Annotated in this window: 47 protein-coding genes (2 of these 47 running past the window's edge); 21 read left to right on the top strand and 26 right to left on the bottom strand. The window is 56.5% G+C overall.

The features are described from left to right. Positions 1 to 212 carry the 5' portion of an HTH-type transcriptional regulator gene (locus tag ACMGGP_RS18395; protein ID WP_010257438.1) on the bottom strand. The gene continues 85 nt to the left of window position 1, outside the view, so 212 of the gene's 297 nt are visible here — the first part of the coding sequence; it begins with the start codon at positions 210 to 212; its stop codon lies off the left edge, out of view. Positions 213 to 946: 734 nt separating this feature from the next. Between ACMGGP_RS18395 and ACMGGP_RS18390 the strand changes: the two genes are divergently transcribed. The 6 genes from ACMGGP_RS18390 (at position 947) to ACMGGP_RS18365 (ending at position 8187) form a co-directional block, all read left to right on the top strand. Continuing rightward, positions 947 to 2545, top strand: coding sequence for a gamma-glutamyltransferase family protein (locus ACMGGP_RS18390; protein WP_498798692.1), 1599 nt, complete (start codon positions 947 to 949; stop codon positions 2543 to 2545). 237 nt (positions 2546 to 2782) lie between these two features. After that, a complete protein-coding gene (locus ACMGGP_RS18385; protein ID WP_010671639.1) occupies positions 2783 to 3499 on the top strand; it encodes a DUF3053 domain-containing protein in 717 nt (238 codons plus the stop codon). A 432-nt stretch (positions 3500 to 3931) separates the two neighbouring features. Continuing rightward, entirely contained in the window at positions 3932 to 5866 is a 1935-nt protein-coding gene (locus tag ACMGGP_RS18380; protein ID WP_010671638.1) for a PTS mannitol transporter subunit IICBA, read from the top strand. 96 nt (positions 5867 to 5962) lie between these two features. Further along, the gene (gene mtlD, locus ACMGGP_RS18375; protein WP_010257450.1) at positions 5963 to 7111 is read left to right on the top strand and encodes a mannitol-1-phosphate 5-dehydrogenase; all 1149 of its coding nucleotides are present in this window, start codon (positions 5963 to 5965) and stop codon (positions 7109 to 7111) included. Positions 7112 to 7118: 7 nt separating this feature from the next. Continuing rightward, positions 7119 to 7721 (top strand): mannitol operon repressor MtlR, encoded by a 603-nt coding sequence (mtlR, locus tag ACMGGP_RS18370; protein WP_498798691.1) that lies wholly within the window; start codon positions 7119 to 7121, stop codon positions 7719 to 7721. A gap of 103 nt (positions 7722 to 7824) precedes the next feature. Next, positions 7825 to 8187 (top strand): YibL family ribosome-associated protein, encoded by a 363-nt coding sequence (locus ACMGGP_RS18365; RefSeq protein ID WP_003848030.1) that lies wholly within the window; start codon positions 7825 to 7827, stop codon positions 8185 to 8187. An 8-nt stretch (positions 8188 to 8195) separates the two neighbouring features. Here the strand turns inward: ACMGGP_RS18365 and ACMGGP_RS18360 are convergent, their stop codons facing one another. From ACMGGP_RS18360 to ACMGGP_RS18350, 3 genes are all read right to left on the bottom strand, one after another. After that, the gene (locus ACMGGP_RS18360; protein ID WP_022624830.1) at positions 8196 to 9164 is read right to left on the bottom strand and encodes a VirK/YbjX family protein; all 969 of its coding nucleotides are present in this window, start codon (positions 9162 to 9164) and stop codon (positions 8196 to 8198) included. A gap of 212 nt (positions 9165 to 9376) precedes the next feature. Beyond that, positions 9377 to 9994 carry a superoxide dismutase [Mn] gene (gene sodA / locus ACMGGP_RS18355; RefSeq protein WP_008926407.1) on the bottom strand — a complete coding sequence of 206 codons (618 nt, stop codon included), beginning with the start codon at positions 9992 to 9994 and terminating at the stop codon, positions 9377 to 9379. 282 nt (positions 9995 to 10276) lie between these two features. Then, positions 10277 to 11617, bottom strand: a complete 1341-nt coding sequence (locus ACMGGP_RS18350; RefSeq protein ID WP_033780831.1) for an aspartate aminotransferase family protein — start codon at positions 11615 to 11617, stop codon at positions 10277 to 10279. 207 nt (positions 11618 to 11824) lie between these two features. Between ACMGGP_RS18350 and ACMGGP_RS18345 the strand changes: the two genes are divergently transcribed. Then, positions 11825 to 12601 (top strand): DeoR/GlpR family DNA-binding transcription regulator, encoded by a 777-nt coding sequence (locus tag ACMGGP_RS18345; RefSeq protein WP_498798690.1) that lies wholly within the window; start codon positions 11825 to 11827, stop codon positions 12599 to 12601. On the opposite strand, the gene fdhD is transcribed toward ACMGGP_RS18345, so the two are convergent. Continuing rightward, on the bottom strand, positions 12598 to 13422 hold the full coding sequence (gene fdhD / locus ACMGGP_RS18340; protein ID WP_033785824.1) for a formate dehydrogenase accessory sulfurtransferase FdhD: 825 nt from the start codon (positions 13420 to 13422) through the stop codon (positions 12598 to 12600). The two genes, ACMGGP_RS18345 and fdhD, sit on opposite strands and share 4 nt — an antisense overlap. 404 nt (positions 13423 to 13826) lie before the next feature. On the opposite strand from fdhD, the gene fdnG reads away from it, so the two are divergent. From fdnG to ACMGGP_RS18315, 5 genes are read left to right on the top strand one after another with little or no spacing between them, the layout of a single operon-like run. Beyond that, positions 13827 to 16877: a formate dehydrogenase-N subunit alpha gene (gene fdnG, locus ACMGGP_RS18335; RefSeq protein WP_498798689.1), complete on the top strand. Its 3051-nt coding sequence runs from the start codon at positions 13827 to 13829 to the stop codon at positions 16875 to 16877. 12 nt (positions 16878 to 16889) lie between these two features. Further along, the gene (gene fdxH / locus ACMGGP_RS18330; protein WP_010257476.1) at positions 16890 to 17789 is read left to right on the top strand and encodes a formate dehydrogenase subunit beta; all 900 of its coding nucleotides are present in this window, start codon (positions 16890 to 16892) and stop codon (positions 17787 to 17789) included. Beyond that, the gene (fdoI, locus tag ACMGGP_RS18325) at positions 17789 to 18430 is read left to right on the top strand and encodes a formate dehydrogenase cytochrome b556 subunit (protein ID WP_498798688.1); all 642 of its coding nucleotides are present in this window, start codon (positions 17789 to 17791) and stop codon (positions 18428 to 18430) included. Before fdxH ends, fdoI begins: the two co-directional genes overlap by 1 nt. Next, positions 18430 to 19353: a formate dehydrogenase accessory protein FdhE gene (gene fdhE / locus ACMGGP_RS18320; RefSeq protein ID WP_010257482.1), complete on the top strand. Its 924-nt coding sequence runs from the start codon at positions 18430 to 18432 to the stop codon at positions 19351 to 19353. Before fdoI ends, fdhE begins: the two co-directional genes overlap by 1 nt. A 21-nt stretch (positions 19354 to 19374) precedes the next feature. Further along, positions 19375 to 19986, top strand: coding sequence for a glutathione S-transferase (locus ACMGGP_RS18315; protein WP_010257484.1), 612 nt, complete (start codon positions 19375 to 19377; stop codon positions 19984 to 19986). A gap of 242 nt (positions 19987 to 20228) precedes the next feature. On the opposite strand, the gene ACMGGP_RS18310 is transcribed toward ACMGGP_RS18315, so the two are convergent. The 3 genes from ACMGGP_RS18310 to ACMGGP_RS18300 all read right to left on the bottom strand — a co-directional run bounded on the left by ACMGGP_RS18310 (position 20229) and on the right by ACMGGP_RS18300 (position 22001). After that, positions 20229 to 20807 carry a hypothetical protein gene (locus ACMGGP_RS18310; RefSeq protein WP_074399314.1) on the bottom strand — a complete coding sequence of 193 codons (579 nt, stop codon included), beginning with the start codon at positions 20805 to 20807 and terminating at the stop codon, positions 20229 to 20231. A gap of 574 nt (positions 20808 to 21381) precedes the next feature. Then, on the bottom strand, positions 21382 to 21681 hold the full coding sequence (locus ACMGGP_RS18305; RefSeq protein ID WP_010671632.1) for a type II toxin-antitoxin system RelE/ParE family toxin: 300 nt from the start codon (positions 21679 to 21681) through the stop codon (positions 21382 to 21384). Then, the gene (locus ACMGGP_RS18300; RefSeq protein ID WP_022624821.1) at positions 21678 to 22001 is read right to left on the bottom strand and encodes a DNA-damage-inducible protein J; all 324 of its coding nucleotides are present in this window, start codon (positions 21999 to 22001) and stop codon (positions 21678 to 21680) included. The genes ACMGGP_RS18305 and ACMGGP_RS18300 overlap by 4 nt, the downstream gene beginning before the upstream one ends. Before the next feature lie 330 nt (positions 22002 to 22331). On the opposite strand from ACMGGP_RS18300, the gene ACMGGP_RS18295 reads away from it, so the two are divergent. Then, positions 22332 to 22556 (top strand): SymE family type I addiction module toxin, encoded by a 225-nt coding sequence (locus tag ACMGGP_RS18295; protein ID WP_010257490.1) that lies wholly within the window; start codon positions 22332 to 22334, stop codon positions 22554 to 22556. After that, positions 22553 to 22876: a SymE family type I addiction module toxin gene (locus tag ACMGGP_RS18290; RefSeq protein WP_010257495.1), complete on the top strand. Its 324-nt coding sequence runs from the start codon at positions 22553 to 22555 to the stop codon at positions 22874 to 22876. The genes ACMGGP_RS18295 and ACMGGP_RS18290 overlap by 4 nt, the downstream gene beginning before the upstream one ends. A 58-nt stretch (positions 22877 to 22934) precedes the next feature. Here the strand turns inward: ACMGGP_RS18290 and ACMGGP_RS18285 are convergent, their stop codons facing one another. The 9 genes from ACMGGP_RS18285 to glyQ all read right to left on the bottom strand — a co-directional run bounded on the left by ACMGGP_RS18285 (position 22935) and on the right by glyQ (position 41599). Further along, the gene (locus ACMGGP_RS18285; RefSeq protein ID WP_029519699.1) at positions 22935 to 23282 is read right to left on the bottom strand and encodes an immunity 8 family protein; all 348 of its coding nucleotides are present in this window, start codon (positions 23280 to 23282) and stop codon (positions 22935 to 22937) included. Next, entirely contained in the window at positions 23279 to 24430 is a 1152-nt protein-coding gene (locus tag ACMGGP_RS18280; RefSeq protein WP_498798687.1) for a VENN motif pre-toxin domain-containing protein, read from the bottom strand. The genes ACMGGP_RS18285 and ACMGGP_RS18280 overlap by 4 nt, the downstream gene beginning before the upstream one ends. Then, a complete protein-coding gene (locus tag ACMGGP_RS18275) occupies positions 24375 to 25154 on the bottom strand; it encodes a hypothetical protein (RefSeq protein WP_498798686.1) in 780 nt (259 codons plus the stop codon). Before ACMGGP_RS18275 ends, ACMGGP_RS18280 begins: the two co-directional genes overlap by 56 nt. 177 nt (positions 25155 to 25331) lie before the next feature. Next, complete coding sequence (locus tag ACMGGP_RS18270; RefSeq protein WP_022624817.1) at positions 25332 to 25718, bottom strand: hypothetical protein; 387 nt, start codon at positions 25716 to 25718, stop codon at positions 25332 to 25334. Between the two features lie 298 nt (positions 25719 to 26016). After that, on the bottom strand, positions 26017 to 27936 hold the full coding sequence (locus ACMGGP_RS18265; protein WP_498798685.1) for a VENN motif pre-toxin domain-containing protein: 1920 nt from the start codon (positions 27934 to 27936) through the stop codon (positions 26017 to 26019). After that, positions 27917 to 36439, bottom strand: a complete 8523-nt coding sequence (locus ACMGGP_RS18260) for a hemagglutinin repeat-containing protein (protein WP_498798684.1) — start codon at positions 36437 to 36439, stop codon at positions 27917 to 27919. Before ACMGGP_RS18260 ends, ACMGGP_RS18265 begins: the two co-directional genes overlap by 20 nt. 58 nt (positions 36440 to 36497) lie before the next feature. Further along, the gene (locus tag ACMGGP_RS18255; RefSeq protein ID WP_498798683.1) at positions 36498 to 38228 is read right to left on the bottom strand and encodes a ShlB/FhaC/HecB family hemolysin secretion/activation protein; all 1731 of its coding nucleotides are present in this window, start codon (positions 38226 to 38228) and stop codon (positions 36498 to 36500) included. Positions 38229 to 38608: 380 nt separating this feature from the next. Beyond that, a complete protein-coding gene (gene glyS, locus ACMGGP_RS18250) occupies positions 38609 to 40678 on the bottom strand; it encodes a glycine--tRNA ligase subunit beta (RefSeq protein ID WP_010671619.1) in 2070 nt (689 codons plus the stop codon). Positions 40679 to 40687: 9 nt separating this feature from the next. Beyond that, entirely contained in the window at positions 40688 to 41599 is a 912-nt protein-coding gene (gene glyQ, locus ACMGGP_RS18245; protein ID WP_010258942.1) for a glycine--tRNA ligase subunit alpha, read from the bottom strand. 221 nt (positions 41600 to 41820) lie between these two features. Here glyQ and ACMGGP_RS18240 point away from each other — a divergent pair, with 221 nt between their 5' ends. Further along, positions 41821 to 42816, top strand: a complete 996-nt coding sequence (locus ACMGGP_RS18240; RefSeq protein ID WP_010671618.1) for an acyltransferase — start codon at positions 41821 to 41823, stop codon at positions 42814 to 42816. Here the strand turns inward: ACMGGP_RS18240 and ACMGGP_RS18235 are convergent. Both ACMGGP_RS18235 and yieH read right to left on the bottom strand, forming a co-directional pair. Beyond that, positions 42801 to 43733 carry a GlxA family transcriptional regulator gene (locus ACMGGP_RS18235; protein WP_187494905.1) on the bottom strand — a complete coding sequence of 311 codons (933 nt, stop codon included), beginning with the start codon at positions 43731 to 43733 and terminating at the stop codon, positions 42801 to 42803. The genes ACMGGP_RS18240 and ACMGGP_RS18235 overlap by 16 nt on opposite strands. A 14-nt stretch (positions 43734 to 43747) precedes the next feature. Continuing rightward, on the bottom strand, positions 43748 to 44407 hold the full coding sequence (gene yieH, locus ACMGGP_RS18230) for a 6-phosphogluconate phosphatase (RefSeq protein ID WP_129063213.1): 660 nt from the start codon (positions 44405 to 44407) through the stop codon (positions 43748 to 43750). A gap of 152 nt (positions 44408 to 44559) precedes the next feature. Between yieH and ACMGGP_RS18225 the strand changes: the two genes are divergently transcribed. Next, a complete protein-coding gene (locus ACMGGP_RS18225) occupies positions 44560 to 45873 on the top strand; it encodes an NCS2 family permease (protein ID WP_010258938.1) in 1314 nt (437 codons plus the stop codon). 36 nt (positions 45874 to 45909) lie between these two features. Here ACMGGP_RS18225 and ACMGGP_RS18220 read toward each other — a convergent pair whose 3' ends face one another. Continuing rightward, the gene (locus ACMGGP_RS18220) at positions 45910 to 46659 is read right to left on the bottom strand and encodes a 4'-phosphopantetheinyl transferase family protein (RefSeq protein ID WP_010258937.1); all 750 of its coding nucleotides are present in this window, start codon (positions 46657 to 46659) and stop codon (positions 45910 to 45912) included. A 220-nt stretch (positions 46660 to 46879) separates the two neighbouring features. On the opposite strand from ACMGGP_RS18220, the gene ACMGGP_RS18215 reads away from it, so the two are divergent. Beyond that, entirely contained in the window at positions 46880 to 47239 is a 360-nt protein-coding gene (locus ACMGGP_RS18215; RefSeq protein ID WP_033773221.1) for a nuclear transport factor 2 family protein, read from the top strand. Positions 47240 to 47293: 54 nt separating this feature from the next. Here the strand turns inward: ACMGGP_RS18215 and ACMGGP_RS18210 are convergent, their stop codons facing one another. From ACMGGP_RS18210 to rpmH, 6 genes are all read right to left on the bottom strand, one after another. Continuing rightward, positions 47294 to 47884: a malonic semialdehyde reductase gene (locus ACMGGP_RS18210; protein ID WP_010258936.1), complete on the bottom strand. Its 591-nt coding sequence runs from the start codon at positions 47882 to 47884 to the stop codon at positions 47294 to 47296. Between the two features lie 265 nt (positions 47885 to 48149). Then, positions 48150 to 49514: a tRNA uridine-5-carboxymethylaminomethyl(34) synthesis GTPase MnmE gene (gene mnmE, locus ACMGGP_RS18205; protein ID WP_010258935.1), complete on the bottom strand. Its 1365-nt coding sequence runs from the start codon at positions 49512 to 49514 to the stop codon at positions 48150 to 48152. Between the two features lie 92 nt (positions 49515 to 49606). Then, a complete protein-coding gene (yidC, locus tag ACMGGP_RS18200) occupies positions 49607 to 51253 on the bottom strand; it encodes a membrane protein insertase YidC (RefSeq protein ID WP_010258933.1) in 1647 nt (548 codons plus the stop codon). 2 nt (positions 51254 to 51255) lie between these two features. Further along, entirely contained in the window at positions 51256 to 51513 is a 258-nt protein-coding gene (gene yidD / locus ACMGGP_RS18195) for a membrane protein insertion efficiency factor YidD (RefSeq protein ID WP_008926397.1), read from the bottom strand. Then, the gene (gene rnpA / locus ACMGGP_RS18190; RefSeq protein WP_008926396.1) at positions 51477 to 51836 is read right to left on the bottom strand and encodes a ribonuclease P protein component; all 360 of its coding nucleotides are present in this window, start codon (positions 51834 to 51836) and stop codon (positions 51477 to 51479) included. The genes yidD and rnpA overlap by 37 nt, the downstream gene beginning before the upstream one ends. A gap of 14 nt (positions 51837 to 51850) precedes the next feature. Further along, positions 51851 to 51991: a 50S ribosomal protein L34 gene (gene rpmH, locus ACMGGP_RS18185; RefSeq protein WP_003849659.1), complete on the bottom strand. Its 141-nt coding sequence runs from the start codon at positions 51989 to 51991 to the stop codon at positions 51851 to 51853. A gap of 597 nt (positions 51992 to 52588) precedes the next feature. Between rpmH and dnaA the strand changes: the two genes are divergently transcribed. From dnaA to gyrB, 4 genes are all read left to right on the top strand, one after another. After that, positions 52589 to 54004, top strand: coding sequence for a chromosomal replication initiator protein DnaA (gene dnaA / locus ACMGGP_RS18180; RefSeq protein WP_010671615.1), 1416 nt, complete (start codon positions 52589 to 52591; stop codon positions 54002 to 54004). Positions 54005 to 54008: 4 nt separating this feature from the next. After that, positions 54009 to 55109 (top strand): DNA polymerase III subunit beta, encoded by a 1101-nt coding sequence (gene dnaN, locus ACMGGP_RS18175; RefSeq protein WP_010258930.1) that lies wholly within the window; start codon positions 54009 to 54011, stop codon positions 55107 to 55109. A gap of 217 nt (positions 55110 to 55326) precedes the next feature. Next, a complete protein-coding gene (gene recF / locus ACMGGP_RS18170) occupies positions 55327 to 56412 on the top strand; it encodes a DNA replication/repair protein RecF (protein ID WP_010258927.1) in 1086 nt (361 codons plus the stop codon). Between the two features lie 18 nt (positions 56413 to 56430). Next, on the top strand, positions 56431 to 57671 hold the 5' portion of the coding sequence (gene gyrB, locus ACMGGP_RS18165) for a DNA topoisomerase (ATP-hydrolyzing) subunit B (RefSeq protein ID WP_010258926.1). Its footprint extends 1168 nt past the window's final position; the window shows 1241 of its 2409 coding nt (coding positions 1–1241); its start codon is at positions 56431 to 56433; its stop codon lies off the right edge, out of view.

Raw genomic sequence — 57671 nt, 5'->3', positions numbered from 1 at the left:
CGGGCTTCCCAGCTTTTCACGGAAGAAACGCTCACGCCCATTACTTTTGCAAACTCATCAACCTGCATGCCGGTCATTTCACGCAGACGCTGCGGCTCTGGCTGGGCGGGTTGCTGACGCTGAATAAGTAACTCGGCGGCACGATCATCACGTGTCAAAACAATCTGCTCAAGGCTGCTGAGCAATTCAAACATCGGGTCTTTTAATTCCATAGAGAACTCCTTAAAAACTCGCTATGAAGCACGTGAAAGTAGAGAGGTACGAGCCTGAAGTCAGGACTCTGAAACCGGGCCTGTTTCAGGCTGGATCCCGCAAGGGTTTATTTTTGTTATGAGAGAAACCATTACGGGACACAGCCTGCGGTGCACTGCTTTAAAGATGTCAGGTCAATGCAACAAATGCCGGGAGACTAAGTATGGATAGAGACCTGACTATTTGCCGCGCAATTTATAATTATTTTTTTAACTATGGTTTGCCGGAAAAGTTCCAGCACCCCTAACCCGCTGAGGCAGTTGAGTTTTGTGCCTTCGGTGTGGGCAAAAAAATCAAATGGTGTTTGCTATTTATGTGGATGCCATCAAGCTTTTTGCTGGCATATTCTCATTTCTGTGAGGCAATACACCTCTTCAGGTAGTGAGTGCAAAATATACGCCAATGGTTTACTTCCTGAACACATATATTCACTGTTCTTATTAAATTAAGAATAGTCCTGGTTAGGGCCTGAGGCCTGGCGCGCGGCGGCTCACAGTGCAGAGCGGGTAAATCTTTTATTCTTAACGGCGCTCTGTCGCCAGATTAATCAACAGTCATCTTAACGAAACGGCTGACGCCTCATGCCGGTGCAGTTACCCGGCAACTATCGACCTGATGCGCGGTAAAAGTGCAGCCCCGTGATAACGCACTGACGACAGGCCAAACCTATACCTGACCTCTGTAAGGAAAAGCGATGCGTGAAACAGATTTTAACGTCGGATACCCTTCTCATCGTGTACCGATGATGGGTCGTAATGCCGTCGCAACCTCTCAACCGCTGGCGGCGCAGGCGGGTTTACGGATGCTGCAACAGGGTGGAAACGCCGTGGATGCGGCTATCGCCACCGCCATCGCCTTAACCGTGCTGGAGCCAACCGGAAACGGCATCGGCAGCGATGCGTTTGCCATTGTCTGGGATGGCAGCGAGCTGCATGGGTTAAACGCCTCAGGCCGATCGCCAGCCGCCTGGCATCCCGAACGCTTTGCCGATTTTAGTGCGATGCCTGAAACCGGCTGGGAATCCGTCACCGTGCCAGGGGCCGTCTCGGCATGGGTCACACTGGCACAGCGCTTTGGCACCTTACCGCTGACCACCCTCGCACAACCGGCAATTGACTATGCGCTCGACGGTTTTCCGGTTTCACCGCTGATTGGTCAGCTGTGGCAGCGCGGCTATGACAAGCTGCGGGATCAACCTGGCTTTAGCGACTGCTTTGCGCCGCAGGGTCGTCCGCCCCGTGCTGGCGAGCTGTTCCGCAATCCGGCTCAGGCCCGCACCTTGCAGGAAATCGCTGAGACTCAGGGCGAAAGCTTTTACCGCGGCGCACTGGCGCAGAAGATGACAGCCTTCGCCCGTGAGCATGGCGCAGCCCTGACGCTGGAGGATTTGAAAAACCATCGTGCCGACTGGGTTACCCTGCTGTCGCGTCCGTTTGCCGGAGGATCGGTGCAGGAGCTGCCGCCGAATGGTCAGGGCATTGCGACCTTAATTGCACTTGGCATTCTGGAAGAGTGGGAAATCAACCGCTATGCACCGGATTCGCCGCAGTGGCTGCATCTCTCCATCGAGGCGATGAAACTGGCGCTGGTTGATCTGGACCGTTATGTCACCGATGAAGATCACCTCGAATTTCCGGCGGAACACCTGCTCAGCAACGACTATATCCGCCAGCGGGCAGCGTTAGTTGATCCTGACAAGGCGGGAGATTTCCGCTTTGGATCACCTCAGCAAAGCGGCACAGTGTATGTCGCCGCCGGTGATGCCAGCGGCATGATGGTCTCATTCATTCAGTCTAACTACATGGGATTTGGCTCCGGCGTGGTGGTACCCGATACCGGCATCAGCCTGCAGAACCGGGGCGCGGGCTTTTCACTCGATCCAGACCATCCCAACGTCGTGGCGGGCGGTAAGCGGCCGTTTCATACCATTATCCCGGCCTTTGCGCGGGATCAGCAGGGCCAGCCGCTGATGGCGTTTGGCGTGATGGGCGGCCCGATGCAGGCGCAGGGACACCTCCAGCTGGCGCTGCGCATTATGCTGCACCAGCAGAATCCGCAGGCCGCGATTGATGCGCCGCGCTGGCGCGTGGTGCAGGGACGCGAGGTGGTGTTTGAATCAACCCTCGATCGCAATACCCTGAGCACACTGCGCCGTATGGGCCACAACGTGGTACTGGAAGATCCCCTGAGTAATTACAATTTTGGTGGCGCGCAGGCGATAGTGCGCGATCCGCAGGGCTTCTACATTGCGGCCAGTGAGAGTCGCAAAGATGGTCAGGCGGTGGTGTTTTAAGGTCGCGGCAGTGAGTGTCAGGCTGCTCAACCGCTCCTTCATCTCTGCGCGCTGAAGCCTGCAATGGCAGGGAATGCAGCACGCCGTGAGGCGCAGGCGGTCCCATTCTGTAACCGGCGTTTCAGAAAGCATCTGTTTCACAGGTGGTTTCACGTTGTGCCGTGGCTCGGGTTTGTTCTATTCTTTAGGCCATTCCTACCTGGACATCTGACAGTATCACCGACAGGAGTTGACCCTATGGCTTCAGGACTTACACGCCTTATGGCACGTGGCGGCATTATGCTCGCTGGCGCGCTGATCGTGCTGCAACTCACCGCATGCGGTGATAAAGAAGGCGAGCAGCGCAAAGCATTTATCGATTTTCTCCAGAACACTGTGATGCGCAGCGGCGAGCATCTGCCCAGCCTCAGCGAAAACCAAAAGCAGAGCTTTGGCAACTTCGCCAGCGATTACGCCATTATGTATGGCTTCTCGCAGCAGGCGAACAAAGCGGTTGAACAGGGTATGCGTCCGGTGGTGGATGAGCTTTCTGCTATTCGCGTTCCGCAGGATTACCTCAGCCGTCGTGATTCCCTGCGTCAGGCGACCAGCGCACTGGTGATCGTCACCCAGCAGATTGAAAGCGCCAAAATGCAGGCGGACAGCAGCAAGGCGACCCTGAAGCAGCCGGATGACCTGAAAAAAGTCTACGACACCGCCTATAACAAAGTAGTGACGGTGCCTGCCAATCAGCTGATTCCTCTGCTGCCAAAACTCCAGGCGCTGAGTCAGGGTGCAGTGCAGACCGGCGATTTCCTGCAAACGCAGGGAACCCGTGTCAGCTTCAATGATGGCGGCGTACAGTTCCCGACTCAGGATCAGGCTTCGCAATATAACGCGCTGATGAGCACTTTATCCGCCAATTCGCAGGCGCTTCCTCAGGCACAGGCTGCCGTCCAGGGTGGTCTGCAGTAAACCCGCTTTACGGGCAGGCGCTAATCGTCTGCCCGTCCCACTCTCTTTTCTCCTCCCACCCAATCACCCGCTGAATGAAGTGTGATCTGGCGCATTTTCGACCAAAAATAGTTTGTGATCTAAGTCACAGATATATAACAAATCAACGTCAAACAAGTGTGATTCACCTCACAGATAACCGGCCACCCCGTCTAAAAATCAGCCAACTGAGCCTGAGCTACGCCTTAAAGTGTGATCAAAATCACGCTAATCACCCCTGCCACCACCCTTAATCAGTGATGTAGATCACACTTACCCCGCACGCTACGCAGCGTCAAATTCGCGTGATAGAGTCCGCGTGCATACAGTAATACCACCGGCTTTGGGTCGGGGTGGCTAAACAAAAACAAGCGCGCTCTCCTATTGCAGCGCGTCTCAATAAGGGGTGGGTTTATGTCCTCATCAGTGAAGGTCAAAGTACAAAGCTTTGGTCGCTTTCTGAGTAATATGGTGATGCCAAACATCGGGGCGTTTATCGCCTGGGGTATCATCACCGCACTGTTTATTCCAACTGGCTGGATCCCTAACGAAACGCTGGCCAAACTGGTTGGCCCGATGATCACCTACCTGCTGCCACTGCTGATCGGTTTCACCGGTGGGCGTCTGGTGGGCGGCGATCGCGGCGGCGTGGTCGGTGCCATTACCACCATGGGTGTGATTGTCGGTGCGGATATGCCGATGTTCCTCGGTGCGATGATTGCCGGTCCGCTGGGCGGTTGGGCAATCAAGTCGTTTGACCGGGCGATTGACGGCAAAATCAAAAGCGGCTTCGAGATGCTGGTCAACAACTTCTCGGCCGGTATTATCGGGATGATACTGGCACTGCTGGCGTTCCTGGCGATCGGTCCGCTGGTAGAAGGTCTGTCACACATTCTCGCCGCGGGCGTGAATCTGATGGTGCAGAACAACCTGCTGCCACTGACTTCGATCTTCGTCGAACCCGCGAAAATCCTGTTCCTGAACAACGCCATTAACCACGGTATCTTCTCGCCGCTCGGTATCCAGCAGGCTAGTGAAGCCGGCAAATCCATTTTCTTCCTGATCGAAGCCAACCCGGGTCCGGGTATGGGCGTGCTGATGGCCTATATGTTCTTTGGTCGTGGCAGTGCTAAACAGTCTGCGGGCGGTGCGGCAATCATCCACTTCCTTGGCGGCATTCATGAGATCTACTTCCCGTATGTGCTGATGGCTCCTCGCCTGCTGCTGGCGGTTATCCTTGGCGGTATGACCGGCGTCTTCACGCTGACGGTGCTGAACGGTGGCCTGGTCTCTCCTGCCTCACCGGGTTCAATCCTGGCGGTGCTGGCAATGACGCCAAAAGGGGCCTACTTCGCGAACATCGCCGCTATCGCTGCGGCCTTCGCCGTCTCCTTCGTGGTGTCCGCTATCCTGCTGAAAACCAGCAAAGTCAAAGAAGATGACGATATCGAAGCCGCGACCCAGCGCATGCATGAGATGAAAGCGCAGTCTAAAGGCCAGAGCGGCGCGGGTGCCCCAGTCGCCAGCGATGCCATGAGCGTTGAACTGCATCACGTGCGTAAAATCATCGTCGCCTGTGATGCCGGTATGGGTTCCAGCGCGATGGGTGCAGGCGTACTGCGTAAGAAAGTGCAGGACGCCGGGCTGAGCAATGTGTCGGTGACCAATACCGCGATCAACGCCCTGCCGGGTGATGTCGATCTGGTGATTACCCATCGTGATCTGACTGAACGCGCCATCCGCCAGGCTCCGCATGCGCAGCATATCTCGCTGAACAACTTCCTCGACAGCGCGCTCTACAGCACTCTGACCGAGCGTCTGGTGGCGGCTAACCGCAGCGACGTGCATCGTCAAACGGTGAATACCGCGCTCTCTGACAGCTACGATGAAGGCAACGCACACCTGTTTAAACTGGGTGCGGATAACGTCTTCCTCGGCCTGACCGCCAGTAACAAAGAGCAGGCGATTCGCTTTGCGGGTGAACAGCTGGTGAAAGGCGGTTACGTTGAGCCTGAATACGTTGAGGCGATGCTGGCGCGTGAAAAACTGACGCCGACCTATCTCGGTGAGTCGATTGCCGTGCCGCACGGTACCGTCGAAGCGAAAGATCGCGTGCTGAAAACCGGCGTGGTGTTCTGTCAGTATCCGGCAGGCGTCCTGTTCGGTGAAGAGCCGGAGGATGTGGCGCGCCTGGTGATTGGTATTGCTGCCCGTAACAACGAGCACATCCAGGTGATCACCAGCCTGACCAATGCGCTGGATGATGACAGCGTGATTGAGAAGCTGGCGAACACCACCAGCGTGCAGGAAGTGCTGGATCTGCTGTCAGGTAAGCCTGCAATCGCGTAATTTATAGCAATTATTTTCCCTGGGGCGGTCATGCCCGTCCCGATTTCCTGGGGCGGGTTTGCCCGCCCCATCGTCATTTGATATGGGTCAAAAATTATGAAAGCGTTACATTTCGGAGCAGGAAACATTGGTCGCGGCTTTATCGGCAAGTTACTGGCTGATGCAGGTATCGAACTGGTTTTTGCTGATGTGAATCAGACGGTGCTGGATGCACTGAACGCGCGTCATGAGTATCCCGTTCATGTGGTTGGCGAGCAGGCCAAAACAGAAACCGTTAAAGGCGTCAGCGCGGTAAACAGCACCAGCGATGAGATCATCACCCTGGTTTCTGAAGTCGATCTCGTTACCACCGCCGTGGGCCCGCAGATTCTGGAGCGTATTGCCGGCAGTGTGGCTAAAGGCCTGGCAAAACGCAGCGACAACGGCAATACCCGCCCGCTAAATATTATCGCCTGTGAGAATATGGTGCGCGGCACCAGCCAGCTGAAACAGCATGTGCTGAAGGCGCTGCCGGAGCAGTATCACGCCTGGCTTGAGCAGCATGTCGGCTTTGTGGATTCCGCTGTCGATCGCATCGTGCCACCGTCTGAAGCGGGCAGCACCGATCCGCTGGAAGTGACCGTTGAAACCTTCAGCGAATGGATCGTCGATAAAACTCAGTTTAAAGGCGACCTGCCTGCGATTCCGGGTATGGAACTGACCGATAACCTGATGGCATTTGTTGAGCGTAAACTCTTCACACTGAACACCGGTCACGCGATTACCGCCTATCTTGGCCAGCTGGCCGGTCACCAGACCATTCGTGACGCCATCCTCGATGAAAAAATCCGGGCCGTGGTGAAAGGGGCGATGGAAGAGAGCGGTGCGGTGCTGATTAAGCGCTACGGTTTTGAGGCGGATAAACATGCGGCCTACATCCAGAAAATACTGGGCCGTTTTGAAAACCCTTATCTGAAAGATGATGTTGAGCGTGTGGGTCGTCAGCCGCTGCGTAAACTCAGCGCGGGCGATCGCCTGATCAAGCCGACGCTGGGCACGCTGGAGTATGGTTTACCGCACGCCAGCCTGGTGCAGGGCATTGCCGCCGCGATGCACTATCGCAGCGACCAGGACCCACAGGCGCAGGAGCTGGCCACGCTGCTGGCAGAAAAAGGCCCACAGGCGACGCTGGCTGAGGTTTCAGGTCTGGATGCTGACAGCGAAGTGGTGGCTTCTGTGGTGAGCGCCTGGCACGCTATGGCATAATGCGCGCGTGTTAGTGACGCAAGCCGGGCGCAGTTCGCCTGCGCCCAACGGCGGTATTGAACCCATGCAGGCAATAATGGAAGAGAAGCAGGCTTTTGAAAACCGGGTGCTTGAGCGCCTGAACGCCGGTCGTTCGGTGAGAAGCTTTCTGATCGCCGCCGTTGAGCTATTGGCTGAAGCCGTCAATCTGCTGGTGCTGCAGGTGTTCCGTAAAGATGACTACGCGGTGAAATATGCCGTAGAACCGCTGCTGCTGGGCGATGGTCCTTTGGGCGAACTCTCGGTTCGTCTGAAGCTGATTTACGGTCTTGGCGTTATCAGCCGGCACGAATATGAAGATGGTGAACTGCTGCTGGCGCTGCGCGAAGAGCTGAATCACGACAGCGGTGATTATCGTTTTACCGACGACGAGATCCTTGGCCCGTTTGGTGAACTGCACTGCGTCACCGCCTGGCCGCCCGCACCGGTGTTTCACACCGAAGATGCAGAGCTGCGCAGCATGCAGCAGCAGCGCTATCTGCAGATGGTGCGATCCACCATGGTCCTGTCGCTAACCGAGCTGATCGCCCGCATCAGTATGAAGCAGGCGTTTAAAAAGTCCGGCAGCTAATCCTGTCAGGCGCCATCACGGCGCCTTTTTCGTCTTAACCTGAGCGGGAATATGCGCCAGATTTGGTGTATCCTTGGCCTGTTTTCCTCAACGAGTTGTTGTCATGAAAGAGCAAGAAAAGAACGAAATCAAACTTCTCAGCGATAAGCTGGACGCATTGAACCGCAAAGAGCCGCAGTTACTGGAATCGGGTGATGTCGAGAAACTGGGCGCGTTGCTGAAAGAGAAAGAAGCGCTGGTCATTGAGATTGAGCGTCTGCGCGGTCAGCGGGTTGAAAAACTCAGTGCCGAGGCGCAGAAGCTGCAAAAAATGGGCTTCAGCCGCGAAATTACTAAGAAAGAGCAGGCAAATCTGGGCGCGCTGAAGAAAAGCGTGCGCGGCCTGGTCGTGGTGCATCCAATGACCGCGCTGGGACGTGAGATGGGGCTGACAGCAATGACCGGCTTCGCCAAAACCGCATTCTGACGGGTCGATCAGGCAGCAGCCTGATCGACATCGGCTTTGCGTTCGCCGGCGGCGGCATAGACCTGCTCCGCCAGCGCATCCAGCAGTTCATAGCGGCGACGATACTCAGCCCGCTTCTTACTGGCAATCTCCTCCAGCGTTTTGCGCGGCAGGCTCAGCGGCAGGATAAACATCCCATCCCTGCGCGCCTCGCCACTCAGCGACAGCCAGAATTCACTGTAGCTGGCAAAGAACTTATCCCCCTTGCTGTGGCGATAACGCAGGCTGCGGAAGACATGAGTCTCATCGCCTACCGCCAGAATATTCTCCACACCGCACTGCTTCGCCACAATAAATACCGCTTCCATTAACAGGCGTTTCGGAAAGAGACCCTGCGCCGCTTTGGTCGCCTCGCGGATCACCTCATTATTGATGTGTTTTCGCGGACCCTGTAATCCGCCAATTAATAATGTGCGCTGGTTATTTTCATTGAGAATTGAAAATGAAAGTGAAGCAATAATTTCGTCGTTATAACGTAATACCAGCGTCACTTCCCCTTCCCGATCGAAATAACCGGAGCTGCAGGAAAGTAAAAAGGATTCGCCATTTTTACCGGTCAGCGTGGCCAGCGGATTATCCGTGGCGCTTTGCAGCAGCTGACGCAGCGCAGGGTTTTCCAGATTATTCATCAGGCTGTAATGATCAAGTATCGCCTGCGCGCGCGCAGCAATGCTCAACCCTGAGCGCAGATAGGGCCGGTGCAGCTTGGCTGGCAGCAATCCCTGAGTACTCATCAACAGAGGGAGTTGCGGTAAATGCGACAGCTCATCCAGATAACGCAGCGTAGTCAGCGGTGATATTAAGGTTCTTAACACAAATTTCAGCCGGAAACGTTTACTTATCCAGAGTTTATTCGGAACGTATTTTCCGCTAATTAACTGAAAAAAAAGCGATGCAGAAGAATCGGTCGTAGTTTCGTGAGTAGTTATAATTGACATAGTCATCGACACACAGTGAGCAGGAATGTCACTGAGCATAAGACAACGAGTATCAACGGCGTGTTAATGTGGCAGAAGGTTAAAAGCGCGGCGGTTAAAAAGCGAGATCCGTTTATTTTTGGTTTAATCTGGGACGACAGAATTTAAAGATAAAAAAAACCGGCGAAATAAATTCCACCGGTTTATCGTTATCACGTTAACACTGGGTTAACTTACTGGGCAGCTGCGAAGCGGGCTGCTGCTTCGTCCCAGTTGACCACGTTCCAGAATGCTTTGATGTAGTCAGGACGTTTGTTCTGATACTTCAGGTAGTAGGCGTGTTCCCACACGTCCAGACCGATGATTGGGAAGCCAGAAACGCCAGCAACCGCTTCACCCATCAGCGGGTTGTCCTGGTTTGCGGTAGATACCACAGCCAGTTTGTCGCCTTTTTTAACCAGCCACGCCCAGCCTGAGCCGAAACGGGTCGCAGCCGCTTTCTCGAACTCTTCCTGGAATTTTTCCACGCTACCGAAATCTTTCTCGATAGCCGCTTTCAGGTCGCCCTGCAGCGTGGTGCCGGTTTTCAGGCCTTTCCAGAACAGGCTGTGGTTAGCGTGGCCGCCTGCGTTATTACGCAGTGGGCCTTTTTTGTCTGCTGGCAGCTGATCCAGTTTGGTGATCAGCTCTTCTACCGGCAGATTGGCAAATTCAGTGCCTTCCAGCGCCGCGTTAGCGTTGTTCACGTAGGTCTGGTGATGTTTGGTGTGATGGATTTCCATCGTCTGCTTGTCGAAATGCGGTTCCAGTGCGTCGTATGCGTAAGGCAGGGATGGCAGTGAATAACTCATGTTCTTCCTCTCCATTTAGTTTGAGCAGCACGACGAATTCGGGACGTGCCGCGTAAGCAGTCGAATCATTATAGTTAAATTCATGTAGCGTAAAAGGGTAATCAATGCCCTATTAACCATAAGGATTTGAGAAATCTGGCAAAAGCAACCCGTTGTTTTTACAGCATGCTGCTGCTGACTCCGCCTTTTCAGCTTTATCAGACAGGGAGAGCGAAGCACTCTGCCAGCACCACCAGCAGGCACTCATCCCGCCCGAACGCCGCATCTGCCCTGCCCTGCGCGTTACCTGCCCAGTTCGCGCAGCCCGCTGTCGAGCGCGCCGACCAGCCAGTCGATATCCCCTTCCTGGAACGCCAGTGGCGGACGCAGTTTCAGCACATTCCCATACGGGCCGGCGACCGAGGTCAGCACGCGATGTTCACGCAGCTTCTCGATTAAATCCAGCGCCAGCGTTTTGTCCGGCGTTTTGCTGTGACGATCGGTGACCAGCTCAAAACCGATAAACAGTCCGGCACCGCGCACATCCCCCACGCACTCATAGCGATCCATCAGGGTTCGCAGCTCCGCCAGCAGCTTCGCGCCGACCACGCGGCTGTGTTCCTGTAACCCCTCTTCGGTGATCACTTTCAGTACCGCCTGCGCCGCCGCCATCGCGACCGGGTTACCACCAAAGGTATTGAAGTAGGGAATTGAGTCGCTGAAGGCGGCCAGCACTTCACTTTTTGCCAGCAGGCCGGAAACCGGAATGCCGTTGCCCATTGGCTTGCCGGTGGTAATGATGTCAGGCACCACATCGTGGCGGCCAAAGCCCCAGAATGCGTCGCCGGTACGGCCAAAACCAGGCTGCACTTCATCGGCAATAAAGATGCCGCCGTTGGCATGCACCACCTCGACCGCTTTTTTCAGGAAGCCGCGCGGATCGGGCAACACGCCGTCTGAGGAGAAGATTGAGTCCGCCAGGAAGCCGGCAAATTTAATGCCGTGCGCCGCCATATCATCAATCTGCTGCTGAATCTGGCCAGCGAACCAGTCGCCCAGGTCAGGCGCGTCCACACGATACGCATCCGGTGGCATCACCAGCCGCGTGGTGGGCGCCAGCGGCTGTCCACTGCCCAGCGCCGGAGAAGCGCCGGATGTCAGCTCACTGGTGCCGTGATAGGCCTCTTTACTGACAATAATCCCGCTGCCGCCGCTAAAGGCGCGCGCCACGCGAATCGCCAGGTCGTTAGCTTCCGATCCGGTGCACATATACATCGCGCGATCGATCGCCGGGGGCGTGGTCGCCAGCAGCGCTTCGCTGTAGTCCAGAATATTTTCATGCAGGTAACGGGTGTGGGTATTCAGCATTTTCATCTGCTGCGTCACCGCCTCAGTCACGGCCGGATGGCAGTGCCCGATGCTCGCCACGTTGTTGTAGACGTCGAGATATTTATCGCCCGCCGCATCCCACAGATATTGCCCTTCACCCCGCACCAGATGCACCGGTTTGCGATAGAACAGGCGATAAGATTCGCCAAGCACTTTGCTGCGTTTATCGGTCAGTTTGCGCGTCTCGCTGTCGAGCGCATCGGCATGTTCGGCACGGAAACTGTTGGTATCCATAATGGTGGAACGCGTGGCCATAATGACTCCCGTTACAAGGATGAAGGAGGAAGAGCTGACGCCTTTATCATGCCTGCCTGAATCTAAAATGCAACCAAATACACAAATGCAATAAAATACACATGACGCAGGCAGATCGCCACGCTAAGCTTGCTCCCTGATTCAGACGGAATCTTTCGCTTCACTGGCGTATCATCCGTGATCTTCGCGCTTTAAAAGGAAACCTCTATGCTGCAGGAAACGCGCCTTCATCGCATCCGTGCCTTACTGACCCGGCTTAACCAGGTGAGTACCGAGCGCATTATCAGGGAGCTGGGGGTCTCACGCGAAACCGCGCGCCGCGATATCATTGAGCTGGAAGCGCTGGGTCTGGCACGCCGCGTTCACGGCGGGCTGGTGGCGATTGAAACGCGGGCTGAACCGCCGCTGACGGAACGCCGCAGTACCCAGACCCGGGAGAAGCGCGCCATCGCCCGCGCCGCTGCGCAGTTGCTGCAGCCCGGACAGACGCTGTTTCTGGATGCGGGCAGCACCACCACGCTGCTGGCAGAGGAGTTGCACGCCCTTTCCGGCCTGACGATTGTGACCAACAGCCTGCAGGCCGCGCTGGCGCTGAGCGCCGGAGAAGAAGATCAGCCGCTGAATAATCAGATTATTTTGCTGGGCGGGACGATGTCGGCGGGCGCACAACAGACGCGCGGCGAAATTACCGTGGGTGAGATTATCCGCTATCGCGCCGATGTGGCGCTGCTGTCGCCGGTTGGCATTGAGGCGGGTTGTGGTGCCAGCAGTTTTCATCCGCACGAAGCGGCCATCGCCAGGGCGATGGTGCAGCAATCCACTTCCTGCTATCTGCTGGCCGATCACACCAAACTGGGGGTAGTCAGCCGCACGGTTTACGCGCCGTCACCGGCGATCAAGCTGCTGATTACGGATAGTGGCGGCGACAACAGTGCCGCCCTTGAGGCGTTGCAGCAGACGCTGCCAGAGGTGATGGTGGTTTAACGCAGTCGCTGAGGATGGCTGTAAACCGTAGCGCGCCCAGGTTTACTGAATCCGACCAGCGTCAGATTGCAGCGCTCAGCCACCTCAACCGCCAGGCGGGTCGCTGCCGAGACTGCGAACAGGATCTCAACCCCGCACATGGCAGACTTCTGCACCATTTCATAGCTGGCACGGCTGGAGACCAGCACTGCGCCTGGCCCCCACTCAGCCTGGCTGCGATAGCCCAGCAGCTTATCCAGTGCCACATGGCGACCCACATCTTCACAGCCACCGGCCAGCTGACCATCAGGCTGGATCCACGCGGCAGCATGGGTGCAGCCGGTTTTCTGTCCGACCGGCTGATACGCTTTCAGCTGGCCCAGCGCCCGATCCAGCTGATCCAGCGCAAAGGTCTGGGTAAACGGCAGCGGAGAGAGCGGCTTGCCAATCTGGTCCAGCTGTTCAACGCCACACACGCCGCAGCCGGTACGGCCTGCCAGCGCACGACGCTGCTCTTTCAGCGCCATAAAACGGCGGCTGGAAAGCTCAATCTGAACCTCAATGCCGTGACAGCCCGGCACGATGTCCATGCCGAAAATGTCGCCTGGCGCGTCGATAATGCCCTCTGACAGCGAAAAACCCAGCGCAAACGCCTCCAGATCTTTGGGCGTGGTCATCATCACCACGTGAGAGATGCCGTTGTAAACCAGCGCCACCGGCACCTCGTCCGCCAGCCAGTCAGACTCTGCTGCGGTCAAATCGGCACGCTGCCATACCTGCGTTCTGCTGACGCCGGCCTCAATTGTTAAATCTTCGCCTGAGTCAGGCTGGATAGCTTTCAAAAAGTACGACCTGTTGTTAATAAATAATGAAATGCGACAGTCAGTGCGGCTGCACAGCGGTGATCAGACGCAGACTAATTTTGCCTTCTGGCCCGGTGCGGCGCAAATAAACAGCGGGGCAATTCATGCGGTTTTCTCACCGGGAAAGGCGCAGCCACGCCTGCTGGCGGGCAGAATGAGAATGGGTATCTTTCAGGCTTTAACATCGGTAAGCATAAAACAACAGTAATTATCTGCCGCTACGGGAAATCTGCTTGCGCCGGGGATTGGTTGCCGAGGATTTTTAACAAAATTTAGAAAAAGAATTACTAATGACTAACCTGTTGACCCTGGTCAACTTACAGGCAGATAGGGCTGCTATTTTGCAAGGCTTCGCAATGGAGCCAATAAAGAAGAACGATAAAATGCAAATTAACAGACGGAGTTTTTTCAAAATCTGTGCTGGCGGGTTGGCGGGCACCAGCGCGGCGTTACTCGGTTTTGCCCCCACCACAGCCTTAGCCAGCGTCAGAGAGTTCAAACTCATTCGCGCCAGAGAGACGCGTAATAACTGCACCTACTGCTCAGTCGGCTGCGGCATGCTGATTTACAGCCTGGGTGATGGCGCTAAAAATGCCCGCGCCTCGATTTACCATATTGAAGGCGATCCTGACCATCCTGTCAGTCGTGGATCGCTCTGTCCCAAAGGCGCGGGCGTGCTCGACTTTATTCACAGTGAACAGCGCCTGAAATACCCGGAATACCGCGCGCCAGGCTCGGATAAATGGCAGCGCATCAGCTGGGATGAGGCATTTGACCGCATAGCCCGCCTGATGAAGCAGGATCGCGATGCCAATTTCCAGGCCACCAATGCCGCTGGCGTCACGGTAAACCGCTGGCCGACTACCGCCATGCTCTGCTCTTCCGCCGCCAGTAATGAAACCGGCCTGCTCGATCAGAAATTTGCCCGCTCGCTGGGTATTCTGGCGCTGGAAAACCAGGCGCGCCTGTGTCACGGCCCGACCGTGGCCGCGCTGGCCCCCAGCTTTGGTCGTGGTGCAATGACCAATAACTGGAACGACATCAAAAACGCCAATGTGGTGATGATCATGGGCGGCAACCCCGCCGAGGCGCATCCGGTTGGCTTTAAATGGGTGATTGAAGCCAAAACCCATAACAATGCGCAGGTCATCGTGGTCGATCCACGCTTTAACCGCTCTGCGGCGGTCGCCGATCTCTACGCGCCACTGCGTGCCGGCAGCGATGTGGTTTTCCTGATGGGGGTGATCAACTATCTGCTGCAACACAATCAGATTCAGCAGGAGTATGTTCGCGCCTTCACCAATGCTGCCCTGATTGTCAGCGAAGGCTTCAGCTTCAGCGACGGTTTGTTCAGCGGTTACGATGCTGAAACCCGTCAGTACGATCGAACCAGCTGGCACTATGAGCTGGATGAAAACGGCCATGCGAAACGCGATGAGAGCTTCACTCACCCGCGTTGCGTGCTGAACCTGCTGAAAACCCATGCCAGCCGTTACACCCCGGAAATGTTGACGCGCCTGTGCGGCACTTCGCAGGAATCCTTTATTGCGGTATGCGAGCAGCTCGCTTCCACCTGTGTGCCGAATCGCACCGCGACTATTCTCTATGCGCTGGGCTGGACTCATCACACCAACGGTTCGCAGATTATCCGCACGGCGGCGATGATTCAGCTGCTGCTGGGTAATATCGGGATGCCAGGCGGCGGTATTAACGCGCTGCGCGGCCACTCCAACGTGCAGGGTTATACCGATCTCGGCCTGCTGGCGCAGAGTCTGCCGGGCTATCTGCCACTGCCTTCCGAAAAGATGACCACGCTGGCAACCTACCTGCAGCAGGCCACGCCGGTTGCGACACTGCCGGATCAGGTCAACTACTGGCAGAACACCGACAAATTTTTCGTCAGCCTGATGAAGAGTTTCTACGGCGATAAGGCCACAGCGGAAAACCAGTGGGGCTACGACTGGCTGCCGAAGTGGGATAAGAGCTACGACTGCATGGCGCAGGCGGAGATGATGGAACAGGGCGCGCTCAATGGTTGCCTGATTCAGGGCTTCAACCTGCTGGCCGCCTTCCCGGACAAAAATAAAGCGGTCCGGGCACTGTCCCGCCTCAAATATATGGTGGTGATCGATCCGCTTCGCACCGAAACCGCCAGCTTCTGGCAGCATCACGACGAGTTCAACGATGTCGATCCCTCGAAAATCCAGACCGAAGTGTTCCGTCTGCCCTCTTCCTGCTTCGCTGAAGAGTCAGGATCGGTGGCCAACTCGTCACGCTGGCTGCAGTGGCACTGGGCGGCTGCGGAGCCGCCCGCTGAAGCGCTGCACGACGGTAAAATCCTCGGCAATCTGTTCATGCGTCTGCGCGCGCTCTATCGCCTGGAAGGCGGAGCAAACCCTGAACCGCTGATGGCAATGCGCTGGGACTACCGCGATCCGTCTAATCCTGAGCCGGAAGAGGTGGCGCAGGAGAACAACGGTCAGGCGCTGGCCGACATTTACGACGCCAGCGGCAAGCTGTTGCTGAAAAAAGGCCAGCAGCTCAACGGCTTCTCAGAGCTGCGTAACGACGGCACCACCGCCAGCGCCTGCTGGATCTACAGCGGCAGCTGGACGCCGGAAGGCAACCAGATGGCACGACGCGACAACGCCGACCCATCGGGGCTGGGCGCGGTCTCCGGCTGGGCCTGGGCGTGGCCGGCTAACCGCCGCATTCTCTACAACCGCGCCTCCGCGGATGCGCAGGGTAAAGCCTGGGATCCGAATCGCCGCCTGATTGAGTGGGATGGCACTCGCTGGCACGGCATTGACGTGCCGGATTATCCGGTAACGCTGTCGCCGCAGCAGCAGGCCGGTCCGTTTATCATGCAGCCCGATGGTCTTGGCCACCTGTTTGCGCTCGATAAGATGGCCGACGGCCCCTTCCCGGAACATTACGAACCGATGGAAAGCCCGCTCGCCGACAATCCTATGAATCCGCAGCAGCGTCATAGTCCGGTCGTTCGACTGTTCAGCAGCGACGCCGCGCAACTGGGCGAGGCCGCTGACTATCCCTGCGTCGCCACCACCTATTCCATCACCGAACTGTTCCGGCACTGGACCAAACATGCCCTGCTGAACGCGATTGCGCAGCCGGAGCAGTTTGTTGAAATCGGCACCGAACTGGCAGAGGAGAAAGGCATCAAGGCCGGCGACAGCGTCAAAGTCTCGTCGCGCCGTGGCTATATCAAAGCCAAAGCGGTGGTAACACGTCGTCTGCAGCGTCTGATGATTGACGGCAAGCCGGTTGATACCGTGGGTATTCCCTGTCACTGGGGCTTTGAAGGCACCACGCGTAAAGGCTTCCTCGCCAATACGCTGACGCCGTCAGTTGGCGATGCCAACTCGCAGACCCCGGAGTACAAGGGATTTTTAGTGAAAGTGGAAAAAGCGTAACGGTAGATGACAATGGCTTATCAATCACAAGATATTATCCGTCGCTCAGCGACCAACGGCTTTACCCCACCGCCACAGGCGCGCGATCACCAGCGTGAAGTTGCGAAGCTCATTGACGTCACCACCTGTATTGGCTGCAAAGGCTGTCAGGTCGCCTGCTCCGAATGGAACGACATCCGCGATGAAGTCGGTCATAACATCGGGGTCTATGACAACCCTACCGATTTGACCGCCAAATCCTGGACGGTGATGCGCTTCTCGGAAGTTGAAGAGAACGGCAAGCTGGCCTGGCTGATTCGCAAAGATGGCTGCATGCACTGCGCCGATCCCGGCTGCCTGAAAGCCTGTCCGTCGGCAGGTGCCATTATTCAGTACGCCAACGGCATCGTCGATTTCCAGTCTGAGCAGTGTATCGGTTGCGGCTACTGCATTGCGGGTTGCCCGTTCAACGTGCCGCGGCTCAACAAAGAGGATAATCGCGCCTACAAATGCACCCTGTGCGTGGATCGCGTCAGCGTCGGCCAGGAGCCTGCCTGTGTGAAGACCTGTCCGACCGGCGCCATTCATTTCGGCAGCAAAAGCGACATGCTGACGCTGGCGGAGGAACGCGTGGCGGAGCTGAAGTCGCGCGGGTTTGCGCAGGCTGGCCTCTACAACCCGGAAGGCGTGGGCGGCACCCACGTGATGTATGTGCTGCATCATGCCGACAAGCCTCAGCTCTATCACGGGCTGCCTGCTAACCCGGGCATCAGCCCGACGGTGACCTTCTGGAAGGGGATCTGGAAACCGCTGGCGGCGGTGGGTTTTGCCGCTACGTTCGCCGCCTCTATTTTTCACTATGTTGGCGTTGGCCCGAATCGCGTCACTGAAGAGCACGACGACAACGACGATCACCCTGAGGAGCGTAAATAATGAAAAAGCCCGATCATCTGGTGCGTTACCGCGCACCCGAACGCATCAATCACTGGATTGTCGCGATTTGCTTTGTCATGGCCGCGTTAAGCGGATTAGGGTTTTTCTTTCCGTCGTTCAACTGGCTGATGCAGATATTTGGCACACCACAGCTGGCGCGTATTCTGCATCCTTTTGTCGGCGTGGTGATGTTCGTTGCTTTTATGCTGATGTTTTTGCGTTACTGGAAACACAACCTGATTAATCGCGATGACCTTTACTGGGCCAGAAACATTCACCGGATTGCGCTGAATGAAGAGGTGGGTGATACCGGTAAATATAACTTTGGTCAGAAGTGTGTGTTCTGGGCTGCTATTATCAGCTTAGTGTTGCTGCTTGCCAGTGGCATCGTGATCTGGCGACCTTACTTTGCCGATGCCTTCGCCATTCCGCTGATTCGTCTGGCGTTGGTGGTACATTCGGTGTCAGCGGTGGCGCTAATCATCGTCATTATGGTGCACATTTATGCTGCGTTGTGGGTCAAAGGCACACTGACCGCGATGGTGGAAGGCTGGGTCAGCGCCAAATGGGCCAGGCAGCACCATCCTCGCTGGTATCGCGAGCAGCGTAATCCGCCAATAAAACAGGAAAAACGCCCCTGATGAGTATTCGCATAATCCCGCAAGATCAGCTGGAGAAAGGCGAAAAGACAACGGCGGAGATGATTCCGCCGTTACTTTTTCCACGGCTGAAAAATTTATACAGCCGTCGTGCTGCGCGACTGCGTGACCTGGCGGCGAAAAACCCACTCGGCGACTACCTGCGCTTTGCGGCGGTGATCGCTGAAGCGCAGGAGATTGTGCTGTATGACCATCCGCTGCACATCGACCTGCATGCCCGCCTGACGCAGAGCGCCAGCGAGGGCAAGCCGCCGCTGAATATTCATACCCTGCCGCGCGATCCCCACTGGCAGCGACTGCTGCATTCACTGATTGCCGAGCTGAAGCCAGAGATGAGCGGTCAGGCACTGGCGGTGCTGGAGAATCTGGAGAAGGCGTCCGCCACCGAGCTGGAAACGCTGGCCAGCGCGCTGTTTACCGGTGAGTATGCGCTGGTCAGCAGCGACAAAGCGCCCTTTATCTGGGCGGCGCTTTCGCTCTACTGGGCGCAGATGGCGGCCCTGATCCCAGGCAAAGCACGCGCTGAGATGGGCGATCAGCGTCAGTTTTGTCCGGTCTGCGCCAGTATGCCGGTCGCCAGCGTGGTGCATATGGGCAGTCATGAAGGCGCGCGCTATCTGCACTGTAATCTATGCGAAAGTGAATGGCATGTGGTGCGCAGCAAATGTACCCAGTGCGAACAGTCCCGTGATCTGCACTACTGGTCGATCGACAGCGAACGGGCGGCGGTGAAAGCAGAGAGCTGTGGCGACTGCGGCACTTACCTGAAGATGCTCTATCAGGAGAAAGATCCGGCCATTGAACCGGTGGCAGATGACCTGGCATCGCTGATACTGGATGCCAGAATGGAGCAGGAAGGCTTCGCACGCAGCAGTCTCAATCCCTTTATGTTTCCTGGCGAATAGTCACTGACTCTGGAGAACCCGATGAAACTGATTGGCAGCTATACCAGCCCGTTTGTGCGTAAGATTTCGATTATCATGCTGGAAAAAGGCATTACTTTTGAATTCGTTAACGCATCGCCTTACAGCGATGACAGCCACGTGCCGCACTACAATCCGCTGGGCAAAGTTCCGGCGCTGGTCGCTGACGATAAGCAAATCTGGTTCGATTCCAGCATCATTGCGGAGTTTCTGGAACTGCGTGGCGTGGAGCCTGCTCTGCTGCCTGCCGATCCGCTTGAATCGCTTAACATCCGTCAGCTGGAGAAGCTGGCGGATGGCGTCAGCGATGCCGCGCTGGTGATCGTGCGCGAGCAGATGCGACCGGGGGATTTGCAGTCGGAAGAGGTGCTGCTGCGCAATCGTGAAAAGATTCAGCGCAGCCTCGACATGCTGGAAGCGAAGGCGGCAGAGGGGAAATGGCTTAACAACGGACAGCTCAATCTGGCGGATATCGCCACCGGTTGCATGATCGGCTACCTCAATTTCCGTCGCGTAGTGCCGAACTGGTGTGTCGAACGACCCGCGCTGGTGAAACTGGCAGAAACGCTGTTTCAGCGCGAGAGCTTTGCAAGGACGACGCCGCCTGCGGCGTGATGGTGTGCTGAGCCAGAACCATTAAGAAGGACAATGGTGTCTGGCTCCATGTCAAGGTAATGACTTCATTAAGAGCAGCAGAAATCTGGAGCCAGGCTATAGATCAGTAAAAGCCCACGAATATTAATTTTACTGGATTATCTTCATTCCTGCCTCTGGACTTTCCGCTCGGAAATTTTAACTATCACTCAGTTAACCCGGATTTATAAAAATAATAATTAATGCGTATAGTTGTTTTAAAATTAATCATAAGTGAACTTATAATTTATAATGTAAGACCCTATTTTATTAGTATGAGCCGTCACCCATACTTTAGTCATACCTTGCTTCCTGTCATTGTATAAATTCGTACGATTTGTACAAAGTTGAAGCCATCTTTTTGTGTGAGCATCTTTAATCCACAAACCAGCTTCACAATGGCTATATTTCCCAACTGCCGGACCTGGAAACGTAACCTCGTATTCAGACTCATACTGAACAATGTTACCAGGAGCGATATAAACATAGACACTGTAACAATTTAGAATGCATATAAGACCAATAGAAAAGCCACATCCAAAAGCTTTCAGTACATAGATAGCTGATTCACCAACTGGTCTAAAATAAACAACTCGCCCCGAAAAAACAAGACCTACTATTGATGCAACAGTAATGTATGTTGTCCACTCGGGAACACTCTTCATTAATACAACACGACTTGCGACGCCAGTTGACCACATCAGATACCATAGCCATGCTGCGAATATGATGAAAAAAACGGAGAGTAATAAATAGCGTTTAACATTGCCTTTTTCATAGCCAGAAAAAAAAACGGCTTCCATGCATTTTAATCTTTCCTTATATAACACTAAAACTTATTTTAACTTCTGGTTGTTAGTGAGCTATCTTCTCATAAATATACTTTCAAACAATTCAATTTGCTAATGGAATTAGCGAAAACTCACTTTCACTTTGCTAGTTGACTATAGGTTTTAGAGCGTATTTTTATTATACTTCGTCACTGACACCGTCCGGTACGCCTGTCAGCGCCGAGTTGCAAGAAGCATAAGAGGTTACCGTACCCAGCAACGCGCCCCTATCGCCTGTACTTCCGAATAGTCTTCCGTCAGCTTATTTATCTGCGTTGCCAAGCAAACTGCATCCGTATCGCTTACCACCTGCGCCAGGTTCTTACCCGTCAGCCCCTTCACCGACACCGTCTGGCGGAAACACTGTTTCAGCGTGAAAGCTTTGCAAGGACGACGCCGCCTGCGGCGTGATGGTGTGCTGTAGATGGCAGGTGAAAAATTAAAAGGTGCGGTTTGGGGGCTAATTGTCTAATTCAGCTCTGAAGCGTGCCGTTCTGTCTGACGACGTTCTTATGCCTGACAATCTGATGCTGGATGAACAGGCTAACTATCTTTGATAGCGGCCTGATATTTTCCGGGATGTATGAAGTACTCGCAGGATGCAAACGCCATCTGTTTCGGCAACATAGATGATGATGAACGGAAAGCGTGGCACCACCAGTTTATATTGTTTTTCTGTGCCGACTTTTGTTCCGGCCCGCGGGTTTTCGCTAAGCAGACTGGCCATATGGGTAAACTTATCGTCTGTTGCACTGGCTACCAGCAGGCCAGCCTCACGATACAGATAACGAAATATCGTCTCCCTGTCTGCCTGCGCCTGTTTTTCCCATTGAACGGCTGATATCACAACGTTCCCCGCGCGGCCTGCGCTTTCAGTTCTTCCATGCGGGCATTCATTTCATCGTTACTGATGAACTCGCTATCACCGGCTTCATAACGACTGAATGCCGCCGTGATTTGCTCTTCCAGCCATGCATCATGTTGGCCATCCTGATATTGCCGCTCTTCAGCAGCCAGCTCTTCCGCTCGCTGACGCATAACCTCTGTCAGCGTCATCTTCTGGCGCTCTGCTGCCCGCATCGCCAGCCGTTTAACGTCCTCATCAATCCTGAAGTGGATAGTACTCATAACCTGACTCTCGCGTGGTGTCATTTGTGGTGTCATCATGCCTGTCATCCTTTTCCCTGTCATCATCATTTCACTCTTATGCGATGCCGGAAATCGCCATACCCATATAAACAAATGGCCGGCTGCAGATGCTGAAGAGAGTATTGGGAAGAGGATGTAAACGAAATAGTAAATGGAAAAAACAATCCGTTTTTCAGAGACGACTCGCAGTTTATTACTTAGCTTTCAGCGAGTTTACAAAGCGGGCGGTGTATATTTGAACAGGAGAAAACAGAAAAGGAAGAACGTAACGAGAGATTTTTAGCGCGAGCTGAAGGTGGTGGAACACCAACAGCCCGCTGACCACAACTAACTGAACTGGAGTTAATTATGGCTAGAGCTGATTCTACGTCAGAACCCGCTGTACCCCAAGCACGCAAAAGCATCGTTGGTTACCGCCCCAACGGTGGCAGACCGAATCCATTACCCCAACTGACCATCAAAGGACGATGGCTGGAACAGTGGGGATTTATCAAAGGCCAGCCGGTCAGCATCATCGCCGAAAAGGGCCAGCTGATTATCCGCATCGCGACCGTCAGGGAGGATGATTTATGAATAACAGCCTTATCCAAGGGTCGGTGCCGGAGCTGAACATCGCGGGCACTCAGCTTGACGCGCTCGGCTTCACCACCGACACGCCGATCCGTCTGGTGCTGCGCGATAACAAGATTTCGGTAACAACCGTGATCGATGAAGCTGAGTGGAAAGTACTCTGTGAAGCCAGCCAGCAGAGGCAGGATTTAGGTGCAGAATGGGTGCGGGAGAACGGTGAGCTGGTTATCGGCGGCGACTGGCTGACCGGCTTTGATATCACTGAGGTGGAACAGCTGGAGATTACCGCTGAACCCGGTGTGATTCGGTTGCAGCGGCGGTAAGCGGGAAGGATTTAGGGATTAAAAGCAAAATCCCGGCTCACTGGCCGGGATTTAACGTTTAAGGCTGATAATCTTCATATTCCCAGGCAAATACGCGGGAGAGTTTATGCGCTATCTCCATCCAGTCTCTCCCTTCGCACTGGTCGATATAATCCGTAATGGTTTTGGTGATCTCATCCAGATCGTATTTACGCACCAGAAGCGTATGGCGCATCAATTCTGGTAGCCAGTGGTGTTTGCAGAGCCATTCTGGGGTACAGACATAAACCTCAAAATGATTTATTCCTTTTTCTTCTGATGGCCCTATACATAAATGGGCTAAAAATTGAAAACAATCATCTTCTTCAGGTTCATAACTTGATAAATCAAACCAATCACAACCAATACTTCTCAGAGATGCTTTCATTTATTTTCCCCTGAAATATTCAAGTGACCGTTACCAGTTTTATCCATTTTTCCTGTTTCAATATTTTTTGTATAACTTTCAAAGTTAGCCTGAGTTCCCGTTGGATTTAATGAATCCGGAGCATTTGGCTTTTCTTTAGGGGATCTATAAATTCTGGTTCCATCAGCACTGACTAATCCTGTGCCATCACTTGTTGGTCTGGCTCCGTCTCCCACCCAAATTTTACCCAGCCGATCAGCTTCCTCTTTAGTGCCAGTACCAACACCATAGTTCAGCTTTCCATTGTCACCTTTGACAACCGCCGCCAGTCTGGGATCCTGCTTCGCGATATTATTCAGATTTTGCTGGATCAGATCTTCTTTCAGTTTTGGATAGGTAGCTGAACTATAGGCCGATATTTCATCACTTGCTTTATTAATCAGCTTCGACGCTTCAGCCACGTCCCCTTTCTTCAGCGCCGTTTCTGCTGCCCTGATGACCTTGCCTGCCGCATCTCCCGCGCCAGGAATGATACCGATTGCAGCCACAAGGTAATCTAGCGCCGACTGCGCTTCCGCAAAGCTTTTGATATCACCCACAACAGGTACGAAGTCAGCACCCAGCGAAGCCATATCTTTCAGCGCTTCACGCCGCTCTTCATACATCTTCACCGAGCAGGCTTCGGCGCTCATGCCGCCGCAGTTTGCCTTCTTATAGCGTTCGTTTTCCGCCTCAACGTACTCACCGGCCTTCTGTTCCGGCGTCTTACCTTCAGACTGCGCCTGCGCAATATCACTCAGTGCGTTATTTTCCAGCGACGTTTTTCCCGCCTGAGCCCCCGCCACCGCATCCGCCGTGCTGTCACCCACAACGCCGCCCGCAAGACCCGCTGCCAGCGTACCCAGCGCGCTTATCGTCTGCCGCTGCTCCTCAGACAGGTCACTGCGCTTAACCCCCGGATACAGCTGCTGCGCGATGTACTCGCCCATCACCGCGCCAGAGGCTCCGGCCAGCGCAGCATTGCCCGCCGCGTACGAGGTTACCGCACCCAGCACCGCGTGCGCCATCAGGTTCGCCTGGACATTTACCTTACCGTTCGCATCCGTGGTCAGTTCATGTATCTTTTCCGCCAGGTACGGTGCCGACGCGCCGCTTATCGCCTGCGCCACGTTCCCGCCCGACAGGCCCTGCACCGCCGCCGTCACTGCGCTGATGCCCTGCTGCAGCGACGAACCCGTGCCGAACGGTCATCGCATTGTCATACGCCCGCTGCGATATATCGGCTTCCGTATAAGGCTTACCGCTTGCCGCCAGCTGCTCACGCGCCGCCTGAAGAGCCGCCGGGTCCTGCTGCGCCTTCATGCCCGCTATCTGACCCTGCGTCCGTGCGATATCTCCCGCCTGAGCCCCGATTTCCCCGATAAGCTGCGCCGCCTTCAGCCGGTTCTGCTCCTTCTCCTTATCAAAGATGACGTCCAGCCCCGGGTTCGCGTTCGCTACGTCGCGGCTCAGCCCTGCCACGTCCTGCGCCTGTTTTTCCTTATCGCGGATAACGATGGTGCCCTCACTCACCGCCGCCTTCGTGGTGCTGTCCGCGCTGCCGCTGCCGTTCAGCCCCGCCAGCATGCCGTTCGCCATGTTCCCGGCGAACTGACCGCCGATGCTGCCGCCCGTGCTCATGCCCGCGCTCTGGTGCTCCACCCTGTAGTCCGCGTGGTTCTCTATGTCGCCGAAGCCCAGCGTGCCGGTGTCGAGCCGGTTCTTATCGGCGGTGGCCGTTGAGCTGATGACCGCGCCGTTCAGCTGCGTATGCTCACCTACCGTGACGTCAAAGCCGCCCTTCCCGGCAAAGATACCGGTCTGCTCGGCCACGCTCTGCCAGGTGCTGTGCATCTTATCCCGGCTCACGTTCACGTTTGCCGACCCGGTCATCGAGCCGAAGGTGAAGCTGCCGCCCGCGCTGCTGCTGGTGCTGTCGGTGACAGTGATGAGGTTTATTGAGTAGCGGCCATTATCGGGTAACTCACTGGTTATAAAGTAAAAACCCAGCCGTGAAAACTGGGCTTTCTATTAACAAGGTGTTATTGTTGGACTAACAGAAGACAGTACTTCAATAACATCATCGCCTGTAACTATTAAGTAATGATTTATAGTACCCCCATCATGGATGTTGGCGCTTTGCTTATTAAACCATGATAAATAATGAGATCCTTCTACTGTATAAATTCCTGTAATCATCTGACCATTCAGATCATCTTGCATTTTTAGCAAGTCACCTTCATCTGTTACACGAAAGGAGTGTATCCATTCAAAAGTAACCATAACATTACTTTTAAAATCCTCATCAAATAAGTAAAAAGTCAGATCAAGCGCCCCAGAAAAATACTTAATATCCTTTAGCTGAATATTTTTAAAGGAATGAACACCGATATCAATACTTAAAATTTTCTCAGTCATATGGCATCACTCATCATATCTAAACTTAACCCTATTTTTAACAGACTGCATTAACTTTTTGTTTTATTCAAATTTCTTTTTCTATACGGTAAATAATAAGATAGCCATAAAATGATACCCAATAAAAACCCCACTCCTGCCATATTTAATGCAACATTTAAATTTTTCTCCGCAAAAACCCCCTCCCCTACTGGAGACGGCTGCCATAGAAAAAATAGACTCAATAAAAACATAAACACAGGAATAGTGGTGCATGAGTATATGAATAAAATTATTAACTTCCATTTAGTTATACGGATCATTTTTTCTCTCCCGAATTATTGCCATTCGGTGAATTAAGTAAACCTGATGTGAGAGAGTCTGCGACATTACCCGCCACAGATGGCACTGAGCTTTGAGGGACCGGTTTTGATATTGTCCAAACTCCGCTCGACACCCATTCATATTGCTTTGACACAGGATTGAAGACCTTATCAAAAGGTACTTTTAAAATATTTCCTGCTTTATATCCTGCCCCAGAACTAGTAGTACTCATAAGTGCAGCCATAATCGGATCATCTCCACTTATTTCTGCCTGATAATACCCACCTGCTGCATTCCATGTAACCGTTGGGTTATAACCTTTACCCGCAGTAATCCCACCAACAATTACAGATCCAATTACATCAGACAGTTTTACCTCACCTGTCGTGCCATATTGAATACCTACATTTGCAGCCCCAGCAACTCCAACAGCAATTAATTGCTCCTTGCTGTTATTCACAATATTCGTAATAATTGCTTTCCCACCCATTATCACTACCGGCCAGGAAGTTGGGTTCATTACCACATCCATAAACCGATCACTTTTCGTGATATTATCCTTAAGGAATTTAAGATCAGACCCGTTAAGATATTTAACTATCGCAGCTGCATCCGGATCTTTCAGTTTATCACCCAGCCTTACCTGATGTTTATCAGCATCCAGAGCAATGTTAGTTTCCGCCTGAACCAGTTCTTCCCAGCTTACACAGGCAACACCTCCTCCGGTGCAGGCTTCCGCCAGTTCTTTACTGTTTTTATTGCTGATATCAATATATTTGTTAATTACGGCCTGACAGTCACCGCCCGACGCTTTACAGTCCGAGAGTTCTTTATCAAGCGCCCTGGCTTCTGCGGTGTGCAAATGATTATTCTCAACCGCGTTCTTACCCGCCTGAGCCCCCGCAACAACATCCGCCGTGCTGTCACCCACAACGCCGCCCGCAAGACCCGCCGCCAGCGTACCCAGCGCGCTTATCGTCTGCCGCTGCTCCTCAGACAGGTCACTGCGCTTAACCCCCGGATACAGCTGCTGCGCGATGTATTCGCCCATCATCGCGCCCGAGGCTCCGGCCAGCGCAGCATTGCCCGCCGCGTACGAGGTTACCGCACTCAGCACCGCGTGCGCCATCAGGTTCGCCTGGACATTAACCTTACCGTTCGCGTCCGTGGTCAGCTCGTGTATCTTTTCCGCCAGGTACGGTGCCGACGCGCCGCTTATCGCCTGCGCCACGTTCCCGCCCGACAGGCCCTGCACTGCCGCCGTCACTGCGCTGATGCCCTGCTGCAGCGACGAACCCGTGCCGAACGGCTTCATCGCCGTATCATAAGCCTGCTTCGCTATTTCATCTGCCGTCGGGTTCAGCTTCCCTTTTTTGACCAGCTCTTCCCTCGCAGCCGCCAGCGCCGCCGGGTCGGCCTTCGCCTTCATACCCGCTATCTGGCCCTGCGTCCGGGCGATATCTCCCGCCTGCGCGCCGATTTCCCCGATAAGCCGCGCCGCCTTCAGCCGGTTCTGCTCCTTCTCCTTGTCGAAGATGACGTCCAGCCCCGGATTGGCATTCGCCACGTCGCGGCTGAGGTCCGCCACGTCCTGCGTCTGCTGTTCCTTATCGCGGATAACGATGGTGCCCTCACTCACCGCCGCCTTCGTGGTGGAGTCCGCGCTGCCGCTGTCGTTCAGCCCCGCCAGCATGCCGTTCGCCATGTTCCCGGCGAACTGACCGCCCACGCTGCCGCCCGTGCTCATGCCCGCACTCTGATGCTCCACCTCATATTCCGCGTGGTTCTCAATATTGCCGAAGCCCAGCGTGCCGGTGTCGAGCCGGTTCTTATCGGCGGAGGCCGTCGAGCTGATGACCGCCCCGTTCAGCTGCGTGTGCTCACTCACCGTGACGTCAAAGCCGCCCTTGCCCAAAAATCCCGGTCTGCTCCGCCACGCTCTGCCAGTTGCTGTGCATCTTATCCCGGCTCACGTTCACGTTCGCCGACCCGGTCATTGAGCCGAAGGTAAAGCTGCCGCCCGCGCTGGCGCTCTGCTGCTTGCTGTCGTAGCGGTCGCTGTCCTGCTCTGAGGTCAGCGTCAGGTTGCGGCCCGCGTCCACCTTCACGCTCTCACCGTTTGCCTGCGCGCCCGTGAGCGTGATGTCGCGCCCGCTGGTCAGGCTGAGCCGGTTGCCCGCGTCCAGCGTGGTTTCGCTGTGCGTCAGCCCGTTGCCTTTTTCGCTGCCCTTCGCCGCGTTGATGCTCGCCGACACGCTGATGCCGTAGCCGCCTGACCCGACGCCGATACCGACCCCGACGCTGCCGCCCTTGCTGCTGTTTGTGCTTTCAGTGCTCTGCGTGTTCTGCGCCGACTGCAGCAGGATGTCCCGCGACGCATCCAGGCTCAGGTCGCCGCCCGCCTTCAGCTGGCTGCCGGTGATGCTGATGTCGCCGCTCTGCGCCGTACCGTTTTTGCCGGTTGCCGTGACGGTCAGATTCCGGCCCGCCGTCAGCGTGCTGCCCTTCGACTGACTGCTCTCAGTACGCGCTTCGCTTTTCGACGACTGACTGCCGTACGAGGCGCTGACGCCGATGGTGTTGGTCGAGCCCGCCTGATAGCCGTCCTGCCCCGGCTTCAGGTCGCCGGCGGCATTGTGTGCGTCCGCGGCGGCGGTGTTAAGCCCGTCCATCTGAGCTGCCTGCGCCGCCTGCACCCCGTTCAGCGCCGCCTGGGTGTTCTGCAGTGCGCTGACACGCCCGCCACCCGACTTCCTCGCCTGCTGCGCGCTGCTCACTGCCGTGTTGAGCGCGCTGCCTGCCGTGCCTGACAGGGCGATGCGCAGACCGCTCTGTTTCTGCTCGAAGGTTTCCTTACGGCTGCGTGAATCAAAGCCCGGGTCGATAGTTACGCTGTCGCCCGTCAGGTTCAGGTCCTGACCTGCCACCAGGTCTGCGCCGCCGACGTGCAGCCGGTTGCCCGCCGTGATGTCCACGCTGCCCTGGCTGCTGCCGATGGTGCTGACGCTCTGGCTCTGGGTAGTGCCTTTCTCATCAATTTCGTGCCGCGTGGACTGCTTGCCGATGGTGAAGCCGATGCCGCCGCTGCTCATCAGCCCGCTTTTTTTCTTTTCTTTCAGCTGGTAGTGGCTGTCGGTCTCGGTTGCCGCGCCGATCTCCACGTCGCGTCCGGCCCGCAGACTGACGTCCTGGTCTGCGGCCACCGCCGAGCCGGTCACCGTCAGGTCGCGCCCGGCAATGACCGTGACACTTTCGCCGCTCAGCAGGCTGCCGTTCTCGCGCGTGCTGCCGTCCTGCGTAATAGTGTGGCTGCTGCTCTTTTTCAGGAAGCCTTTTCTCTCAGAACGTTCTTCACTAAAGTCAAACGCCCGTTCGGTGGCGGTATTGAGGGTCACATCCTGTTTCGCCTGCAGTGCAACGGCCCCCAGCTCACTGTGCAGAGTGCTGGCCGTGGCGGTGATGCTGCCGTCCTGCGCTACCACCGTGACGCCATCACGTCCACTGAGTGTGCTCCCCACCACGTTCTCACTCAGCATTTCCTCTGAGCGTTCACCTTTGGTTTTCCGGCCGCGACTTTTTTCTTCTGAGACGCGGTGCTCGCTGTCTGTCGTGTGGCTGAGGATGACATCCTTTTTCGCCTGCAGCGCAACAGCACCCTGTCCGCTGTGCAGCGTGCTGCCGGTGACCGTCACGTTACCCTCACGCCCGATGACCGTTACACCCTGTTCTCCGCTGAAGGTGCTTCCCATGCTGCCCTCGCGAATCGTCTCCTCGTCACGATGACTGCGGGTATTACCCAGCCGCCTGTTCTCGCTGTCCAGGTCCTGCGTGTGGGTACGCGCGTCCTTGATGGTAACGCTCTGCGCACTGACGCCGATGCGGCCCTGGGTACTGTCAACCTGCGCGCCTTCGGCCAGCAGGTTATTACCCGCCACCAGCGTCACACCCTGAGCGCCGCTCAGGGTGCTGAGCAAAAGACGATCTTCCGTGCGGCTGTTGCTGACCGATGAAGTCCGGCTGCCAGCCTCAAGATGGGTGGTATTGGTGGTGGTTTCAGCGCCGATGTGAATGTCGCCGCCAGCCTGAACCCGGGCAGAGCCGGAGGCGCTGGCCTGGCTACCGGTCAGCGTCAGGTCACGCCCGGCCGAGAGCAGAAGATTGCCACCGGCGTTAAGCTCGCTGCCCTGCGCCTGCTGCCACTCGCCGCTGACCTGCGCCATGCGCCTGCCCGCTTCTTCTATGCCGCTGCTGGTGCGGTTACCCATCGCCCCGGAGATCACGTTCAGGCTGCCGCTGTGACTGCTTTTCGCGGCACCGATCTCAAGGTTGTTGTGCGCGCTCAGACTGAGGTTATTGGTGGCATTGAGTTTCGCGCCCTGCAGCCGGATATCGGTGCCGCTGAGGCTGATATCCTCAGCACTCATCGTCGCCTGACGCAGGGCATTCTGCAGATCGGTGCTGATCGTCAGCGTCTCCGCCTTCACATCAATGCTGCCCGCCTTGATATCGCCGCCCAGGTGCTGAAACTGCCCGCTGTCGATGGAGAGCGCCTGATCCGCAAAGAGGTTACCGGCATTGGTCACGCTCTCTGCCGAGAGCTGCAGATTACCGCCGCCAATCACCGCGCCCGCGCCAGTCAGGCGCAGCGTGGTCTGTGCCAGATAAACTTTCGGCACCCACACAGTCTGAGGGCCGTCTGCCGTATCAACCGTTTCGCTGACCAGCCAGACGATATCCTGTTGCAGCGCCGCAATCTGTTGCGGCGTCAACGCCACGCCCGGCACCAGATGGAAATCCTGCGCCACTTTAGAGCCGTTGTTCATTAGCTCCTGATACTGCGCCATCGCATCCCAGCCGTTAACGGAAGGCCTGCCGGTCAGTTTCAGGACCTGCTCGCGAACCAGACGCTGCTCATAAAAACCGTCGCCCAGGCGTTTATGCACCTGTGACGGATCGTAACCCACCCGTTCAAGCAGATAGTCGCTGCTGATAAATTTGCTCTGGCTGGTAAAACGCTCGTCAGTCACGATCAGATACGGGCTGCCCGCCGCGGTATGCTGGCTGAACAGACCATTATTGGGGATGGTTGTGGCGACTTTCTCCAGCTGTTGTAGCGCCGTCAGGGCCAGTTCAGCCGGTAACAGTGGGCGACCCGATGTGTTATCACCCGTCGTAAGTTCTGTGTCGCCGTCATGGCGGGCGACCCCGTCCACGGCAAAGGCCAGTGGGTTACGTTCATACTCAGCGCGCTCAGCGTCCACTGCCTGCAGCGCCGCTTCAAGCTGGCTTATCTGCGCCTGATTAACGGTGGTAGTGCTGATGCTGGCCCCGTTAATGCTGACGTTGCCGTTGCCGCTAATGATGCCGTCAACGGTCGCCAGGGCGGTGGTCTCATCGGAATTGAAGGTCGGATACCAGTGGTGGGTATCTTTATCCATATGATCGACAATCACTTCCTGGCGTCGCTCATTGACCGAGTAACCCCGGTTATCAATGCTGCCACCGCCATCCAGTGTCAGATTGCCGTTAGCCGTGATCACGCTGGCATCGTTGAATAACGCTCCGGTGATGCGCAGGATCATGTTGCCGCCCGCCAGAATACGGGCGCCAATGCCTTCGCTGACCAGCTTGTCACGCTTGACGGTGCCGGTTGCAGTTCGTTCACGGAAGTTGTTGTAATCAGTGACGAACGGCGCATTGTCGATATCGATATGCTGTTCAGGATCCCACTGCTCAAGGCGCCCACGGTTGTATTCGCGCCATACCGTGTTCTGATAGGGAGTTGGTACGTTATTTTGCCGGAATCCGCGAGTTTCATAGAACGTCATGGCATACGTGCCATCGGCGCTGGGGTTCAGCGCCAGATAGTTAACCCAAAGATCGGTCAGCACGCCCTGATTGTTCATGACCCGTACCTGAGCGCGTTTGCCCACAGCGTCAATTGCCAGCAGGGTGCCGTAAGGATTGCTCTGCGCCGCGGCCTCATCCTGGAAAGTCAGTTGCTGACTCGTTGACGCCATGGTGCTGAGATCCGTGCTCACTGCTGAGCCGTAAGATCGCCAGTAGTAGTTATAACGATGCCACTTGTAGTCGCTGGTCTCAGCCTCACGCTCTATCACCAGCCCTTCGCGCAGGTTGTCTAGCCGCCGCGCTTCCAGCGTCATATCACCGTCCGCTTCAATAAAGCTCGCCCGGTTCTCGATCAGGTCATCGCTATGCAATGACAGGCGATTGCCGCTATAGAGCAGCGCGCCATCTGTGTTGCTCAGCCGCTCACGGGCCTGCAGGGTCAGGTTTTGAGTTGCCGCGATGACCGCAGGCTGTCCATGGTTGTCGATCACCCGGGAACGCACGGTGACTTCATCACCTATCAACGCGGCACGGTTATCCAGCGAGTCGACATTCAGCGTCAGGTCGTCGGCTTCAAGACGCCCGCTGTTCAGCAGCGCACCGGTCGTGAGCTGAACTGTTTTGCCCACCAGCATCGCCGGGTTGGTTATGCCTGCCGCATTCAGCACCAGATTACCCGGCAGCAGCCAGTCCACCAGGTTAGTAAACGCCCCGCTCAGAGAGACAGTCACCGTGCCGTTACTGCTGATGGTTTCGTCCGCCTGGCGGGTGTAGTCCTGTTGCGCGCTCAGCCTCAGAGCTTGCAGGCCCAGCAGCGTGCCGCCCTGATTATCGAAAGAGTGTGCATGGATGTTTAATGCGCCAGCACTCTCCAGCCGTCCGCTCTGATTGAGCAGCACCAGCGTTGAATCAGTCGGTGAGAGATCACCATTGAGGGTGAGATCGCCATTCGCCAGCACCCGTCCCTGACGGTTGTCCAGCTGTGCAACACCGCGCAGCATGAGCGTTCCGGCGCTCTGCAGCCGTCCGGCGCTGTTATCGATATCACGTGCAGTAATGTCGCTGTAGGTGGTGCCGAGTAACAGACCGCCGTCGCGGTTGATAAGGCGATCGGCCTGCAGTGAGAGCCCCGCCTGACTGCTGATCACACCCTGGGTACTGTTATCGATCGCCGTGGCGTTCAGCACAAGATCCTGGGTGGCGACAAGCTGGCCGCCCTGATTGTTCAGTTGTGCGGCTTCAAGGGCCAGCGCCGCGCCGCTGTGGACTTTGCCCTGCTGGTTGTTGAGCGTGCCGACGTGATAACTTCCCGCGCCCTGGCTAATCAGTGTGCCGCTGGCATTCTCCAGCTGCCCGGTGGTCAGATTAATCGCTTCACGGCTGCTGAACACGCCCTGACGGTTGTTGATCGCTGCGGCATTGATCTGCTGCCCGCCATTACTGCGTACCGCGCCGCCCTTGTTATCAAACTGCCCTGACAGCTGAAGTGTCAGCTGTTGCTGGCTGTCGATATTGCCGCCTGTGTTGTTCAGCGTCTGCGCATCCAGCTGGAACGCTTCGCCGCTCTGGATCTTACCGGCCTGGTTATGCACATCCCCGGCCAGATTCAGCTTCAACTGCCGCTGACTGTAGAGCAGACCGCCCTGGGTGTTATCGAGTCGCGCAGCGGTAATAGTCAGCCCCTCACCAGCCAGCCACTGGCCATCCGCATTGTTAATGTTACCGGTGCGGCTGCCTTCGGTCTGACCCTGAACGGTAAGCTGCTGCTGAGCAGAGACTTTACCGGCCAGGTTGTTGATATCCTGCGCAATGCGTAACGCCATGCCAGCAGCCGATTGCAACACGCCGCTGGCGTTACTAAGCCAGTTCGCCGAGAGTTCAGCCTGCTGCTGACTTTGTACGCTGCCCGCCGTGTTATCGAAACCGGCAGTCGTGGCAGTCCAGCTTCCCTGGCTGCCCATCCAGCCCTGCGTATTGCTCATCTCCTGCGCCTGAAGCGTCTGGCTTAACCGGCTGAAGATGCGGCCATTGCTGTTATCCAGACGACCAGCAACCTGCATATCCAGCGTATCCAGCGCATTGATCGCGCCCTGAGCATTCAACAGATTTGCGGCGCTGGCCTGCGTGCGGCCATTACCGGTCAGGGTGCCACCCTGATTGTCCCAGTCGCCCGCCAGGTTCAGCGTCAGTGCCTGCTGGCTGAGAATCTGCCCTGACTGGCGATTGTTCAGTGCGCCGCCCTGCAGCAGCAGATCGCCGCCGCTTTGCAGCGATCCGCCATCGTTATCAAATAGCGTCGCTGCGGTGCCATGGACCGCGAGGGCATTTTTCGCCGTGAGTTTGCCGCTCTGGTTGAGGATATCGCCACGGCTGGTCAGCTCCAGATCACCGCCAGACTGCAACCGGCCGCTGGCGTTATTGAGCTGATCTGTCGTCGCCGTGACTCGCTCACCGCCCTGTGCCGTTCCGTCGCGGTTCTGCCAGAGTCCGCCGCTGTTGAGTGAGAGATGATGACCCGCTTCGATCCAGCCATCGCTGTTATCCAGGCCCTGTAGTGTCGTCAGATCGAGATCGCGCTGGCTGACGATCTCGCCCTGCACATTATTCAGATGCTGTGCGGTCAGCGACAGCTGACCGCCGTTCAGGGTGCCAGCGTGATTATCGAGATCACCGCCCGCGCTGAGCGTCAGCGCATCACCGGCCAGCAGCTTACCCTGACTGTTGTTAACCGCGTCGCGGGCATTAATAGCCAGCGCGGCCTGGGTTTTAACGGTGCCACCCTGGTTAGTCAGGCTGCCTGTCTCAAGCGTCAGATCGCCGTTGTTACCCAGCTCACCCGCGGTATTGTCGAGCAGACCGTCAATCCGCCATTTTTGGGCGGCGTTGTCGAGTGCGACCATGCGTCCACGCTGGTTATTGAGCGAGGCGGCCCGGAAGCTGAGTTGCCGGCTCTCAATCGCTCCGTCGCTGTTATCCAGCCCACCACTCAGGGTGAAGCGGCTTTCGCCACTTCCGGTCTGCGACCATCCGGCCTGCTGGCTGAACAGGCTGCGTCCATCAACCTGCCAGCGCCCGGCGCTAATCTGCGCCTGCTGCGCCTCGATATCACCTGCCGTGTTAATCACCAGCTCCGTGCCATTAATCACCGACTGACGCACGGCAACACCCTCATCCTGAGCCGTCAGGGTGGCGCGGCTGGCGGCGACCTGAGCGCCACTGAGATCGACCCGGCGTCCGCGTGCGCTGACCTCTTTTTTGCTCAGCAGGCTGCCGCTGGCGCGAATGGTATCCTGGCTCTCCAGCTGCAGATTAGCTTCCTGCACAACCTGGCTACTGGCATCGCTGCCTGCCAGCAGGTGTCCGCTGCTCTGGATACTGCGGGCCGCCGTCAGCCGCACATCACCTGCCGCCGCCAGGGTGCCGGACTGAGTGATTCCGCCTTCGCGGCTCCGGACCGTCAGCTGACCGCCACTGTGGAGCTTGCCCTGATAATCGATATCCTCTCTGGCCGCAAGACTGATGTCGCCTCCGGCCTGCGTCACGCCATCCTGCGCCGCCGACTGCCAGACAAGCTTACCTTCGCTGCTCACCACCAGCGTTTTGCCCGCCTGCACCTGAGCGTTCTGATTTCGCACGCCGACGCCCGCTTCAGTGCCTATCATGCGGATCTGGCCGCTGTACATGCCGCCCATCTGCCCCATGTCGATCGCCAGTTCAGGTCTGGCGCTGCCGTCATCAGCCAGCGGTGTGACCGTCTGTGCGTCTGCGCTTACGCGATTGCGACCGGCCACCACCGCCAGCTCTTTTTTGGCCCAGACGCCCGCATTGATCTCCACCGCGCGGGCCAGTACGTCAACATACTCATTATCATGACGTGCATCGCCGTTGAGTCCGCCGCCTTCAATGCGCACCACGCCGCGTTCGACCTGATAACCCGCCAGACTACCGTCAGCGTTGAGCTGTGGTTTGCCGGTGGTCAGCGTCATGCGCCCGGCGTTGATAGTGCCGCATCCGTTACAGACAATCCCGGCCGGGTTGGCAACGATCACCTGCGCCCGTCCGCCCGCCACTTCCATATAACCGCGCAGCTGGCTGGGATTATTGCTGTTTACTTCGTTGATGATCACCCGCGCCGCTGGGGTCTTTGGGTTGAGATTCGGGTTGCCCTGAATCATTCCGGCCAGTTGTGTTGAGGTCATCACTGCGGAGTTATTCAGGATGGCGCCGTTCTGCGCCACGTCGAATTGCTGATACTGGTTATGCGAGATACCCGCCTGATTGGGGGCGGTGATATTAACCTGCGGAAGCCCATTCTGGGTGGCGATGACGTCCGGCCGCTGTCCTGGCGTAGCATTGCTATCCGCCACAATGCCGTTCGCCATTGCAGGCCCGGCAAACAGGGCCATTCCCAGCAGCCACGCCGCGCGGCGTAAAGTGACCCAGAGACGCGGCGTGCCGTTGCCACGGCTCTGACCGGGCTCCGTGCTGCAACTGCGGGCAAGTTCTGACACCACCCGGAGTTCCCCATGGGTGCGGCTGAAGATAATGCGATAGCAATGTTTATTCATGGGTCACATCCATGTGAAAGTCACTCAGTTCAGATAGCGGGATCGCCCGCTTTGGTGGTCAGATTTCCAGGTTAACGCTGAAACCCGCCGTCGCGCCTGATGTATGAAATCCCGCGGGTTTATAGAGCGGAATGCCCGCAAACAGGTCGTAGCTGAAGCGCCCCCAGAGCGCGCCGCGTACGCCTATTGCACTGCCTGCCAGTTGATGTCCGACCAGGTCGCGAGTCGCAGGTCCGCTTACCCGGCCATAATCGGCAGCCAGATAGAGCTCATGTCCGCGCGAGAAAAGATTCCAGCCAATTTCGTTGCGCCACAGCAGTCCTTTTTCCCCCGACAACATCTGTTCACCGTCGAAGCCGCGTACCGTATAACGGCCGGCAATCGCCATGCGCTCCTGTGGCGTCAGGGCATTCGGACTCCATTGGCCCCGCACACTGCTGTAGACCCGCCAGGGCTGCTCGCCCACAGCGAAAGGATGGTTGATGCCGAGGTCGCCCAGCAATATGCCGGTACGCGCGCTGCCCTGATGACGCGACTCTTCTGGTGCAGGAAGCGCATTAAACGCACCAGTACCGCGCCGCCAGGCGATACTGGCGTCCAGCGTGCTGCTGCCCAGATAGCTATGCTGATTCAGGCCCAGTTCCCAGCCCGCGGTGCGCCGCTTTTGCTGCACAATGTCGATATCGTTGACGGCGTTGGTGGAATGTTTGCGGTAGCCAAGCAGATTAAGCGTGGTTTTGTTCGACTGATCGCGGTAGAGCACCCGGGAGACCGTGAGCTGGAAATTATCGCTCTTGCCGCTGTAGCGCAGCACCTCATTGGCATTGGGGATGTTCTGGTGATAGGTGTAGTCGTTGTAGTTGGCGGAAACGGCCCAGTAGCCTATCGGGAAAAAGTAATTCAGGGTGTGCGAGCGGTTACCGAACGGCCCATGCTCAAACAGATTTTTGCCAATATTGGCGTAAAACAGATCGTTCTGCGCAAAGGGCGCATCCACTGCGAGGGTGGCGGAACCGAGGTAGCGCCCGGTACTTCTGGAGCCGCTGTCATCCAGTCCCAGACTGAGCCGCATCGGTCTGCCTTCGCGCCAGTTGACCTGCAGATCGCTGGTGGCTTCCTGCTCGCCCGGCACGATTTTAATGTCGGCACTGGCACTGGGCACCCGCTTGAAGTTTTCCAGCCCCTGCTCAATATCCCGCAGATTTAATATCTCGCCCGACGCCGCCGGAATCGCATTCCACAGCCGTCCACGCCAGGAAACCGGTTCATCAAAACGGATCCTGCTGATACGGCCCGGCTGTAACGTCAGCGTTAATACGCCTTTAGTCAGATCCTGCTCCTGTGCCATGACGCGGGTGGTGACATAGCCTTTGGCGAGAATTGCATTCTGCACTTTGTTAATGACCAGCACGATGCCCTGTCCGCCCAGGCAGCGGCCGGTGGCATCCGCGGCGGCGTCGAGCGCCCACTGAAAACGGCTGGCTTCATCGCCAGTCAGGACGATCTGATTGATGGTAAAGCAGGGCTGCTCACTGGCAGGATAACCGGGCAGACGACTATCAGGACGGGGAAGATGTTCATTCGCCTGCGGCGCATTCTGCTGTTGCAGCACGCGCTCGCGCGTCTGCTGACGCAGTTGCTCGCGGGCATCAATCGCCTGGCCTTCTTCGCGGGGATTATCGGCTGGCGGGGCTGCCATCAGCGGGGAAGCAGAGCAGAGCAGCGCGCCTGCCACCATGGTGAGCAGACGCACTGGCGGATGCCAGAGTGATAAACAAATCCTTTTCATGAAAATTCCACTTCACTAAATGTAACCGGGTGTAAATTCTGGCGAATTATCCATCAGGTGAGGGGAAAAACAAGAGGGCTGGCTATTTTTAGGGCGGTTTCTTAACCACCGGATTGATGAAAAATCCTTAGAGTATGACAGGAGAAAAATTAACAATTAACCTTTTGATATATAGACATAATATTTATAACCTGGCGCATCACAACAGCCGATTCCTGATGACCGGCAATGGCAGTTTGAGCACTTTAGCGTATTCATTTGCACCCTAAAAAATGGCCGCTATAGCGGTCAGACTCAGGTATGAGTCGAAGACATCAGGCCAAAAAAATCCCATAAAAAAAGGGACGATTGCTCGTCCCTTTTTCGCACAACAAATAGCATTACTGTAGCAGTGAGATATCCGCGACCTGCAGGAACAGCTCACGCAGTTTTGACAGCAGCGTCAGGCGATTAACCCGCACCGCCTGATCGTCGGCGTTAACCATCACTTTATCGAAGAAGTTGTCTACCGCAGTACGCAGCTGTGCCAGTTCGACCAGCGCATCCTGATAGCGGCCTTCAGCGAAGTAAGGCTGCAGCTTGCTGCTCAGCGCAGTGACAAAGGTCGCCAGCTGGATCTCTTCATTCTCTTTCAGCAGCGACGCCTGCACGCTCTCATTCAGCGTTTCAGTCGATTTTGCCAGAATGTTAGAGACGCGCTTGTTCGCCGCCGCCAGTGCTGCGGCTGCTTCCAGCGTACGGAAGTGCGACACCGCTTTCATGCGTGCATCAAAGTCAGCCGGACGGGTCGGACGACGCGCCAGAACCGCCTGCAGCGTGTCGATGCTGTGACCCTCTTCCTGATACCAGGCGCGGAAGCGACCCAGCATAAAGTCGATCACATCATCCACCACGCGGGCGTTGCTCAGCTTGCTGCCATACAGGCGCACCGCTTCTTCGGTCAGAGTCTGCAGATCGAGCGGCAGGTTCTTCTCAACGATGATGCGCAGCACGCCCAGCGCCGCACGACGCAGTGCGAACGGGTCTTTGTCGCCTTTTGGATGCTGACCAATGCCGAAAATACCGGCCAGCGTATCCATTTTATCGGCAATCGCCAGTGCACAGGCGACAGGGCTGGACGGCAGATCGTCACCGGCAAAGCGCGGCTGATACTGCTCATTCAGCGCCACCGCCACATCTTCGGCTTCGCCGTCGTGACGCGCATAGTGCATGCCCATCACGCCCTGGGTGTCGGTGAACTCGAAGACCATGTTGGTCATCAGGTCACACTTCGACAGCAGGCCCGCGCGGGTGGCGTGATTCACATCTGCGCCAATTTCACCGGCAATCCAGCCCGCGAGGGCCTGAATGCGATCGGTTTTATCGCGCAGCGTGCCCAGCTCTTTCTGGAACAGCACCGTCTCCAGACGCGGCAGGTGATCTTCCAGACGCTTTTTGCGGTCGGTATTAAAGAAGAACTCCGCATCGGCCAGGCGTGGACGTACCACCTTCTCGTTGCCGGAGATAATCTGACGCGGATCGCTGGATTCGATGTTGGTGACGAAAATGAAGTTCGGCATCAGGTTGCCGTCATTGTCATACACCGGGAAATACTTCTGATCGCCTTTCATGGTGTAGACCAGCGCTTCCGCAGGTACCTTGAGGAATTTCTCTTCAAAGGTCGCGGTCAGGACCACCGGCCACTCCACCAGCGATGTCACCTCTTCCAGCAGGCTGTCGCTGATATCAGCGTTGCCGCCTAAACGGCGTGCTGCTGCTTCAGCATCGGCTTTAATCATCGCTTTGCGGACCTGATAGTCGGCAATGACCTGGCCGCGTTTTTCCAGCACATCAGGGTACTGATCGGCGTTGTCGAGCGTGATTTCGCTTTCACCCATAAAGCGGTGACCACGAATAATCCGGTCTGACGCGATGCCCAGAATGGTGCCTGGGATCAGCTCATCGCCCAGCAGCATCGTCACGGTGTGAACCGGACGAACGAACTGCACATCGCTGTTGCCCCAGCGCATCAGTTTTGGCACCGGCAGCTTGCTGAGCGCGGTAGCGATCATTGCGGGCAGCAGCGCCTGGGCCGCTTCGCCTTTGACCTGAGCGCGATAAACCAGCCATTCGCCTTTATCGGTGGCGAGACGTTCAGCCTGATCGACGGTAATGCCGTTGCCACGCGCCCAGCCTTCAGCGGCTTTGGTCGCGTTGCCGTCAGCGTCAAACGCCGCAGCGACCGCCGGTCCGCGCTTCTCTACTTCCCGATCGGGTTGTGAGGCGCTCAGGTTGGCGACTTTCAGCGCCAGACGACGCGGCGCAGCAAACCAGCTGACCTCGCCGTGGCTCAGGTTAGCGGCATCCAGTTCAGCAGTGACCTGCGCGGCAAAGGCTTCTGCCAGGCTGCGCAGGGCTTTTGGTGGCAGCTCTTCGGTGCCGATCTCCACCAGGAAGGTTTGTTCAGTCATGGCTGCCTCTTACTTTTTGTTATTGCACATCGGGAAGCCCATTGCCTCGCGAGAGGCGTAGTAAGCTTCAGCCACGGCTTTGGTCAGGGTACGAATGCGCAGAATATAGCGCTGACGCTCTGTTACCGAGATCGCTTTGCGGGCATCCAGCAGGTTGAAGCTGTGTGCCGCTTTAAGAATGCGTTCGTAGGCGGGCAGTGGCAGCGGTTTTTCCAGCGCCAGCAGATGCTGCGCCTCTTTCTCATACTGCTCGAAGCAGGTAAAGAGGAAATCAACGTCGGCGTATTCGAAGTTATAGGTGGATTGCTCCACTTCGTTCTGATGGAACACGTCGCCGTAGGTGGTTTTGCCCAGCGGACCGTCGCTCCACACCAGATCGTAAACGCTGTCGACGCCCTGGATGTACATCGCCAGACGCTCCAGACCGTAGGTGATCTCGCCGGTCACCGGCTTACACTCCATGCCGCCAACCTGCTGGAAGTAGGTGAACTGCGTCACTTCCATGCCGTTGAGCCACACTTCCCAGCCGAGTCCCCAGGCACCCAGCGTCGGGTTTTCCCAGTTATCTTCCACGAAGCGAATGTCATGCACCGTCGGGTCCATACCCAGCTCTTTCAGCGAGCCAAGATAGAGCTCCTGAATGTTGTCCGGTGAGGGTTTGATGATCACCTGGAACTGGTAGTAGTGTTGCAGGCGGTTCGGGTTTTCACCGTAGCGGCCATCGGTAGGACGGCGTGATGGCTGCACGTAAGCGGCGGCGATCGGCTCCGGGCCGAGTGCGCGCAGGCAGGTCATCGGGTGTGAAGTGCCAGCGCCCACTTCCATGTCCAGCGGTTGGACAATGGTGCAGCCCTGACGCGCCCAGTAATCCTGCAAGGTCAGGATCAGCCCCTGAAAGGTTTTGGTATCAAACTTTTGCATGTTGAGTGTGCACGCGCTTCGGTTAGATTAAAAAAAGAGGCCGACAGTATACCCTTTGACCGCGCGATGTGCAGCCGTAAATCCCAGGCGCTACCGGCGCGTTTTCGCGGTGATTCAGGGCGCTGGCATACAGATGGCTCCGAATCCTGCTGGCAGCAGTTGTTGCTCTGGTCGCATTTGGCTACCCTTTTGCGCACGGACGCGATGCGCAAGAGGATGCCATGCCGCAGAAGATTTACTGGATCGATAATTTACGCGCGGTTGCCTGTCTGATGGTGATCGTGATTCATACCACCACCTGGTATATCACCGGGCCGATGGCGGTGACTGGCATCACCTGGGATGCGGCTAATCTGCTGAACTCAGCATCACGCGTCTGTGTTCCGCTGTTCTTTATGATCTCCGGCTATCTGTTTTTCGGCGAACGCAGCGCCCAGCCGCGCCATATGCTCCGGCTGGTGCTCTGTCTGCTGTTCTACAGCGCGGTATCGCTGGCCTATATCACCTGGCTGACCCCTATCAGCGAAGGGCGATCAATCCTGAAGATGCTGCAGAAGCCGGTGTTTTATCACCTGTGGTTCTTCTTTGCGCTGATCGGCATCTATCTGCTGTCGCCCCTGATCCAGGTAAAAACCGTGCAGGCGCGCTACGTGGCGCTGCTGGTGCTGGTGCTGGCGGTGCTCGCCAATCCCAATACGGTCAGCCAGTCGCTGGGGCCGTTTCACTTTCTGCCGGTTAATCTCTATGTCAGCGGTGACAGTATCTACTACCTGCTCTATGCGCTGCTGGGACGGGCTATCGGCACGATGGAGACGACCCGGCGCGGCCTGACGCCGCTGGCTGCCGGGCTGTTTATCGCCTGTGTGATTGGCATTACATTGGGGACGAAACAGGCGCTGATCGTCAACGGGGCGTTTAATGACACCTGGTATCTCTACTGCGGACCGTTGGTGTTTATCGCCGCGATCAGCCTGCTCATCGTGTTTAAAAACAGCCTGAACCAGCGCACGCTGCCGGGTTTAACGGTGATTGCGCGCTATTCACTGCCGATCTACGGCTTTCATGCGCTGTTCATTCACTACCTGCGTACACATCATTACGATGATATGTCGCGTCCGTGGCTCGACCTGCCCTGGGTGTTCGGGCTGACGCTGGGCGGCAGCCTGCTGCTGGGTATGGCATTGAAACGCGTCGATACCCGTCACTTTGTCAGCTGATTGGCTTCACGCTGGCGGGCGCGCCGTAGCTGGCGCGCCGATGAAAACCCCGCCGCCAGCGCCGCTTTTTCGGCAGATTCACCCTGCTGCTGACGCTGGCGTGCCACGCCAACCCGCAACTGCTCATGGTATTCACGCACGCTAATCCCCAGTTGCTGGCGAAACAGCCGCGCCAGATGGCGGCTGCTGACATGCGTGCGTCCAGCCAGCTCGGTCAGGGTCCAGCCGTGCTCAGGATGGGCAATCATCAGATCCTGCGCCCGATGAATGGCCGGATGCATGTGGTTGCGGTAACGCAGCCACGGCGAAAGTTGCGGATCGTCACCGGCACGGCGGAACCAGACCACCATCTCCCGCGCTACCGCCAGCGCGGTTTGCGTATCACAGAGCTGATTAATCAGATGCAGCGCCAGATCGATTCCCGCCGTGATGCCTGCGCTGGTCCAGATATTCTCATGCCCGACAAACACCCGGTTCTCCTGCACCCGTGCGCGCGGGGCTGCGGCTTTCAGGCGGGCAATCACATCATGATGAGTGGTGCAGACCACGTCATCCAGCATGCCTGCCTGCGCCGCCAGCAGCGCACCCGAGCAGACGCAGACCAGCATAAAGGTCTGCGCGCGCAGCGCGCCGTGCTGGCGCATCAGCCACTCGCGAGCCTCTCCGGCCTGCGGCGTGGCGTAACAGACCTGCGAGTCATAGACGCCAGGCACCACCAGCAGACTCCCGGCGGGCAACTGTTCCGGTAACGGTTCGATGCCGCCAATGGTCATGCCGGTGGAGCAGACCACCTCCGGCTGCGGGCCGATGTAGCGCAGCATAAAGTGCTCGCCCGCCAGCTTCAGCGTCTCGGCCGGGCCGGTGAGATCCAGCGCCATCACGCCGGGCAGGGTTAAAAACCAGACGGTGTGTGTCATGCTGGCCCGCGCTGCTACACCAGATCCCAGCCACGGGCGCGCCACAGCGCAGGCAGTTGCGCCATATCGTCGAAGCGCGTCACCAGCGGGTGATCCAGTTCAGGGTTGTGTGGGTCAGCGCAGTAGTAGTAGACCGGAATGCCAGCGGCGATACCGGCGCGGGCGCCCGCTTCGGAGTCATCCACCAGAATGCAGCGCTCAATCGGCACCTGCATCTGTTCCGCCGCGTGGTACATCAGTTCCGGATCGGGCTTCCAGTGCAGAATGTCATAGCCGCTGTAAAGGTGCTCCGCAAACAGCGGCAGCATGCCGGTTAAGCCCAGCGAGTGCTGCATCTTTTTTACCGTCCCGTTTGATACCACGCACATCGGCACCTTGATCTGCTCAACCAGCGCTTTCGCGCCCGGGATGGGCTTCAGTTGCTGATCAAACAGCCGCGCGACCTCTGCGCGATAAGCAGTCTCCACCTCTTCCATCGGCAGCGTCACCTGATGCGCGTCGCCGACGTCACGAATAATGTCGTAGAGTTTGACGCCCTTATACTTCTCAAACATCTGCTGCAGCGACAGTTCCAGGCCGTAACGGGCAAAGGTGTTGACGTAGGCCTGGGTACAGAGCAACTCACTGTCCACCAGCGTGCCATCGCAATCAAAAAAGACGCATTCTACTGACATCAGACTCTATCCTTCGATTCAGGGGTGTGCTCCACACTCTACCGCACTCAGCGCAGATTGCGAGACTGGCAATCGGTTGCGAAAAATCATTGTATTGCCCCGGTAAAATCGCCAGGATACGCGCCGATGATTTTTTCTTCTGGATGGATGGCATGAGCAAGCAAGGCGTTTTGCAGCGCATCTTCAGGCTGCAGGAACATGGCACCACGGTGCGCACCGAAGTGATCGCGGGTATCACCACCTTTCTGACGATGGTCTACATCGTCTTCGTCAATCCGCAGATCCTCGGCGTCGCCGGCATGGATACCCAGGCGGTGTTTGTGACCACCTGTCTGATTGCCGCCTTTGGCAGCATTCTGATGGGACTGTTTGCCAATCTGCCGGTGGCGCTGGCGCCCGCAATGGGGCTGAACGCCTTTTTCGCCTTTGTGGTGGTTGGCGCGATGGGCTATTCGTGGCAGGTGGGTATGGGCGCGATCTTCTGGGGTGCGGTCGGCCTGCTGATCCTGACGCTGCTGCGGGTTCGCTACTGGATGATTGCCAATATCCCGCTGAGCCTGCGCGTCGGCATTACCGCCGGTATCGGCCTGTTTATCGCCATGATGGGGCTGAAGAATGCCGGTATTATCGTGCCGAATCCCGATACCCTGGTGGCCGTGGGGAACCTGACCTCGCACAGCGTACTGCTGGGCGCGCTGGGCTTCTTTATCATCGCTATTCTGGCATCACGCAATATCCACGCGGCAGTGCTGATCTCGATGGTGGTTACCACCGCTATCGGCTGGATGCTGGGCGACGTGAAGTTTGTCGGCCTGTTTTCTGCGCCGCCTTCCATTACTTCTGTGGTTGGCCAGGTAGATATCAAAGGCGCATTCAACATCGGCATGGCGGGCGTGATCTTCTCCTTTATGCTGGTCAATCTGTTCGACTCCTCCGGCACGCTGATCGGTGTCACCGACAAAGCGGGACTGACCGATGAAACCGGCACTTTCCCGCGCATGCAGCAGGCGCTCTATGTCGACAGCATCAGTTCAGTGAGTGGCGCGCTGGCGGGCACCTCATCCGTGACCGCCTATATCGAAAGCACCTCGGGCGTGGCGATTGGTGGCCGTACCGGCCTGATGGCCGTGGTCACCGGCCTGCTGTTCCTGCTGGTGACCTTCCTGTCACCGCTGGCCGCGATGGTGCCGTCCTACGCCGCTGCGGGCGCGCTGATTTACGTTGGGGTGTTAATGACCGCCAGCCTGTCGCGCGTACGCTGGGATGATTTGACCGAAGCCGTTCCGGCGTTTGTGACCGCCGCCATGATGCCCTTCAGCTTTTCCATCACCGAAGGCATTGCGCTGGGATTCATCGCTTACTGCGTCATGAAGCTGGGTACTGGCCGCTGGCGTGAAATCAGCCCCTGCGTAGTGATTGTTGCTCTGCTGTTTGTGCTGAAGATTGTTTTTGTAGACGCGCACTAAGCGCATTCAGGGCCGCAACCTCCGGGTTGCGGCTTTTTACATTTCAGGATGCAGGCTGCGCTCGCTGGGCAGGCTGGTCAGCCGCAGAGCATGAGGCCCGATGTTGGGCTTACCCATCTCTATTTCGCGTAATGCGTGCCACTGAAAGGCGTTATCCATCTCCCACAGATGCAGACGCTGAGTCGCAGACGACAGCGCACACGACCAGACCAGCATGGGCTCCGCATCGCACACCACCTGAATATCGGGATAGAGTGAAGATCGCAGCCGACCCGCACCGGGCAACAGGCGCAGCGAATCCAGTCCCCGATCGCCCTCTCCCGTCAGCTTGAGAATGCTCTGGCGTAATGTCCAGATCTGCGTCACCGCCTCCATGGCATCCTGCTGGGCATTGATCCAGGCGATCTCGCCCGAGGTTAATCCCTGAATCAGCTGCTCCTGAGTCTGACGGCTTCTGGCATGCACAATCTCCATATCCAGACCGGCACGTCCACCCTCTTCGGCCAGCAGCACACCCACCGTATTACCCGCATAGGCGATGCTGAAATCGGGCAGATCGCTGTCAGCAAAAACGGGGCGTCCGTTGCTCTGGATAAGCAGGCGCGGCAGCTCACCAATGCCATAAACCCGTAGCATCAATTGTGCCAGCAGGGTACGGGCGGCAAGAAATCGCCCACGGCGTTTGTCAGCAAACTGCTGTGCCGTGTCGGTGATAGCCTGGGGAATGCGTAAATCATTAGCCGGGAAGCCGGGATCGCCCGTCCAGCGTACAAAATGACCAGCCATCTGTCGCTCCGTGAAAATGGTCAGATAATCATCAGAAGCATTGTAGGAATTTTCTTACCTTAATGCACCTGGCAACGCACAGATTGGGGTAAATTCGGAATAGGATGAGCAGAGTCGCGAGGGAGAGCTAACCGGACAGAAGCGTCACGATGCCCATCTTCAACAGCTTAAAGGAATTATTGCCGCTGCCTGTCAGCACAGAATAACAGGAGGGTCAGCCATGTTGCTGGACGAAATGGTGAAACGAGAGCGCAGCCTGCACAGTGCCAGGCGACGGGAACTGGCGTGGCTGGAGCAGATACTCCATCCTGACTTTTGTGAGATAACCCGTTCAGGACGCTTTGTGACTCGCGCGCAGACCATCGCGGCGCTGATAAAAGAAGATGCGATGCCCGATATGCTTAGTAGTAACTTTCAGCTGGTGAGCACGGGCGAGAGGAGTCTGATACTGCACTACCAGAGCTGTGATGCCGATGGCAGTCGGGCCGCACTGCGCGCCTCACACTGGCTGTGCGAGGGTCAGAACTGGCGAATGGTGTTTCATCAGGGGACGCCTGCAGAAAATGCTGCGCCGCTGTGACACGCTGTTTATAAGGTCATCCGCGTCGCGATTCGACTCGCGACGCGGGCAGCATCAGGCGAAACGGCTCGCCTGCTCAAAGCTCAGTCGCGGCAGGCGCGGATGCAGTTTTGATGCATCACCGTAGCCGAGGTTAATCAGCAGGTTAACCTGATACTGACCGTCGGGGAAAAAGGCGTCATTGACTTTGGCCGGATCAAACCCGGACATCGGACCGGCATCCAGACCCAGCGAACGCGCCGCCAGAATCAGGTAGCCCGCCTGCAGGCTGCTGTTACGGAAAGCGGTCTCTTTTGCCGCCTCGGGACTGCCGGTAAACCAGCTGCGCGCATCAGCATGCGGGAACAGGGCGGGCAGCTGCTCATAGAACTCGCGGTCCCAGGCCACAATCACCGTGACCGGCGCGCTCATGGTTTTTTCCAGATTGCCGGAAGAGAGTGCCGGTTTCAGCTTCTCTTTGCCTTCCGCCGAGGTCACGAAAACAAATCGCGCAGGCGAGCAGTTCGCCGAGGTTGGGCCGAGTGCCGTTAAAGCATAGAGCTGCTCCAGCAGGGCGTTATCGACGGGCTTAGCCTGCCAGTAACTATGGGTGCGGGCGTCATTAAACAGCGTGTCCAGTGCGGCAGTGTCGAGCGGTGTACTCATGCAACTCTCCTGTTTCAGGCGAAAAAGTTCGCCCAACGGTGTTCACGTAGTGGGTTTGCGTCCGGTCCGGCGCGGCGGGATAAGGCGGGGATTATTCACCGCAATCCGTCGCCGCACGTCAGATCGGCGCTTCAACCGTTATACGGCAATGCCGTGCCGCCGCAAAATAACATATCAGCAAGAATCAACGCAGAGGCGGGAATAACAGGGAGGAAGCGTGGCAGGAAATCTGGCCTGACAGCAGGACGCTATCAGGCCAGCAAGGTTATTTACCGATACAGAAGCTGGAGAAGATGCGCCCCAGCAGATCGTCAGAAGTGAACTCGCCGGTGATCTCGCTTAACGCCTGCTGGGCAAGACGTAACTCTTCCGCCAGTAGCTCACCGGCCCAGGCACCGAGCAGCTGCGCTTTACCCTGCTGTAAGTGCGTTGCCGCCAGCTCCAGCGCCTGCAGATGACGGCGACGCGCCAGGAAGCCGCCTTCCATATTGCCGGCGAAGCCCATGCTCTGCTTCAGGTGATCGCGCAGCTCGTCCACGCCCGCGCTGGTGCGTGCCGACAGGCGAATCAGTGAGTGACCATTTACTTCTGTCAGACCGAGAGACTCCCCGGTGACATCCGCCTTGTTGCGGACCACGGTAATCGGCAGTTCGGGCGGCAGACGAGAGACGAAATCGGGCCAGATAGCCGCCGCTTCGGTGGCATCGGTCGTCGTGCCGTCCACCATAAACAGCACGCGATCAGCCTGTTCGATCTCCTGCCAGGCGCGCTCAATCCCGATGCGCTCCACTTCGTCGCTGGCTTCACGCAGACCGGCGGTGTCGATGATATGCAGCGGCATGCCATCAATATGAATATGCTCACGCAGTACGTCACGGGTGGTGCCTGCGATGTCCGTGACGATGGCGGCGTCACGGCCTGCCAGCGCATTCAGCAGGCTCGATTTGCCCGCATTAGGCCGGCCCGCAATCACCACTTTCATCCCTTCACGCAGCAGGCTGCCCTGACGCGCTTCGGCACGGACGGCATCCAGATCGCCGATCACCGTATTCAGCTGCGCTTCGATTCTGCCGTCAGAGAGGAAATCGATCTCCTCATCCGGGAAGTCGATAGCGGCTTCGACATAGATCCGCAGGTGAGTGAGTGCTTCCACAAGATGATTGATACGGGTGGAGAAGACGCCCTGCAGGGAGTTCACGGCCGAACGCGCCGCCTGCTCAGAGCTGGCATCAATCAGGTCAGCAATCGCTTCGGCCTGCGCCAGATCGAGCTTGTCATTCAGAAACGCACGCTCTGAAAACTCACCCGGCTGAGCGATACGCACGCCAGGCAGCGCCACGATGCGCTTCAGCAGCAGGTCGAGGATCACCGGGCCGCCGTGGCCCTGCAGCTCCAGCACATCTTCACCGGTAAAGGAGTTAGGACCGGGAAACCACAGCGCAATGCCCTGATCCAGCACGCGGCCATCGCTATCGGTGAACGGCAGATAATCGGCGTAACGCGGCTTAGGCAGTTTGCCCAGCAGCTGGCGGGCGACCTCTGCCGCCTGCGCGCCAGAGACGCGCAGAATGCCTACGCCGCCGCGTCCGGGCGGCGTCGCCTGGGCAACAATGGTATCGCTGTGGCTCATAAATTTTCTCTCGCTACAAAAAACACAGGCGGTCGCTTTGACCGCCTGAGAATAGACTATTTTAGGGCGGGATTACTCCCGCTCTGGATCGCTTACGCTTTCTTCTTGTCGCGGCTATGCAGACCACGTTTTTCCAGGCCGCGATAAATCAGCTGCTGCTGGAGAATGGTGACCAGGTTGCTGACGATGTAGTACAGCACCAGACCTGACGGGAACCACAGGAAGAACACGGTGAAAATCACCGGCATGTACGTCATGATCTTCTGCTGCATCGGATCGGTCACGGTGGTCGGTGACATCTTCTGAATGAAGAACATGGTGATGCCCATCAGAATCGGCAGGATGTAGTACGGGTCCTGCGCTGACAGGTCATGGATCCACAGAATAAATGGCGCATGACGCAGTTCAACCGAGCCTGACAGCATGTAGTAGAGCGCCAGGAAGATTGGCATCTGAATCACCAGCGGCAGACAGCCACCCAGCGGATTCACTTTCTCTGCTTTATACAGCGCCATCATTTCCTGGCTCTGCTTCTGCTTGTCATCACCCAGACGCTCACGCATCGCCTGAATTTTCGGCTGCAGCATGCGCATCTTCGCCATCGAGGTGTACTGCGCTTTGGTCAGCGGGTACATGATGCCGCGCACGATGAAGGTGATCACGATAATGGAGAAGCCCCAGTTACCGATGAAGCTGTGAATAAATTTCAGCAGTTTGAACAGCGGCTGAGAGATAAACCACAACCAGCCGTAATCCACGGTCAGATCAAGGTGCGGCGCAATCGCTGCCATCTTGTCCTGAATTTCCGGGCCGACCCACAGCGTTGCACCCAGATTCTGCTGTGCGCCCGCGGCAATGGTGACCGGTGCAGATTTATAGCCAATCGCCGCCACGCCATTACCCAGGTTGCTGGTGTAAAGGGTGTTGGTGCCTTCGGTACGCGGAACCCATGCCGTTGCAAAGTACTGCTGCAGCATCGCAACCCAGCCATTGCTGGTGGTGGCGTTCAGGTTCTCGTTATCCGCGATGGTGTCGAATTTATACTTCTCATATTTCGACTCGCTGGTGGAGTAGGCCGCGCCACGGAAGGTGTGCAGAGCAAAGTTGTTGCTGCCGGTATCACGATGCTTAGGCAGATCGATGGTCTGCTTCAGCTGGCCAAACAGCGACACTTCCAGCGGCTGCTGGGTGGTGTTGTTGACATGATAATCGACATTAACGGCATATTCGCCACGCTTGAAGATGAAGGTTTTGGTGTAAACCACGCCATTTTCAGCGGTGTAGGTCATCGGCACACGCAGTTCGGACTGGCCATCAGCCATCTCGAAGTGATCCTGCGCAGCGTTGAACAGCGGACGCGCGCCGTTGTTCGGGTTATCCGGGCCATTACGACCGGTCAAACCACTCTGTGCCTGATAAAGGAACGCTGGCGTTGTTTCAAGCAGCTGGAACGGCTGGTTAGAACCCAGTTTGTCCGGGAAAGTCAGCAGCTGTGCTTGTTCAACATCACCGCCTCGGGTGTTGATATTCAATGACAGGACATCAGTCTTAACGGTGATCGTCTGGCCCTGACCGCTGGCCGGTACACCCTGACTGGCGGTATCACCCGCTACGCTGTTTGTGCCTTGTGTGGTCTGCGTCTGCTGTGGCTGCGGAGCGTGGTCCGTCTGCCAGGCTTGCCAGATCATAAAGGTCACGAACAGAAAAGCGATGAGAAAGAGATTGCGTTGCGAATCCATCGTTAATGTTCTCTGGTATCAAAGGTTTTTGGCGGCACAGGATCGTCACCACCCGGGTTCAAGGGGTGGCATTTTAATACGCGTTTTAATGTCAACCAACTGCCTTTTATCAGGCCGAACCTGCGTAATGCCTCAATTCCGTAATGAGAGCAGGTCGGGTGAAACCGACAGTGTGGTCCCAGTAATGGACTGATGCCGCGTTGATAGACGCGTATCAGGACGATCAGGAGCCGCGCGCCAGGCGACAGTGACGACGCCATAATTTCTCCAACGCTTCCGCCAGCATACGGTTATCCAGATCGGCAACCCCCTTCTTCGCGACCACCACGAAGTCCATCGACGGCAGTTCATGTTGACGCAGACGAAAGCTTTCGCGGGTCAATCGCTTGATCCGGTTGCGTTCATGAGCGCGTTTCACATGTTTTTTAGCGACGGTGAGACCGATGCGGGGATGCCCCAGCGCGTTAAGGCGGCCGAGAATAGTAATTTGCGGCGTGCCAGCCCGTTGTGGCTGCTGGAAGACGAAAGTGAAATGAGTGGGAGTTAACAAACGTAACTCCCTGGGAAATGCGAGCTTACCCATCAGGGCTTGCTTTATTACTTAGAAACGGTCAGACGAGAACGGCCTTTAGCACGACGACGTGCCAGAACCTGACGACCATTTTTTGTTGCCATACGAGCACGGAAACCGTGTGAACGGTTGCGCTTCAGTACGGACGGTTGAAAAGTGCGTTTCATGGCGGTTTCTACCTAAACTTGAAAATTTTCACTGGGTGACGCGTTTCGGGCCAGAAAATCGACCTACGCCTCAATGTGTCTTTAATAAAGAGGCGGGATTGTAATAATTGTACAGTCCCGAGTCAATTTACTTCGCGTGTCATAGTGCCTGAAAACCCGCATACAGCCCGCAGAGTCCCGACTTTGCGCCTGATGGCTCAATGTCGGGTGGAGAATTATACGGGCTCCGCACTAAAGCGCAAGGATCGCACGGGATCTTATTGCGATCGGCTGGCCGGATCCTGGGGATAAAATGAGATGTCGCCCGAAATTTTAATGGATTGCGCCAGATCCCTGCTGGTTTTTCCCGCAACTGGCGTAAACTTCTTTGCGCGCCTCTGGCCTGTGGATAAAAAGGATCAAAACTGTGTAGAAAGGGAAGATCTCTGCCTCGCTTTGCGCTATGATCCGCCCTTCCGCTGACGATCCTCCGGTGATTGCAGGACGGAAAACCGCTGATAGCGGTCGCAGGCGCTTTCTTAGCGTCTGTGTCAAAAATGAACGTTTCTTAGAGTAACGCCTACTATTCTTTTCGAATTTGTACGAGTGGAGTCCGCCGTGTCACTTACGCTTTGGCAACAGTGTCTTGCCCGTTTGCAGGATGAGCTTCCTGCCACCGAATTCAGCATGTGGATCCGTCCACTGCAGGCTGAGTTAAACGACAATACGCTTGCCTTGTATGCTCCAAATCGCTTCGTACTCGACTGGGTTCGGGACAAATACCTTAATAGTATCAATGCACTGCTGAATGAATTCTGCGGTCCAAACGTGCCCACGCTGCGTTTTGAAGTGGGAACGCGCCCGGTTCAGCAGCAGGCGGCAGCGGTCAGCCAGCCTGTAATGGCCAGCGTCAGCGCGCCCGTGATGCCCGTACAGAGCCATATTCGTCCGGCCCCGACGCAGATCATGCGTCCCAGCTGGGATAATGTCCCGGCTCCGGCCGACGTCACCTATCGCTCAAATGTGAACAACCGTCATAACTTCGATAACTTCGTCGAGGGTAAATCTAACCAGCTGGCGCGCGCGGCGGCACGTCAGGTGGCGGATAATCCAGGCGGCGCTTACAACCCGCTGTTTCTGTATGGCGGCACCGGTCTCGGTAAAACGCACCTGTTGCATGCGGTGGGCAACGGCATCATTGCCCGAAAACCCAATGCAAAAGTGGTTTATATGCACTCCGAGCGCTTCGTGCAGGACATGGTTAAAGCACTACAGAACAATGCGATTGAAGAGTTCAAACGCTACTACCGTTCGGTAGATGCGCTGCTGATCGATGACATTCAGTTCTTTGCTAATAAAGAGCGATCGCAGGAAGAGTTCTTCCACACCTTTAATGCCTTATTAGAGGGCAATCAGCAGATCATCCTCACCTCGGATCGCTATCCAAAAGAGATCAACGGGGTGGAAGATCGTCTTAAATCACGTTTCGGCTGGGGTTTAACGGTGGCGATCGAGCCGCCTGAGCTGGAAACGCGTGTGGCGATCCTGATGAAAAAAGCGGATGAGAACGATATCCGTCTGCCTGGTGAAGTCGCCTTCTTTATTGCCAAGCGGTTACGCTCTAACGTGCGTGAGCTGGAAGGCGCGCTGAATCGCGTGATCGCCAATGCCAACTTTACTGGCCGGGCGATTACCATCGACTTCGTGCGCGAAGCACTGCGCGATCTGCTGGCGCTGCAGGAAAAGCTGGTCACCATTGATAATATTCAGAAGACCGTGGCTGAGTACTACAAAATTAAGGTGGCGGATCTGCTTTCCAAGCGCCGTTCGCGCTCGGTGGCACGTCCGCGCCAGATGGCGATGGCGATGGCGAAAGAGTTAACCAACCATAGCTTGCCAGAAATTGGCGATGCTTTTGGGGGGCGCGACCATACAACGGTGCTTCATGCCTGCCGCAAGATTGAGCAGCTGCGTGAAGAGAGCCACGATATCAAAGAAGATTTCTCTAATCTCATCAGAACATTATCTTCCTGACGCTATGAAATTTATTGTTGAACGTGAGCAGTTGCTGAAGCCGCTGCAACAAGTAAGTGGTCCCCTGGGTGGTCGTCCGACGCTACCGATCCTTGGAAACCTGCTGCTGCAGGTAACTGAAGGTTCGCTGTTGCTGACCGGTACCGATCTGGAAATGGAGATGGTCGCACGCGTGGCGCTGACTCAGGCACATGAGCCTGGATCCACCACCGTTCCGGCGCGCAAATTCCTCGATATCTGTCGCGGATTGCCGGATGGCGCAGAAATTACTCTGGCACTGGAAGGCGATCGCATGCTGGTGCGCTCTGGCCGCAGCCGTTTTTCGCTGTCGACCCTGCCCGCCAGTGACTTCCCCAATCTTGACGACTGGCAGAGTGAAGTTGAATTTACCCTGCCGCAGGCAACGCTGAAACGGCTGATTGAAGCGACTCAGTTTTCGATGGCGCATCAGGATGTGCGTTACTACCTCAACGGCATGATGTTTGAAACCGAAGGGGAAGAGCTGCGCACCGTGGCCACTGACGGTCACCGTCTGGCCGTCTGCTCCATGCCAATTGGTCAGGCGCTGCCGAGTCATTCGGTGATTGTGCCGCGTAAAGGCGTGATTGAACTGCTGCGTCTGCTGGATGGCGGCGATACTCCGCTGCAGGTTCAGATTGGCGGCAGCAATATCCGTGCGCATGTCGGCGACTACATCTTTACCTCTAAGCTGGTTGATGGCCGTTTCCCCGATTATCGTCGCGTATTGCCGAAGAATCCCGACAAAGCGCTGGAAGCGGGCTGCGATCTGCTCAAACAGGCCTTTGCCCGCGCCGCTATCCTCTCTAACGAGAAGTTCCGCGGTGTTCGCCTCTATATCACCGAAAATCAGCTGAAGATCACCGCCAATAACCCTGAACAGGAAGAAGCGGAAGAGATGCTGGATGTCAGCTACAACGGCACGGAACTGGAGATTGGCTTCAACGTCAGTTACGTGCTGGATGTACTGAACGCGCTGAAGTGCGAAAACGTCCGTCTGCTGCTGACCGACTCGGTGTCGAGCGTGCAGATTGAGGATGTGGCGAGCCCGGCAGCGGCCTATGTCGTCATGCCCATGCGCTTGTAGAATATATCGGCCTGGCTTACTTGCCATTCTGATTCCGGGCAGTGCTCGCCCCTGGTCACATACTTCAGTATGCTCCCAGGGCCTGCGCGCTGGCCGGAACCAGACTGGCGGCGACGCCGACGGCCTGGTGACTGAGGTATCGGGCAAACCTGCTTTGCCGTTGACGCCCTGGATCGCCAGGCCCAAAACTTTATTGCCCTTCACGCTGGACTGATTCATGGCTTTAACCCGCCTTCTTATCAAAGATTTTCGTAATATTGAGCAGGCTGACCTGCAGCTGGCACCCGGCTTTAATTTCCTGGTCGGCGCCAACGGCAGTGGTAAAACCAGCGTTTTAGAAGCGATTCATACTCTGGGGCATGGCCGTTCGTTTCGCAGCCTGCAGGCGGGACGCGTCATTCGTCACGACGAGGCGGCGTTTGTGCTGCATGGGCGTCTGGAAAACAAAGAGCGGGAAATTTCAGTCGGGCTGACCAAAAACCGTGCCGGTGACAGCAAAGTGCGCATTGATGGCAGCGATGGTCACAAGGTCGCGGAGCTGGCGCAGCTGTTGCCGATGCAGTTAATCACCCCTGAAGGCTTTAGTTTGCTGAATGGCGGCCCCAAATATCGCAGAGCCTATGTCGACTGGGGCTGCTTTCATAACACCCCCGGCTTTTTTAACGCCTGGAACAACATGCGCCGCCTGCTTAAACAGCGGAACGCGGCGCTGCGCCAGGTCTCACGTTACAGCCAGATTCGTCCCTGGGATCAGGAGCTGGTTCCGCTGGCTGAACAGATCAGCCAGTGGCGGGCGGAATACAGCGCGGCGATTTCAGCGGAAATCACCGCCACCTGTGGCCAGTTTCTGCCGGAATTTGAGCTGCGCTTCTCATTCCAGCGTGGCTGGGACAAAGAGAGCGACTACGCCGAACTGCTGGAACGTAACTTCGAGCGCGATCGCGCACTGACCTATACCGCCAGCGGCCCCCATAAAGCGGATTTTCGTATTCGGGCTGAAGGGACGCCGGTAGAAGATTTACTCTCACGCGGGCAGTTAAAACTGCTGATGTGTGCATTGCGTCTGGCACAGGGCGAGTTCCTGACAAGCCAGAGCGGACGCCGCTGTATTTACCTCATTGATGACTTTGCTTCTGAGCTGGATGAGAGCCGCCGACGCCTGTTGGCGGAACGGTTAAAAGCCACTCAGGCTCAGGTGTTTGTCAGCGCAATTTCTGCCGGACATGTAATCGACATGACCGACGAAAAGGGCAAGATGTTCCGCGTGGAACAGGGTAAAATAGCGGTTCAACCTGAAGATTAAAATGAGCGAGAAACGTTGATGTCGAATTCTTATGACTCCTCAAGTATTAAAGTCCTGAAAGGACTTGATGCGGTACGCAAACGCCCGGGCATGTATATCGGCGATACCGATGACGGTACCGGTCTGCATCACATGGTATTCGAGGTCGTGGATAACGCAATCGACGAAGCGCTCGCTGGTCACTGTAGTGACATTGTGGTCACCATCCATGCCGATAACTCCGTATCGGTGCAGGATGATGGACGCGGCATTCCTACCGGTATTCACGAAGAAGAGGGCATCTCTGCCGCTGAAGTGATCATGACCGTGCTGCATGCTGGCGGTAAGTTCGATGATAACTCCTATAAAGTCTCCGGCGGCCTGCACGGCGTGGGCGTCTCCGTGGTTAACGCCCTGTCGCAGAAGCTGGAGCTGACCATTCGTCGCGAAGGCAAAGTGCATCAGCAGATTTACGTCCATGGCGTACCGCAGGCACCGCTGGCGGTGACGGGTGAGACCGACATTACCGGGACCCGTGTGCGTTTCTGGCCGAGCCACGAAACCTTTACCAACGTGCGCGATTTTGAGTATGACATCCTGGCGAAACGCCTGCGTGAACTCTCATTCCTGAACTCCGGCGTGTCGATTCGTCTGGATGATAAGCGTGATGGCAAAAGCGATCACTTCCACTATGAAGGCGGCATCCGGGCGTTTGTTGAGTACCTCAACAAAAACAAAACCCCGATTCACCCTACCGTGTTCTATTTCTCTACCGAGAAAGATGGCATTGGTGTGGAAGTGGCGCTGCAGTGGAACGACGGCTTCCAGGAAAATATCTACTGCTTTACCAACAACATCCCACAGCGCGACGGCGGTACACACCTCGCCGGTTTCCGTTCAGCGATGACCCGTACCCTGAATGCCTATATGGAAAAAGAGGGTTACAGCAAGAAGGCCAAAGTCAGCGCCACCGGTGATGATGCCCGTGAAGGTCTGATCGCTGTGGTTTCGGTGAAAGTACCGGACCCTAAATTCTCCTCGCAGACCAAAGATAAACTGGTCTCCTCCGAGGTGAAAACAGCGGTTGAGCAGCAGATGAATGAACTGCTGGCTGAATACCTGCTGGAAAACCCTTCAGACGCCAAAATTGTAGTCGGCAAAATCATCGACGCCGCCCGTGCCCGTGAAGCGGCACGCCGCGCCCGTGAAATGACCCGCCGTAAAGGCGCGCTGGACCTGGCCGGTCTGCCAGGCAAACTGGCGGATTGCCAGGAGCGCGA

Source organism: Curtobacterium sp. BNK-1 (assembly GCF_048685235.1).
GTDB classification, from domain to species: Bacteria; Pseudomonadota; Gammaproteobacteria; order Enterobacterales; family Enterobacteriaceae; genus Pantoea; species Pantoea agglomerans.
This window is presented reverse-complemented; position numbering and strand designations above follow the sequence as displayed.

What these genes read in the sequence shown, in the direction of transcription:
- rpmH (WP_003849659.1), bottom strand. Translation starts at nt 51,991, where the DNA reads ATGAAACGCACTTTTCAACCGTCCGTACTGAAGCGCAACCGTTCACAC.
- sodA (WP_008926407.1), bottom strand. Translation starts at nt 9,994, where the DNA reads ATGAGTTATTCACTGCCATCCCTGCCTTACGCATACGACGCACTGGAA.
- yidC (WP_010258933.1), bottom strand. Translation starts at nt 51,253, where the DNA reads ATGGATTCGCAACGCAATCTCTTTCTCATCGCTTTTCTGTTCGTGACC.
- ACMGGP_RS18270 (WP_022624817.1), bottom strand. Translation starts at nt 25,718, where the DNA reads ATGACTGAGAAAATTTTAAGTATTGATATCGGTGTTCATTCCTTTAAA.
- fdoI (WP_498798688.1), top strand. Translation starts at nt 17,789, where the DNA reads ATGAAAAAGCCCGATCATCTGGTGCGTTACCGCGCACCCGAACGCATC.
- ACMGGP_RS18255 (WP_498798683.1), bottom strand. Translation starts at nt 38,228, where the DNA reads ATGAAAAGGATTTGTTTATCACTCTGGCATCCGCCAGTGCGTCTGCTC.
- mtlD (WP_010257450.1), top strand. Translation starts at nt 5,963, where the DNA reads ATGAAAGCGTTACATTTCGGAGCAGGAAACATTGGTCGCGGCTTTATC.
- yieH (WP_129063213.1), bottom strand. Translation starts at nt 44,407, where the DNA reads ATGTCAGTAGAATGCGTCTTTTTTGATTGCGATGGCACGCTGGTGGAC.
- recF (WP_010258927.1), top strand. Translation starts at nt 55,327, where the DNA reads ATGGCTTTAACCCGCCTTCTTATCAAAGATTTTCGTAATATTGAGCAG.
- glyS (WP_010671619.1), bottom strand. Translation starts at nt 40,678, where the DNA reads ATGACTGAACAAACCTTCCTGGTGGAGATCGGCACCGAAGAGCTGCCA.
- ACMGGP_RS18315 (WP_010257484.1), top strand. Translation starts at nt 19,375, where the DNA reads ATGAAACTGATTGGCAGCTATACCAGCCCGTTTGTGCGTAAGATTTCG.
- ACMGGP_RS18365 (WP_003848030.1), top strand. Translation starts at nt 7,825, where the DNA reads ATGAAAGAGCAAGAAAAGAACGAAATCAAACTTCTCAGCGATAAGCTG.
- ACMGGP_RS18300 (WP_022624821.1), bottom strand. Translation starts at nt 22,001, where the DNA reads ATGATGACACCACAAATGACACCACGCGAGAGTCAGGTTATGAGTACT.
- ACMGGP_RS18380 (WP_010671638.1), top strand. Translation starts at nt 3,932, where the DNA reads ATGTCCTCATCAGTGAAGGTCAAAGTACAAAGCTTTGGTCGCTTTCTG.
- fdhE (WP_010257482.1), top strand. Translation starts at nt 18,430, where the DNA reads ATGAGTATTCGCATAATCCCGCAAGATCAGCTGGAGAAAGGCGAAAAG.
- ACMGGP_RS18390 (WP_498798692.1), top strand. Translation starts at nt 947, where the DNA reads ATGCGTGAAACAGATTTTAACGTCGGATACCCTTCTCATCGTGTACCG.
- ACMGGP_RS18350 (WP_033780831.1), bottom strand. Translation starts at nt 11,617, where the DNA reads ATGGCCACGCGTTCCACCATTATGGATACCAACAGTTTCCGTGCCGAA.
- ACMGGP_RS18360 (WP_022624830.1), bottom strand. Translation starts at nt 9,164, where the DNA reads ATGTCAATTATAACTACTCACGAAACTACGACCGATTCTTCTGCATCG.
- dnaN (WP_010258930.1), top strand. Translation starts at nt 54,009, where the DNA reads ATGAAATTTATTGTTGAACGTGAGCAGTTGCTGAAGCCGCTGCAACAA.
- ACMGGP_RS18225 (WP_010258938.1), top strand. Translation starts at nt 44,560, where the DNA reads ATGAGCAAGCAAGGCGTTTTGCAGCGCATCTTCAGGCTGCAGGAACAT.
- yidD (WP_008926397.1), bottom strand. Translation starts at nt 51,513, where the DNA reads ATGGCGTCGTCACTGTCGCCTGGCGCGCGGCTCCTGATCGTCCTGATA.
- ACMGGP_RS18235 (WP_187494905.1), bottom strand. Translation starts at nt 43,733, where the DNA reads ATGACACACACCGTCTGGTTTTTAACCCTGCCCGGCGTGATGGCGCTG.
- ACMGGP_RS18240 (WP_010671618.1), top strand. Translation starts at nt 41,821, where the DNA reads ATGCCGCAGAAGATTTACTGGATCGATAATTTACGCGCGGTTGCCTGT.
- glyQ (WP_010258942.1), bottom strand. Translation starts at nt 41,599, where the DNA reads ATGCAAAAGTTTGATACCAAAACCTTTCAGGGGCTGATCCTGACCTTG.
- ACMGGP_RS18285 (WP_029519699.1), bottom strand. Translation starts at nt 23,282, where the DNA reads ATGAAAGCATCTCTGAGAAGTATTGGTTGTGATTGGTTTGATTTATCA.
- ACMGGP_RS18385 (WP_010671639.1), top strand. Translation starts at nt 2,783, where the DNA reads ATGGCTTCAGGACTTACACGCCTTATGGCACGTGGCGGCATTATGCTC.
- ACMGGP_RS18275 (WP_498798686.1), bottom strand. Translation starts at nt 25,154, where the DNA reads ATGCACAGCACCTGGCAGAGCGTGGCCGAGCAGACCGGTATCTTTGCC.
- ACMGGP_RS18215 (WP_033773221.1), top strand. Translation starts at nt 46,880, where the DNA reads ATGTTGCTGGACGAAATGGTGAAACGAGAGCGCAGCCTGCACAGTGCC.
- ACMGGP_RS18210 (WP_010258936.1), bottom strand. Translation starts at nt 47,884, where the DNA reads ATGAGTACACCGCTCGACACTGCCGCACTGGACACGCTGTTTAATGAC.
- ACMGGP_RS18220 (WP_010258937.1), bottom strand. Translation starts at nt 46,659, where the DNA reads ATGGCTGGTCATTTTGTACGCTGGACGGGCGATCCCGGCTTCCCGGCT.
- ACMGGP_RS18345 (WP_498798690.1), top strand. Translation starts at nt 11,825, where the DNA reads ATGCTGCAGGAAACGCGCCTTCATCGCATCCGTGCCTTACTGACCCGG.
- ACMGGP_RS18295 (WP_010257490.1), top strand. Translation starts at nt 22,332, where the DNA reads ATGGCTAGAGCTGATTCTACGTCAGAACCCGCTGTACCCCAAGCACGC.
- rnpA (WP_008926396.1), bottom strand. Translation starts at nt 51,836, where the DNA reads ATGGGTAAGCTCGCATTTCCCAGGGAGTTACGTTTGTTAACTCCCACT.
- mnmE (WP_010258935.1), bottom strand. Translation starts at nt 49,514, where the DNA reads ATGAGCCACAGCGATACCATTGTTGCCCAGGCGACGCCGCCCGGACGC.
- ACMGGP_RS18290 (WP_010257495.1), top strand. Translation starts at nt 22,553, where the DNA reads ATGAATAACAGCCTTATCCAAGGGTCGGTGCCGGAGCTGAACATCGCG.
- ACMGGP_RS18310 (WP_074399314.1), bottom strand. Translation starts at nt 20,807, where the DNA reads ATGGAAGCCGTTTTTTTTTCTGGCTATGAAAAAGGCAATGTTAAACGC.
- ACMGGP_RS18260 (WP_498798684.1), bottom strand. Translation starts at nt 36,439, where the DNA reads ATGAATAAACATTGCTATCGCATTATCTTCAGCCGCACCCATGGGGAA.
- fdxH (WP_010257476.1), top strand. Translation starts at nt 16,890, where the DNA reads ATGGCTTATCAATCACAAGATATTATCCGTCGCTCAGCGACCAACGGC.
- fdnG (WP_498798689.1), top strand. Translation starts at nt 13,827, where the DNA reads ATGCAAATTAACAGACGGAGTTTTTTCAAAATCTGTGCTGGCGGGTTG.